Source organism: Ligilactobacillus ruminis ATCC 27782 (assembly GCF_000224985.1).
GTDB classification, from domain to species: Bacteria; Bacillota; Bacilli; order Lactobacillales; family Lactobacillaceae; genus Ligilactobacillus; species Ligilactobacillus ruminis.
This window is the reverse complement of the sequence record NC_015975.1, coordinates 461204-518705: the sequence shown is the minus strand read 5'-3', so window position 1 is coordinate 518705 and position 57502 is coordinate 461204. Positions and strand designations below refer to the sequence as shown.

Genomic DNA, 57502 nt, shown 5'->3' with positions numbered 1-57502 from the left:
GTGCTTGCAAATTCAGAGGAATTTGATAAAGCGTGTCAACATCCATTGATTCAATGACCGCTTCTGGTTCAACGTCCGCAGAAATTGGCAATTTTGTTACGCATGCTTTCCGAAATCGGCTTTTCCGTTCTGACAACCAAAATATTCGGTTGGATTCCAAGGCCGCGAAGTTCTTTAACGCTGTGCTGCGTTGGTTTCGTCTTCATTTCGCCGGCTGCATGAAGGTAAGGAACGAGCGTCGTGTGAATATAGACGACGTTTTCGCTGCCGACTTCGGAACGCATTTGACGCAATGCTTCCAAAAACGGCAATGATTCGATATCACCAACGGTTCCGCCGACTTCTGTGATAACGACGTCAGCATCCGTCACCGTTCCTGCACGCATGATTTTTTCCTTGATCATGTTCGTGATGTGAGGGATAACCTGCACCGTTGCACCGAGATAATCGCCGCGACGTTCTTTTTTCAAAACTTCTGAATAAATTTTTCCGGTTGTAACGTTCGAGTACTTGTTCAGGTTGATGTCAATGAAGCGTTCATAGTGACCTAAATCAAGATCCGTTTCAGTACCATCATCCGTAACGAATACCTCACCGTGCTGATACGGACTCATCGTCCCTGGATCAACATTGATATATGGATCAAATTTTTGAATCGTAATTTTTAAACCGCGATTCTTAAGTAAACGTCCCAGTGACGCAGCCACGATTCCCTTGCCAAGCGAAGAAACCACACCGCCAGTAACAAAAATATACTTGGTCATTATAAAAAGCTCCTTTGAATTTTTTCGGGTATTTTCCAACAAAAATAACAAGCTCCCTATTCCTCTTTTATGAATAGGGAGCTTGTCTTGCCGTACTCTTGGCCTCAATATATGTGAGGCGCCCATAAAGCATTCTACATAATTAATCGACGAGCGTCAAGCAAAAATTATAATTCGTCGTCACCATCGGAATCTTCGTCATCATCCAACTCGTTCAGCTGACCTTCGATGCCGTCCGGAAGATCGTCTTCAGTATCGTCTGCATCATCGATATCGTCAAGATCTCGACTGTATTCCTTCAATTCACGATTTTCGTCTTCATCATCTTCATCGTCATAATCATCGTCAAGGTCGTTGTCTTCAGGATCGTCATCATTGTAATCGATCACGTCATCATCGTCAGCATCATCGTCCAAGAAAGCGTTGACCTTCTTGCTCTTTTTGCGCGGACGATCTTCATCGTCTTCATCATCGGTGTGAACAAGCGCTTCGTCAATCGATTCGTATGGATACCATGAACGAAGTCCCCACGTATTTTCGCCTAATGAGATGAAGCTGCCGTCAAAATTGAGATCCATATAAAATTGAGGCAAACGATCACGAATTTCCTGATCGCTTTTACCCAAAAACGTTTGAATCTCATTGACCAAATCAGCAAATACCATTTCTTTGCCATGTTCATTAAGAATTGCGTGAGCAACCTCAATCATGGACAATTCGTTTCTGTCGGCATCTTTGAACTTTTCTAGTTCCACTGGTACACGTCCTTTCCACTGTCTACAGTTTACTCTTCATCATACTATATTAGGCCGCAAATTGCAATCTGATTTTGTATTCTCCCAAGATTTCATCGCCCGTAAAAAGTCTGTAATCAATTGTCAAAGATCCACTTTGAACTTTTCGATCATAGTCAAACTTGAAACAATCCGTTTCACACCTCAGCTCAACCGCTCCGTAAGGCGTCAAATAGCTGGTTTCAAATTTTACATTTTCATTAAAATGCAGTTTCAATCTCATCTGACCGCTCTTTCGCGACAAATAGACGTCGTCTTCGCAAACTTTAAAAGTCACTCTGGCTTCGCTGCTCTCATCATAACGCAAATAAAGCGTTTGATTCTTAATCGAAAGTCTTCCGTCAAATTTTTGCGAATAGTCGTTTTTTTCTCCTGATTGAATCTGCCTTGTTCTTACGTCAACTTTGACCGGTATTCCGTTTTCCAATGAAAAAACCTTTCCTTTCTTGCCATGCATTCTTTGTGTATAATGAAACTAAAACATCGTAAAGAAGGTAATATCATCACAGATTATACACCAAAAATGCTCGAAAGAGAAAAGGTTCTGAGAGATCCTGTTCATGATCATATTTATATCCAGCATCAGGTTATTCTTGATTTGATCAACACCAAAGAATTTCAGCGTCTCAGGCGCATCAAGCAGCTCGGAACCACCAGTTCGACTTTTCACGGTGCAGAACATTCAAGGTTTTCTCATTCTGTTGGCGTTTACGAAATAACGCGCCGCATCTGTGACCTTTTCGAACGCAACTACCCTTCAAAAGAGCCTTCAGACGGTCTTTGGGATGATTCCGAACGATTGGTGGCTTTATGCGCAGCCCTGCTCCACGATGTCGGCCATGGCGCTTATTCGCACACTTTTGAGCATATTTTTTCAACAAATCATGAAGAAATGACCCAAAAAATCATTACCGATCAATCAACTGAAATAAATGCCGTCCTGCGCGAAGTTTCCCCTGCATTTCCCGAAAAAGTCGCAAGCGTCATCAATAAAACCTATTCTAATCCTCAAGTCGTTCAGATGATTTCAAGCAAATTGGATGCCGACCGCATGGACTACCTTTTGCGTGATTCGTATTTTACCGGAACGCACTACGGAACGTTTGACTTGACGCGAATCCTGCGTGTCATGCGCCCTTATGAAGGCGGGATCGTTTTCGATAAAACGGGGATGCACGCGGTTGAAGATTACATCATCAGTCGTTTTCAGATGTATCAGCAAATCTACTTTCATCCAGTTTCGCGTTCAATGGAAGTTATTTTGAGCCACCTTTTAAAACGTGCCAAAGACTTGTATCTTAAAAACGAGCTTGAAGACGGGTTTGCCAAAAATTATCTTGAACCGTTTTTTAACGAAGAATTTACGCTTGGCGATTATCTCAGACTGGATGACGGCGTGCTCAATACGTGCTTTGAATCCTGGCGCTATTCAAAAGACAGGATTTTAAGAGATTTTGCCATCCGTTTTTTGGATCGTCATCCGTTAAAATCAATGCTCTACGATTCAAAAACCGCCTCAATCAGCTTGGATAATCTAAAAGAACTGGTTTCAAATTGCGGTTACAATGCTGATTACTACACCGGCACGAACAACAGCTTCGACCTTCCGTACAAATATGACAAGGCCAACATCAAGTTGTTGGAAAAAAACGGAGATCTGGTTGAACTTTCAAATGTTTCCGCGTTGGTCGGAGCCTTAACAAACAAATCATTGGGAGATGAACGTTTCTTTTTCCCTAAGGAAATGCTTGAAGAAGAATCTCAATCAGAAATTTTCAAATGCTACTATGACGAATTTTTGAAACATATCAAAAATGATCGCATCATTTAAGGAAGGAACTTTAAATTGAAATTTGTTAAAGAAAACCTCTGGCTTCCATGGACGCCGATAATCATTGCAGTCGCTTTGATTGTTTCTTCAATCTCATGCTTGAACAAATATCGTTTGCCGTGCTCAAATTTTTTATTCATGCTTGGTCTTTTTTGCCTTTGCATCATGATGGTTGACATCTTGCTTCATGCGCATCTGATGGCAGGATGGTTTCAAAAGCAACGCAAAGGAGAAAGCGATGAAGACTTCAAAAAGCGCAAAATCGACATTCGCAAAGTCGCTTCGGAAAAAAAGAACGAACCCATCCACTTCAAAAAACTCTCGTTTAATTGCACTCTGATCGGAGTGATTCTGATTCTCATCGCAATTACGATGACGATCTGACAAAAGTCACGTATACGCAAAAACCAGGATGATATTTGCAATCAATCGCAAATCATCCTGGTTTTCAATTTGAGCCATGTTTTTTCACAACCTCTTACGGATAGACATAATTAAAAGTCAACATTAGATTATATTGGGTCAAATCACCGAATTTTTTGAAATTTTGAAATATAGTAAAAAAAATTACCAAGAAGGCTTAAATTTGCCGCCCAAATACCGATAACAAAGTATGTAAGGGTTATGATTTTACTTTACACATGGTCTTTACAGGCAATCTGCGCCTCTCATAAGCAGATTGCCTGCACTGACGCATTCCCCAAAATCAACAACTAACTAACTGACTTGCCGCCATTCAGTCGATGGCGGTTTTTTTTTCATAAAAAAGCTAAGACATCAATTGATGTCTTCATAATCCCCGCTGATTTCATTCAATTTCTTGGCCTTTTTAGTTACCGAATTGAACTGATACATTCCCTTTAAATTAGAAACTTGCGTGTTAGAATCGCTCGTATGGCGAATTTCAATCTGATAGTTGTCTTTTGAAGTTTCCTGCACGTAATACTGATCCCCGGCTTCTTGCGGAATTTTCGTCGCTGTTCTGAATGAATTTAAAACTTCATCATTCGTCATCGAAGATGCAAACGATGAAACTTCTGAATTATCAGCAGACGAAATGTCCCTTCCCGTTGCCTTCTCATACTGCGAACTCATCAGCTTGGAATTCCTGGCATTCGTATAACCTGACTCGGAGCCTGCGCTTTCAGCTTTGCTAACGGACTCATTTTGTGCCTGTGCAATCAAAGAATCATATTTGGAAGCTTTGTATTGCAAATTTTCAACCGCCTGATAGCTGTTTGAAAGCGAATTAAGGGCTTGCAGACTTCCGCCTGCTTCAGAATACTTGCCGGCTTTGTAATAAGCAGTCACGTCCTCATAATAACGATTTGCAAGTTGAATAATCTGATATTCGCGCTGTACTTTTTTAATCTGCTTGACAAGCGCATCCGGACTCGTAACGTTATCCAAATTTGCCAAGTTTTTTTCCGCTTCTTCAACATCGTTTCCGGTCAGTGCCTTTTTTGCTGCCAAAAGATACTTTAGATTGTTGCGCAATTTTTTTGCTTTGACAGACAGGCTTTTTTCATCAACTGCTTTCAGTTCGGAATACGCCTGCTTGTTATCCCCAGTTTCAAGATTGGAAATCGCCGTTTGATAAGCCGTATTCCCATCATTTCCGACTGTAGTCTTGTTTTGCTTTTCACCGCACCCGACAAGCAATAATGCCATTATCGCTGCTGACGCTACCTTAACTGCATTTTTAAAAAATTTCATCGATTTCATCCCTTCTAAAAATCGGTACCTTTGCGCTTTTGGTTAATTTTTCTTCCCATCAGATAGGTCGTAATCCAAATAACCAAAATTACCGCAACGGCTGAGTACAAAACCGCCATGCATTCGCCAACGAAAATCTTCGAATTTAAATAATAGCCAAAATTGGCATTCAGTTTGTAAAGCAAAATGAACAATGCCAAATCGCCGCCAAACATTCCAAAAAACAAGGTGTTGAACGTCATGCCCATAATCTGAAAACCAATCGTGCGTCCGCTTTTGAAAATTTCCGCAATCGTAATTCCTGGATTTTGTTCACTCAATTCCTCCAGACCGCTTGAAATTGCCACTGCCGCTTCAGCAATTGCGCCAAGCGTGCTCAAAACGGTCGTTGAAATCAAAATAGTTTCAAAATTGGCACCGACAAGCAGATTGAAAGCTTCGATTTCTTCTGATTGCTCATTTGAAAAACCTTTGATTTGGGCAAAATAATCCAAAGGAACGATCAAAAGCAGCATTATGACCATTACGATCAGCGTTGCAACGAATGCCGTATTCGTCGAAGTCTCGTTCTTGTTGCCCATGAAAATCGTGATTGCCAGAATGCAAACCCCCGCAAAAAAAGTTACGCCGATTGCAGAAATTCCGCCGGTAATCAGGATGACGGCCGCAAACAGAATCAAAAAATTGAAGACAACGCTCAAAAATGACGTAAAACCGCTTTTTCCGCCAACAAGGATCATCAAAATCATCAATATGAGCGTCAACAGACTAATCGTTGACATCTTGAGCACCCCCTAAAACTTTCGCGCTGAGAAAGCTTGCGCATGGAATGACCAGCGTTACTCCTATTCCGCTGACCAAAGTCTGCACGATTCCAAGCGCCATCGTCCATTCGAACGTATAAGCAATGCTGTTTCCCGTTTTAAAATACAGAATCGCCATCGTAAAAGTTTCTGCAAAAAAGATCATCAAAAGAACGTTGATCAAGGGTCCCATTATCGATCGTCCAACTGCCATCCCTGATTTGAAAAGCTGTCCTTCGCTGATCTTTTCATCAGTTCTCTTCATCTCAAATAAAGTTGAAACTATGTCGGTTGCAGCATCCATTACCGTTCCTAAAAGTCCGATGACGGTTGCTGCAAGAAAAAGCTGCTTCGGAGATTGCGTCGCATAATCCAGCGCCTCATAATGAACACCCTTGCCGTTCGTGACGCTCATCGCAATCAGTCCGATCAAAAGAGCAATCACCGTTCCGGAAACGACTGACGCGCAAGTCACGAACCATTGCTTGTTAACCCCGATTACAAGCCAAAGCGAAAGAATCGTAAAAATAAAAGCTGCCGCTGCAAACAACCAAAAAAAGTGCGTCAGATTAAGCATCACGTCAAGCTGAACGAAAATCAGGAAAACGACAAAATTAACCGCTACGCTCAGCAATGTTTTTAACCCATTGAGTTTCATCGTTGCATATAACAAAACGATGACAAGCCATAACAGCATTACCAGACAAACGTCGCGCTTATAGTGAGAAATCGAGGAATTCACCTTTCCATGGTGCTTTTTGATCGTCAAAAAGACCTGATTTCCGACTTTGTATTCTTGATCCAACCCGCCTGATCGCGAATAAGTATTTCTTAATTTGACAATCTTGTTTCGATACTTCCCGTTCAAGATTTTAAAGGTTACTTCCTGAACCGTTATCTTATCTTGATTATTGAACGTGTCCTTAGTTTTGCTGACTGATTTGACAGAAACGTTTTCGACTTTTCCTACCGGTTGTTTATAAAGAAAAGCATCATTACTTGCAAATATATATAAAATCAGCCCACTGAGAACGATTAAAAGAAGTTTTAACAAATTGTGCCTATCAAATAATGTTTTCATTATTAATCACCCCAAGCTTCACTTTTAAGATACCATTTTGATGTAAAGAATTAAAGAAAATATTGCAATGAAAATATTTGCTTGCTTTTGCGTTAACTTAATAATAAGATTAGGTTAACTAACAAAAGGGAGCCCATTATGGAAACAATCGAAAAAGTATTCAACTTACTGACCGAAACGCCTGAATACGTTTCGGGGCAACAAATAGCAAACAAACTCAACATCTCGCGTACGGCCGTCTGGAAAGCAGTCAGTTCTTTAAAGCAACGCGGATTCTTAATCGAGGGCAAAACGCGGATGGGCTATCGCTATCTTCCGTCAATGAAATTGAACGAAGATGAAATCAGACGATATCTTGATCCCGCGTTGGATCTGACTTTTGAAACATATGAGCAAATCGAATCAACCAACGATTTTTGTAAAAAACTGGCTCTCGATTCAAAAACATCAAAACCGCACATTGTTTTGTCAGAACATCAAACAGGCGGTCACGGCCGCTATGGACGAAGCTTCTTTTCTCCAAAAGGCAGCGGAATCTACTTGAGCATTCTGTTAAAAATCAACAACGATCCAATCGATCCAGGTCTGCTGACTATTTCCTCATCGCTGGCAGTCGTTAAGGCTTTGGAAAAACTATTTCGAATCAATTGCCAACTCAAATGGGTCAACGATATCATCGTCGATAATCGCAAAGTCGCCGGCATCTTGGTCGAAGGCGTGACTGATTTACAATCAGGGGCAATGGATCACGTGATTATCGGGCTCGGAATGAACTACATGACTGATCCGGAAATTTTCCCTGACGACATCAGGAATCGTGCCGGATCTCTCAGAAAATACGCTCATCGTTCAGACGTCAGCAGAAACAAGCTTATCGCAGTCTTTTTAAACGAATTCTTCAAAATATATCCAAATTATCGGACCGGGGCTTTCATGAACGAGTACCGCAAACGTTCAAACATCATCGGAAAACAGGTCTCCGTGCTCGTTTCCGACCGAGTTGTTTCAGAAGCAGTCAAAACAATCGATGACAAAGGACGGCTCGTTTTGACTGACGGTACCATCCTAGTGTCAGGAGAAGTTACAAAGATCAGAGAAAAAGGTTATGATTTGCATAATTGACAAATGCTAGGCTATAATTATACGTAACATCAAGAACAAAAGCTGTTAATTCATCAGTAGAAAAAGGCGGAATTATATAGAATTATATTTTATAATAAAATCATAGAAAGATAAAATAAATACAGGTGATTTTATTATGGCAATTTTAAAACCTAAGGAATGGCTGAACGATTGAACGTCACAGTCAAAACTTTGCAAATTCGGGATAAAAAAGGCACTTTAAAAGCCTATCGAACTCCCACTAATCGAAGATACTAAACGGAAGAACAGTACTTAAAATATATAGGTCAATCTGATAAAGATAATCGAAAAATTGCAGCTTATGCCAGAGTATCAACTAATGGTCAAAAAGGCGATCTGAAAAATCAAATTGACTTCATCAGGGAATACGTCAACACCAAAGGCATCATCTTGGATGAAGTCGTTACTGATATCGGCAGCGGGCTTAACTACAAGCTTCCGAAGTGGAACGAACTTCTTGATGAAATGATGAACGGCCAAATTGAAACTATTTACATTACTTATAAAGACAGATTCGTTCGCTTGGATTATGATTGGTTTGAAACGTTATGCAGAAAACACAATACTGAAATCGTAGTGCTTAATAACGTTGAAACAAGTCCCGACCAGGAAATGGTTGATGATATTGTAAGCATCGTTAACATATTTTCCTGTCGCTTGCCTGGTTTGCGAAAATATAAAAGCAAAATTGCAAACGGCAAGTCTTTGACAGATGGCGAAAACAACGACAAAGACTCAAAAGAACCATGAAAAAGGTTCTTGACGACTTATGCGATTACAGACGCTGCTGACTGGCTTTATGCAACTCCATGTACGATACCTCGTTAATTTTAGAGGATAAAAAGTTGCTTCCAAATGAACGTAAAGTCCACGACGAATTGCTTGCTGACATTCAACATGACATTGTTCAAAAGTTTATGACCGAGTTTGTCTCTGTCATTACCCTCACGTTAGGATATGAGAATACTGGTGTTGACGGCAGCAAATAAAATTAAGAAATGAAAAGCTATATTGTTTCTGATAATGTGGAAAAATATTTCATATTTCTATATTATTCTATATTTTATATAACAGAGAAGGTAATTAGTATGAAAACATCTGAAAAAGTTCTTCAGCTTCTTTTGAAAAAACAAGCTTTCCTGTCAGGACAAGAACTGGCAGATGAGCTCAATGTTTCAAGAACCGCGGTTTGGAAAGCAATTCAGTCGCTTCAAGAAGAAGGTTACCAAATCGAAAGCAAGCCGCGAATCGGGTATCGTTATATTGAAGGCTTGAAACTGAGCGAAGCATCAATCAGACGTTTTTTGAATCCTGAGCTTGATTTAAATTTTGAAATTTATGATACGATTGATTCCACGAACAATCGCTGCAGTCAAAAGGCCATGGACCCTGAAAAAAAACTCCGCTCGTTGTTATTTCTGACAGTCAAAAAGCCGGCCATGGACGTTACGGCCGCCCTTTTGCCTCACCTGTCGGCGGCGGAATCTACATAAGCATCTTGCTTGATAATGACGATCCCGATTTCAATCCCGGCCTTTTGACGACTGCAACCGCCATTGCCGTTACCAGAACGATTGAAAAATTAGTTCATGCCAGGTGCGAAATCAAATGGGTCAACGACGTCCTTGTCGACGGCAAAAAAATCGTCGGCATCTTGACCGAAGGAGTTGCAGATCTTGAAACGCAGCTCATCAAGCATGTCATCGTCGGAACGGGCATCAACTACCTGACCGATCCGTCAAAATTTCCGGAAGAAATCAGACAACGTGCAGGTTCTCTCAGAAGATACACGCTTGACTCCGGTGTCAGTCGAAATACCTTCATTGCAAACTATCTCAACGAATTCTTCTCGCTATACCAAAACTATAAAGCAGCTTCATTTATGGATGAATATCGCGCTCATTCAAATACCATCGGAAAAGACGTCACCATCAACCGCTCTGGTCAAACTTCTGAAGGCCACGTTGCTACCATCGATAATCAAGGACGACTTGTCTTGTCATCAGGCGAAACGCTTGCTTCAGGAGAAGTTACAAAAATCATAAGCACGGATTAATCGGCTTTTGATAAAGCAAAATGCTGAAACGGAATTCTGTTTTTTGTCCTAAATGCTAAAGAGTTCAGTATAATTTAAATTAAAGGATGCTGACAAAAAACTATGCCTTGAATTGAAAGAGACTTGAAAAAAACGGATCAGATTTGCAATCAATTGCAAATCTGATCCGTTTTTTCGTATGCAGGACGATCGTCTTCCATGATGGAAATAAGCCTGTTTTCATTTCCATGAATCAAAACATCCTACCCATAAACAAGGGACGACTTTTCCGGTCAAGTCTTAAAAATCGCCATTCTGCCCGTAAGCCAGTCTTGACGCATTGATTGAGCATCTGTTGCTCGACACTGCATTTTATAAAAAAGGCCGGGACACCCCGACCTTTCAATCAAAAATTTCAGTAAGCAGAATTATACTTGACAGCATCCAACAGTTTCAAAAAACCATCAGAGCTAATGAAAATCATAAATGAACCGATTCCGAAAGAACATAATCCGATGATCCAAAACAAATTTTGGATCGTTGAAACATAATTCATAAACAACGAATCAAACTCGACGACTGAATTATCGCTTAAAACTGATTCATTGGACAAAGACACCAACAAAGCAATCAAAACCGTACACAGACTGGCAATGAACAACAATTTGCCGAACCAGCGCATAACCTTTTTGCAGTCATTGTCATTAAAAAAATAATATACGAACATCATCGCTACGATGACAAACATCGAAATCAAAGGCATGTACTTCATCTTTCTTTTAGCAGAAATAAACAGCTTCTGCGCATCAAAAATACCGGAATTTGCCAATTTTATTCTAAAATATCTGGCAGCATTCTCTTTATAATTTGCGTGAAAATTATACAATTGCCGCTGAGTAGCCTTGATGCGCCTGTTTTTGATTGCTTTTCTCAAATTGTCTTCAGACATCTTTGAAAAAAGCTCAACGTCGACCAGATTGCTGTTCCCTCTGCAAAAACCCTTTGTGGTCCCAACCAAAAGCTCGCTCATCTGGGTATTGGTCAAAGACATTTCCCGTGCCTGTTCACTTGAAAAGTCAACGCTTTGTGCACAATATATGAGAACTTCATCATAAATTCTCTTATATTTCTGAACATATTTCGATTGCTCATTTTGTTTTAACAAATACGACTCATTTAAAACAGTTCCTTCAAAAGAAATCGAAACAAAGCAAACAACCATGGCAAATATGACTACAAAACCGCACATGAAATCCCGTAGCAGCATCTTACCATTTATAAGCGTCACGCCTGCTCCCCCCTAAATCCTAAAAACATGTTAAGCTACGGACACCAGGCATTTCTTATTATCCATTAATCAATTCCCTACATATTGCTGACTCAAAGAAACACCTCATTAAAGAATAAAGAAACTTTAAATCATAATTAAGTTCCATTTTATATTTTTAACATGAAATTTCTGTGAACAGTATATGTCTAAAATGATTTTATTTGTTTTCTCTACTTCTCATATAATTTTGCCACTTGCTGCCGAACGATTTCATGAGCCAAAAATTCGTCATACGTTGTCTCGGCACGATCAATCGATCCATTGTCAGAAATTTCAACCAAGTGATCGGCAATCGTTGAAATAAACTCGTGGTCGTGCGACGTAAAAATAACTGAACCATTAAACGATACCAAAGCATCATTTAACGAAGTAATCGATTCAAGATCCAGGTGATTCGTCGGATCATCCAAAAGCAAAGTATTTCCTTGTTCAAGCATCATCTTGGACAGCATGCAACGCACTTTTTCGCCCCCAGACAAAACTTTGATCTGTTTTTGAATATCATCTCCTGAAAAGAGCATCTTACCCAAAAATCCGCGTAAAAAAGTATTATCGTTTTGTTCTTTGGTGGCATATTGTCTGAGCCAATCCAAAATCGACAACTCTTCGTTATTGAAATTTGCATCCAGATCACGAGGAAGCGAACTCGTAATCACGGTCTGACCATACTTGACCGTCCCGGTATCTGGTTTGAGCGTTCCTGCCAAAATCTGCATCATGGTCGTCTGTGCCAAATCGCTTCTAGACAAAATTGCGGCTTTTTCTCCCGGTCGAATCGTAAAATTGATGTTATCCAAAATTTTTACGCCGTCAATCGTCTTTGAAACGTTCTCCACTCTCAATAAGTCATTGCCCAGATCGCGTTGAGATTCAAATTTGACAAACGGATATTTGCGAGAAGAAGGTTTGATATCATCCAAGGTTATTTTTTCCAGCTGCTTCTTGCGAGAAGTTGCTTGCTTGGACTTTGATGCGTTTGCTGAAAAGCGTGCGATGAAATCATTCAGCTCTTTGATTTTTTCTTCTTTTTTGGCATTGGCATCAGCACGCATTTGAGCTGCCAGGCGACTTGACTGAAGCCAGAAGTCATAGTTTCCGACATACATTTTGATTTTGCCGAAATCAACGTCGCACATCTGCGTGCAGACTTGGTTCAAGAAGTGACGGTCATGAGAAACAACAATCACGATCTTGTCATAATCGGCCAAAAAATCTTCAAGCCAGCTGATCGTTGCAACGTCAAGACCGTTTGTCGGTTCGTCAAGCAAAAGAATGTCCGGGTTTCCGAACAATGCCTGGGCCAGCAAAACCTTGACTTTAAGCGCTTCATCAAGTTCGCTCATTTTCTTTTCATGCAAGTCCTCAGAAATACCAAGCGATTGCAGCAAAGCCGATGCGTCGGCTTCCGCATTCCACCCGTCCATTTCGGCAAACTGTGCTTCAAGCTCGCCTGCTCTGACGCCGTCTTCTTCGGTAAAATCAGCTTTGGCATACAAAGCCTCCTTTTCCTGCATGATTTCGTAAAGCTTCGTATGTCCTTGAATAACGGTTGACATGACGGTAAAATCTTCAAAAGCAAAGTGATTTTGGTTAAGACTTGAAATTCTCTCATTCGTTCCAATCGAAATCGTTCCCGTCGTCGGCTCAAGCTGACCCGAAAGAAGTTTCAAAAATGTTGATTTGCCCGCACCGTTTGCTCCGATAATTCCATAGCAGTTTCCGGGCGTGAATTTCAAATTTACTTCATCGTACAATAGACGTCCGGAGAAGTTCAAACTAACATCTGTTACAGTAATCAATTTAGTTCCTCGCTTTTTTTTATTTCTTCCTAATTTACCATGACATCGCTTCTTTGTAAACTCGCTGCAGCAAAAAAGCCCCCGCATTCAGCAAGAGCTTCGTCATTATTCCAAATTACGGTGTTTAAGGTCCGGAAAGACGATTTTGTCAAAGACACCGACAAGTCCTCCCTGAAACAGCAGCGCAAAAACGGTTCCGATGTTGATTGCATAAATCTGATGCGTCAATGCATACGAAACGCTGATTGCAATGATCGGCGGCATGAAGACAACCAACTGAGCCAATGAAGAATTTCCTTTAAAAAATTTAAAACGCACGATCTGCATCAAGTCGTCCGCAGGATGCAGCATCCAATTGATTCTTTGATAGATCGAGATTGCAACTGAAATGAACACGACCCCCATGCAATCAAGCACTATGCGTAAAAAAATCGGCAAACTCGTAATGCCGACGTTGATCAAAAGCGGAGAAAATGCCCCAACCAATGTCGAAAAAGGAACCATAAAAATGAAGTTACCGATGATTCGTTTCACGTCAATCTTATTTAATAAAATCACGTTCGTAATAATGATCAAGACGCCAAAGATGAACAACATCATGCTGAGCGAAATAGGCGTCACGTCAGAGATGTTGACCGCTGCAGCCGTCCATAGCGCACTTCCCAAATTCAGTGATACGGTCAAGGCATTGCCCAAACAGTTGAACATCAAAGAAACAATAAAATAAATCAAAAGCCTGACATTCGACAGCTCTTTGTTTTGTGTGGCCTGCACAAAAAAACCTTCTTCCCATTTTGATACGCGGTCAATTATATCACAAAATTCAAGCCGCATTCTCAGAAAATTCTTCAGCATCGTGGTAAAATAAAATTGCAGGCAATAATATGAAAGGGTGATTTCTATGAGCGAAAACATATTTTTCAACCCTGGCGATTCAATCGCCAGCGATTTCGATTTTAATAAAGCATACGTTTCAGCACAAATTTATCGACATAAGGCAGAAAAGCCGGTTCTCATCGTCCAGGAAAAAGATGGTCACCCATATTTCATTTTCGATGAAGATGCCGCGATTGCTCAGGAAACGGCTGAAGCAAAGAAGTTTTCGATTATCAAAAAAATTTAGCCAGGAAAACGTCAGTCATCTTAATTCGTTGGTCTTGGCCATTTCTTCATAAGATCCAGTCCGTGAATCATCAATCCTAAACTAAAAAAGAGGCCGGGAAAAATTTCCCGTTTCTTACTTAAATTAAATGAAATACCGAACGAAGGCGGTCGATTTTCGATTGAATTTGTAAGGTATTTTTTGATTTTAGCATCTAAAAACTATCTTTTTCCAAAAAAACGGCACTGATCAACCAATTCAGCCAAAATCTCATCCAGATTTACAGACAACGCTCCACTTTTCCCAATGTGTCCGTAAACAGCAGTTATTTTTCCAAATGCAGTGCTGCGCATCGGGTTATGCTCGTAAAATTCAAGTCAAGTCCTAATTTGTGTGTAAAATATTTTTTCCCAGGCACCAGTTGTGCANGGGATGCGAATGCATCCCTGTTTGTCCTTTATCACTCTTGAAGGAGCTGTCAAGGGTGCGCCATCTGCGCACCTCAAAGAGGTTCCCTTGACAGCTTCGGAAAGAGTGATACACCTTACGCAGCTCTTAGTTTTTGTTGTTCCTCTGCCAATTCTTTTAGTTCAGCAACCGTCTTAGACTTGATCATTTTTGCGTAGGTTGCCGGACTGAATATGGCTTTCTTGGAGCTAACGACATCGTTTCTTTCCAACAGAACGGAACCCATCAGCCGCATCAGCGAGTTCTCGTTTGGGAAGATTCCGATGACGGAAGAACGTTGTTAAGCTCTTTGTTCAGTCGTTCTATATGGTTTGATGTTCTGAAATATCTCCGCAAATTCTTAGGAAGCGCCATGACGGTCATGGCACTTTCAAAGCCTTCATCGAGGCATGACATGGCAGATTCAGCAACATCTCTGTAATCAGCGATGATTTCATCACGTTTTTTACGTGCATCTTCTATAGTTTCGCAGTTCCACATTTCCTGAAGTTCGGCTCTGATGCCTGCCTGATATTTTTTTGGTGATTTTCCCGAAATGTTCCTGGCAAAATGAAACTGGCACCTTTGCCATGGAACCTCAGGAAATACCTTACTGACGGCATCCTGAATACCTTCATGAGCATCAGAAGTGATCATCAAAAGCCCTTGGAGACCACGTTTTTTCAGTTTTTGGAGAAAGGAATTCCAAGTTTCTTTGGATTCGTTGTCATATACTTCAAATCCGAGTATTTCACGGTGTCCTTCCTGATTTGTACCGTAAGCGATCATAAACGCTTTGGAAACAATTCTGTGTTTTTCCCTGACCTTGAAGTAGGTTGCATCCACTATTAGAAACGGGTAGTCTCCGGTCAAGGGTCTGTCCTTGAACTCATTGACCTTTTCAATCAGATCCTTGCATACTTCTGAAACTGAGGACTTAGAAAATGTCGTTCCGCACAAAGTTTCCATGATATTCGACACTTTACGCGTCGCTACTCCGCTGACGACCATCTCCGCCATACTGGCGATCAAGGCAGCTTCGCTTCGGGAATAGTTCTCGAAAACAAGAGTCTTAAAGGGAACATTGCGATGTCTCGGCACGGTTAAGGTGATTTTGCCTATCCGTGTCTTGAGCTCGCGTTCTCGAGTGCCGTTGCGGCTGTCCGTGCGTTCTTCTGACCGTTCGTAAGGCTCAGCCTTGAGTTGAGCAGTGGATTCCGCCATCAGAATACTATTGAGACTTTTACGCAGCAGTTAGCGAAATGCCTGATCGTGATCCTTTGAAAGAAGTTGTAGAATTTCCTCTTGATTTAAGGTAATATTTAATTGAGCCATTTGTTTGTCCTCCGTAAGCGGTCGTTAAATAAGCGTTCTTCATAAACCTCTGATGTCTTGGTATGCTTTAAACATCAAGTATATCGGAGGTTTAAATATGAAATTGGATGACGTCGTGGAAGTCAACCTTGTTGACCTAAGCCCTAAAGAAACATATCGACCGGTCAGGGAAATGGCTGCGAAAATTATTACGGAAGATGTTGAAATCCGAATCTACAACGGAGCTTCGAGAGAGATTCTCAAAAATTTGAACAACTATCTTTGGTATCGTGATCAAAATGTTTCCAAATATAAATAATATGAAAATCTATCTCATTTGCGGTAAGACCGATCTTCGCAAAGGGATAGACGGATTGGCTGCTCTTGTTACCGAGGCGTTCAGTTTGGACGCCTATGATAATGCGATTTTTCTGCTTTTGCGGTACACGTTCCGATCGTTTCAAGGCTCTTTACTGGGACAAAACAGGATTCGTGCTGTATTACAAGCGCATCGAAAACGGACGCTTTCAGTGGCCGAGAAATCAGAGCGAGGTCAAAAAGATAAACGCGCATCAATTTGCGCAGACTCTTGGCCGGATTTTCCGTAGAGGAAAAGAAAACCATTCTTCCTTGTGAAAAAGGGCTGCTTTGTTAAATATTGATACTCCTGCCTTACATTTTTATATGGATTTGGCAGGAGTTTTCATGTATAATTCAATTCATGCATACGGAACGGAGGTGACCGAGATGGACGAAAAAGATAAGCGTATCAAAGAGCTGGAACAACAAGTCGCTGAACTGAATGAACGAATTGCTTTTCTGACAAGCAAACTTTTTGGAAAAAAAACTGAAAAAACGCGCCGTCTTCAAGAAGATGACAGACAATTAGACCTGTTTGATCTGGAAGAAGAACAAAGCGAAAAGACTGAAGATTCCAAAGAGGCTTCGGTAAAATCGTATACCAAAAAGATTCGCAAAAAAAAACCGGAAGATTGATACTTCCAAAAATTCCGGTCGAAATTGTGAATCATGTGATGCCTGATGAAAAATGTTCCTGCCCTAAGTGTTGTGCCCGTCTCGTTCAGGTCGCGAATCCTAAGATTCGTGAAGAGGTGAAGTTCGTACCGGCAAAACTCAGGCTTATCGAACATCATCAGGCAGTATACAAGTGCCCTGAATGTTCTTCGGATGATCATTCGAAGATTTCAAAAGCTCCGATGCCCCGTTCGCTCATCAGTCACAGTAAGACAGGATCTCCTTCGATCATTGCGCATATTGCCGCGATGAAGTACGTATACAAAGTTCCTTGCTATCGCCAGGAGGCAATGTGGAAGCTTAGGGGATTGCCGTTGACTCGTCAACAAATGTCAAAATGGATGATCGACGTCTTCAACAATCAGCTTTCGCCGCTGTATGATCTTTTATTGAAAGAGCTGAAAAGGCAGCGATTTCTTCATGTGGATGAAACACCTTATAATACTTTGGCTTCAGAAAAAGCAAACACTTATTATTGGGTTGTCACAAGTGGAAAATTTGAAGAAAAAAATATTGCCGCATTTACTCACAGTGACGGAAGATCATCCGATACTGCCAAGAAATTGTTGAGCGATTTTAATGGTTATGTCCCAAACTGACGGCTATGCCGGATATAATTTTCTCGACAGGACCAGACACCTGGGGTGCCTGGCTCATGTTCGTCGCTATTTTGTCGATTCTTTGAAAAACAGCAGCTACAAAGCCTCAAAATCTTTTAGCGGAGAAATAGTCAAAGACATCGATGAAGTCTTTGAATTGGAAAGAAAACTCTCAACCAAATTCAATGATGACGAACGCTTGAACTATCGAAGAAGAAAACTCCTTCCTGTAGTCAAGCGGGTATTTTCCAAGATAGCTTCAGTTACCGCATCTGCCAAGTCAGCATTGGGAAGAGCCAAAAACTACGCCTTGGGCCAAGAAAAGCATATTCTGAACATCTTTGAAAAAGGATATTTTGAATTGTCCAACAACAGCGCAGAGCGCGCTGTCAAAGAGAGCGTGATGGGGAGAAAAAACTGGCTGTTTTCGTCAACTTTTGAAGGCGCAAGGGCTAATGCCGTTGCGCTGTCGCTGATATATACGGCCAAACTTAATCAGTTGGATCCTGAAAAATACTTGAGAAAAGTATTAAAAGGAGATTACCAACATTGAGGTATTTGATCCTGAAAGGTTCCGAAGGCTTCTCCCATGGAACATCGATCTTACCTCATAAATAAGAAAATAAAAACGATGCATACGCAATAACCTGAGATAATGATACTATCTCGGGCTATTTGTGTACACACCGCTGTTTTAACGACCGCTTACTGTCCTCCTAGTATTATTTTGTTAGGTGATTTAATTATACCTGGGAGACGAGCACTTGGCTCTCTTTTTTTATCAATTTACACCATTATACGGGCATAACCAAAATTCAGTCTCCGATTCCTTTGGGTTATTTTGTCATCATAGATCTTTGGTTCCCGTATACATAAAAAAACCAAAGATTTGCAATAATTGCAAGTCTCTGGCTTTAGTTTGAGGCATATTTTTTGTCAGCCTCTTCTCGATTTCAAAATTGATGTTGGTCTCTACGGAAACGATTCGTGAACAATGGGCTGACCGGCTTGTTTTCATGGATACGCTTGATAGCATCCCCGATAAGCGGACCAACGGATACTTGAACGAGCTTGTCGATTTGCTTTTCTTCCGGAAGCTGAATCGAATCAGTAACAACTAATTGCTTGATTGGTGATTTTTCGATTCTTTCAATCGCAGGACCGGAAAGAACAGGGTGCGTTGCGCAAGCATAAACTTCGATTGCTCCTGCATCCGTCAAAGCCTGAGCAGCCAGCGTGATTGTGCCGGCCGTATCAATCATATCATCAATCAAAACGCATCGCTTGCCATCAACGGAACCGATAATGTTCATGATTTCAGCAACGTTTGCACGAGGACGTCGCTTATCGATGATTGCGATTGGCGACTTCAAGAATTCAGCCAGCTTACGGGCGCGCGTCACACCGCCATGGTCAGGCGATACGACGACTGCATCCTTATCCAAACCATTCGTCAAGAAGTAATCGGCCAAAAGCGGAGCACCCATCAAGTGGTCAACCGGAATATCAAAGAATCCTTGAATCTGTGCCGCATGCAGATCAAGCATGATTGCGCGATCTGCACCGGCTTTTTCGATCATATCGGCAACAAGCTTGGCCGTAATCGGTTCACGGCTACGAGCCTTGCGGTCTTGGCGCGCATAACCATAGTAAGGAATAACAACGTTGATCGTTGCCGCACTGGCACGACGCAAAGCGTCAATCATGATCAAAAGTTCCATCAAGTTGTCATTTACCGGAGCCGATGTTGATTGGATAATGAAAATTTCGTCACCACGAATTGATTCTTCAATGTTGATACGAATTTCTCCATCGCTAAAACGGTCAACGGACGTCTTCCCCAACGGAACGCCAACTGATTCAGCAATTTTTTCAGCCAATGGTTTGTTTGAATTCAAAGCAAAAATTTTAAGCTTTGAACCTGTATATTGTTCAGACATAGTATCCTCCAAAATAATTATCTATAAATTATCTTATTCATTATCCGAGATAAAATCAAGCCAATGTCACGCTTTTTACTGTTTTTTCTCGTTTTTTTCAGTTTCCGCAGCCGCTTTGGCAACAGGATACCGGTCATAATATCCTTTCTTGTTTACCTGACGACCCCTTGCGATTGCCATGTCATGTGGTTCGACATCGTTCGTAATCGTTGAACCTGCGGCAATATAGGAATGATCGCCGACTTCAACCGGTGCAATAATGTTTGAGCCGCTACCGATAAACGAGTAGTCGCCAACGTTCGTATGATGCTTGTTGATGCCGTCATAGTTGATGAAGACGGTTCCGCAGCCGACGTTGATTTCTTTTCCGAGCGTAGCATCCCCCACATAGGTCAAGTGTCCGACCTTGGTGTTCTTGCCAATTTTTGCCTTCTTGACTTCAACGAAATTGCCGATGTGAACTCCTTCTCCGATATCGGCCAAAGGACGCAAATGGCTGTAAGGACCAATGTTGCTTTCCTTTTGCATATGTGCTTCTTCGATCAGAGATGACGTAACGGTTACTTCATCATCCAAAATGCTGTTCACGATTTCTGAATTTGCCCCGATAAAACAATCGTTTCCCACGATCGTCCTTCCTTTAAGATAAACACCTGGTTCAATTACGGTATCTGATCCGATTTGCACGTCGCAGTCAATATACGTATTATCCGGATCGATAATCGTCACGCCGTTTTTCATATGCCCCTCGTTGATTCTTTGACGCATCACTTTCGTCGCTTTGGACAAAGCGACCCTGTCATTGACGCCCATTGATTCTTCAAAGTTTCTCATGCGATATGCGGCAACGATCTTGTTTTCGTTCTTGAAAATCTCCATGACGTCCGTCAAATAATACTCGCCTTGAGCATTGTCGTTTTTAATCTGATGAAGCGCATGGAATAATTCGCGGTTGTCGAAGACATAAACTCCGGTATTGATTTCTTTGACTGCCGCTTCTTCTTTTGTGGCATCTTTTTGTTCGACGATTTTTTCAACGATTCCGATCTCGTTTCGAATGATTCGACCATATCCAAACGGATTCTCAGCCTGCGCCGTCAAAACAGTCGCAACGGCTCCCTTTGATTTATGATATTCGAACAGTTCAGAAAACGTCTTAGCCGTAAACAGCGGCGTATCCCCGCAGGCAATCAGCGTCATTCCGTCAAGATCACCCAAAATGCTTTCAGCCTGTAAAACGGCATGTCCCGTTCCGAGCTGTTCGGATTGCAAAGCATACTCGGTTCGATTTCCCAAAGTCTCCTTGACCTTGTCTGCCCCGTGACCAATAATCGTTACGATTTTGTCCATCTCGTTTTTTTCGATCTGCGTCAGAACATGATCTACCATCGGTCTGCCGCAAACGGGATGCAAGACCTTGTACAACTTGGACTTCATTCGCGTTCCTTGTCCTGCTGCTAAAATAATTGCGTATTTTGCTGTCATTGTTTTACCTCTTAACTTTTTGAATGCCTATCCTGATGAATTATAATTTTCCAAAAACTCGTTCGAGATAGTTACCAGGACTGACGTGAATCGTCTTGTCCAAAGTATTGACTTTGTCAACTTTCAAAAGCGAAGTATAGTCATCAACCATGCGGTGTCCTTCAAATGATCCTTCGGCAAATACAGTGATCCCCACAAGCTCAGATTCAAATTCTTCAATCATGGACTTCATGCCGTTAACGGTTCCGCCACCCTTCATGAAGTCATCGACGACAAGCACGTGCGAGCCGCGTTTCAAACTGCGCTTTGAAAGTTCCATCTTTTCGATCCGCTCGCTTGAACCGGATACATAATTGACCGAAACGGTTGCGCCTTCAGTAATTTTTGAATCACGTCGAACGATAACAAATGGCACGTTCAAATAACTGGACACGCTCTGCGCAATCGGAACGCCTTTTGTCGCAACCGTCATGACAGCATCGATTTGCTTGTCGATGTATTGGCGCGCGATTACGCGACCGACTTTGCGCAAGACGTCAGGACGCCCCAACAAATCGGAAAGATATACGTATCCTCCTGGAAGCAAGCGGTCTTTTTCGGACATTTCCTTTGTCATGTCACCGATAAACGCCCGTGTCTCTTCTTCCGAAATAGACGGGATAAATCGCGCTCCTCCAGCTGCTCCGGGAATCGTTTCAAGGATTCCGATTCCTCTGAACTTAAAAGTACGTTTAATGATTGCCAAGTCTTCACTGATTGATGATTTTGCCGATTCATATCGTTCGGAAAAGAACGTCAGGGAAATCAAGGTATGCGGACGCTCCAAAAGGTAGCGAGTCATGTCGATTAAACGATCACTTCTTCTAGTTTTCAAACAATCTCCTCCATTGCTAAGATTTATTTACGCACAATCCATAACACTAATTATAATGCAATTGATTGTGTTTTCCTAGTTTTTGCACTTCAAATTATTGCGAAAGTTCGTTTTTTATCCAATAAAAACCTTTGTTCAACGTTTATGTCAAACACATAGTTCTAGTATTAATTAACGTTCGGCAATTCCGCAAACTATTATAGAATATCACTGGAAGAAGTGTTCGTCAACATTTTTATTTCACTTCGATTGCAAACGCCTCGTATGGCTTTAAAACCTTGGAACTAAGGTCGATTACGCCTTCATCATAATTAGAAATAAATGAAGTTTGTCGTCCAAATTTATCTAAATTGATTCTTCTGAATTCGTTCGTGAAGTTTGCACAGACAAGAAGCATTTGCCCTCTGTATTTTCTCAGATAAACAAACACGTCGTCCGGGACATCATCGACCATCTCATAATCACCATAAACCACGATGTCGTTTTTCTTTCGATAATCAATCAGTTTCTTATAGGTATAAAAAATTGAATTCTCATCTTCCAGGCACGCTTTGGCATTGATCGTGTGATAGTTGGCGTTGACGTGAAGCCACGGCGTTCCTTTGGTAAATCCGGCATTTTCAGTTCCGTCCCATTGCATCGGAGTTCTGGCATTGTCCCTTCCTTTTCTATTAATGCGGTTGATCAATTCTTCTTTTGGAGTGCCCTTTTCAATTTCTTCAAAATACATGTTTCGGCTCTCAATGTCATCGACTTCCGAAATGTCTTCAACCTTGCAGTTCGTCATCCCAAGCTCTTCGCCTTGATAAACGTACGGCGTTCCCTTCAGCAAATGTAGGACGATTGCCAGCATTTTGGCGCTTTCTATGCGATAAATCCCGTCATCTCCATATTGGGAAACTGCTCTTGGCAAATCATGGTTGTTCCAAAAAAGACTGTTCCATCCTCTATCTTCCAGACACGTCTGCCACTTGGACAAAACATGCTTAAGTCCTAAGACGTCCAAAGGTTTCGTAAACCACTTCGGCTTTCCGTCAATCTGATCCAAAGTCGTTGCTTCAAATTGGAAAATCATGCTTAATTCATTACGTTCAGGATCTGAATAAAGCTTGGCGATGTCAGGAGTTGCCCCCCATGTTTCGCCAACGGTCAACAAATCATGATTGCCAAACGTTTTTTGATTCATTTCTTTGATGTATTCATGAAGTTTCGGTCCGTTGCTTGAAATCATCTTGTCAGGCTGTTTGCCGATCATTTCAATGACGTCCATGCGGAATCCGCCGATCCCCTTATCGATCCAAAAGTTCATCATGTCATAGACTTCTTCTCTTACTTCAGGATTTTCCCAGTTCAAATCAGGCTGTTTTGGACTGAAAAAATGCAGATAATACTGGCCGCTTTGTTCATCATATTGCCACGCTGAACCGCCAAAGCACGATTTAAGCGAATTAGGCTCGCTTCCGTCAATCGGATCTCTCCAAATATAATAGTCACGGTATTTGGAGTCCTTTGATTTTTTAGCTTCGATGAACCATGAATGTTCATCGGAAGTATGATTAACGACAAGGTCCATCACGATTCGGATGCCGCGCTTGTTTGCTTCATCGATCAATTCTTCCATGTCGCTCATCGTTCCGAACTCTTTCATAATATTCCTATAATCAGAAATATCATAGCCGTTGTCATCGTTTGGCGAGCTGTAGACCGGTGAAAGCCAGATTGCACCGATTCCCAGCTTTTCGAGATAGTCCAAACGCGAAATGATTCCTTTCAGATCTCCGATTCCGTCATTATTTGAATCCTGAAAGCTGCGAGGATAAATTTGATATACGGTTACTTTTTGCCACCATTTTCTTTCCATTGTCAAACCCTTCTCTCAAAAAAATATTTCAACTATTACATTGTAAGCGCATACTGATTTTTGTGCAACCGTTTTCTGATCCTGGAAGCCCTCTGGGTTTTATTCACTTTTTTTGGATATTTTTAATAAAAAGTGAATAATTAATTATTTTATGTTGCTTTTTTTGAATATTAGCGTTATTATAAAGGCATTAATTTAACGGAGGCTTATGGTTATGGAAAAAGAAAAAGTTGTTTTAGCATATTCTGGCGGTTTGGATACTTCAGTCGAAATCGCATGGCTCAAAAATAAAGGTTATGACGTTATCGCTTGTTGCATCGATGTCGGGGAAGGAAAAGACCTTGAGGAAGTCAAACAAAAAGGGCTTGCCGTTGGTGCCGTCGAATCAATCGTCATCGACGCCAAAAAAGAATTCGCCGAAGAATATTGTCTACCGGCGCTCCAAGGTCACGCATATTATGAAAACAAGTATCCGCTCGTTTCCGCTCTTTCACGTCCGCTCATCGTCAAGCACCTGGTCGAAGTTGCCAAAAAATACGGTGCAACTACGATTGCTCACGGATGCACCGGCAAAGGCAACGATCAGGTTCGTTTTGAAGTCGGCATTCACGCTTTAGCTCCTGAAATGAAGATTGAAGATCCAATCAGAGAGGTTCATTGGTCAAGAGAAGAAGAAATCGACTATGCCAAAGAAAACGGCATTCCGGTTCCGATTACGAAAAAAAGCCCGTACTCGATCGACGAAAACCTTTGGGGACGCGCAAACGAATGCGGCATTCTTGAAAATCCATGGAACAGCGCGCCTGAAGATGCTTACGCAAGAACAAATGCCTTGGAAGATACGCCAAACGAAGCAGACGTCATTACGCTGACGTTTGAAAACGGCGTTCCGGTCAAACTCAATGATGAAGCGCTGCAATTGGACGTTTTGATCCAAAAACTCGACAAGCTGGCCGGCAAACACGGAATCGGTCGAATCGACCACGTTGAAAACCGTCTCGTTGGCATCAAATCACGCGAAGTCTACGAATGTCCGGCTGCTACTGTTTTAATGGCTGCACATAAAGACATCGAAGACATCACGCTCGAAAAATCTTTGGCACACTTCAAGATCTACATCGAAGACAAGCTGGCAGACGTCATCTATAACGGTCTTTGGTTCTCGCCTTTAATGAATTCCTTGCTTGCCTTCATCAAAGAAAGCCAAAAAGACGTTAACGGCACTGTGCGCGTCAAGCTTTTCAAAGGCAACGTCATTTGTGAAGGCAGAAAGTCCGCCAACTCGCTTTACGACGAAAAACTCGCAACATACACTTCCGCAGACGAATTCGACCAGGAAGCAGCCGCTGGATTCATAAAGCTTTACGGCCTGCCGACACAAGTTTATGCCCAAGTTCATCAAAAGGGTGAGGAATAATGAGTACGAAAAAACTTTGGGGCGGACGCTTTGAAGAAAGTGCCGCTGCCTGGATCGACCATTTCGGGGCATCGATTTCGTTTGATAAGCTGATGGCAAACGAAGACATCGAGGGTTCGCTTGCTCACGTCAAAATGCTTAATGAAACAGGAATCTTGACCGAACAAGAAGCAACTGAAATTGAAAACGGACTTCTTTCATTGAAGGATAATCTGTCAGCAGGAAAGCTCGAATTCTCCGACCAAAACGAAGACATTCATATGAACATCGAATCCTTGTTGACGAAAAAAATCGGCCCTGTTGCCGGCAAACTGCACACGGCAAGAAGTCGCAACGATCAAGTTGCCACCGACTTCCACCTTTATGTCAAAAAAAGAACGACTGCGGTTATTTCAGAACTCAAAAAATTACAAAAGGCACTCGTTGAAAAGGCTGAAGCAAACGTCGAGACGATTATGCCGGGCTACACTCACATGCAGCATGCACAACCTATTTCTTATGCGCACTACCTGCTCGCATATTTTGAAATGTTCAAACGTGATGTCGAACGTTTCGAATTCAATCAAAAGCATACCGACGTTTCGCCTTTGGGATCATGTGCTTTGGCCGGAACGACCTGGCCCATCGACCGCTTCTTCACGGCTAAGGAGCTTGGCTTTGCAGACGTTTATGCAAATTCGCTCGATGCTGTGTCCGACCGCGATTTTGCGCTTGAATTTCTAAGCAATGCATCCATTTTGATGGTTCACCTGTCGCGACTTTGTGAAGAGCTCATCTACTGGTGTTCATACGAATTTTCATATATTGAAATGTCGGATGAATACTCAACCGGAAGTTCAATCATGCCGCAAAAAAAGAATCCTGACATGGCCGAGCTCATTCGCGGCAAATCAGGACGTGTTTTCGGAAATCTGATGGGTCTGCTGACGGTCATGAAGGGCCTCCCACTTGCATATAACAAGGATATGCAAGAAGACAAGGAAGGAATCTTCGATGCAGTCAAAACGATCATTCCAAGCATCAAAATCATGACGGGAATGATTGAAACCTTGACCGTCAACAAGGAAAAAATGCAAAAGGCAACCGAAGACGATTTTTCAAACGCAACCGAGCTTGCCGATTATCTGGCCGGAAAAGGCATTCCGTTCCGCCAGGCCCACGCCATCGTAGGAAGCCTTGTCCTTCAAGGAATCAAATCACATGCTTGCCTTCAAGACATTCCGCTTGAAGAATATCAGAAAATCGATCCCGAAATCGGTGAAGACGTTTATTACGACCTTCAGTCAAAAGCAGCCATCGAACGCAGAAAATCATACGGGTCGACAGGTTTTGAGCAGGTTCGGCATCAGATCAAGCAAGCCAAAAAAAGCCTGAATTAGTTAATTCTTCCATAACCATCAAAGAGTCGGCAATGTCGGCTCTTTTTTTGACAAGCTTAAAGAAGAATGCGACAATCACCGATAATTATTCACAAACGACATTAGCTTGCAGACCAGCCATCAGCTATAATATAAGTAAGGAAGTGATCCATTGAAAATTTTAATTGCCCCCGATTCATTCAAAGGATGCATGACGGCAAAAGAAGCTTGCGAGGCAATCGAAAAAGGACTTAAAAACATCGACGCCGATGCGCAAATCGTCAAAGTCCCGATGGCAGACGGCGGTGAAGGCACTGTTCAGGCTCTGGTCGATGCTTTAAACGGAAAAATCATCACAAAAAAAGTCACCGGTCCTTTAAATAAGCCTGTGACTGCCTTTTATGGCCTGATCGAACAAAAACGGCTCGCCGTAATCGAAATGTCTGCAGCAAGCGGTATTCAATTCGTCAATCATGACACGGCTGATCCGCTGCATGCGACGACCTACGGAACTGGAGAACTTATTTTAGATGCGCTGCAGCGAGGTGCAGAAAAATTCATCATCGGTCTGGGAGGTTCTGCCACTAACGATGGCGGTGCCGGAATGGCGCAAGCGCTTGGCGTCCGTTTTTTGGACGAAAACAATCAGGAATTGCCTGTTGGCGGAATTGCGCTTGAAAAACTCGTTCGAATCGACCAAACGCAGATGTCGCCTTTGCTTGACAAAGCAACGTTTTCGATTGCATGCGACGTTTCATGTCCATTGACCGGAAAAAACGGCGCAAGCATCGTCTTCGGTCCGCAAAAAGGCGCCAATGAGACAGAAGTCAAGCTCCTTGATAGCGCACTTGCTCACTATGCAGACATCGTTGCTCCCGAATTAAAAAACACTTTTGGAGCCGGGGCTGCCGGCGGATTGGGCTTTGCCATGATGGCCTTTTTAAATGCAGTGCCAAATCCAGGCGCTGATCTGGTAATTGATGCGGTCGGTCTGAACGAAAAATCATCTGATTGCGATTTGGCAATCACCGGAGAAGGAAGCATCGATTTTCAAACAGCATTCGGAAAAACGCCGATGGCCGTTACTGAATGCGTCAAAAAAAACTCGCCAAACTGTACTATCGTCGGCTTGTGCGGACATTTGGGAAAAAACGTTGACGTGCTTTACGAAAAGGGCTTCGATGCTTTGTTTCCGATCGTTTCTGGTCCTCAATCGCTTGAAGAAGCAATGAAAAACGGCGAACTGAATTTGACAAGAACGGCAGAAAACGTCTTAAGGCTGATCAAGCGAACTAAATTTTCAATTTAGGCCAAAATCCTGTATAATTAAACTATCAATTCTTTACTAGGAAAGGTGAAATCGGATGGAGATCTCGGAAAAAGCACCGGCTAAATTAAATTTCAGCCTAGATACCCCATTTCGTCACCCGGACGGAAATCCCGAGTGGAAAATGGTCATGATTGCCGTTGACCTTGCCGACTACGTTCACATCAAGACCAAAACGGATTCAAAAGACATCACCGTCAGAACAGATACCGGGTTTTTGCCTTGTGATGAACGCAACCTGGCCTTTCAAGCTGCCAAAAAACTGCAGCAGCTTTTCCACAAAAATGAAGGCGTCGAAATCACGATTGATAAAAACATTCCCGTTTCTGCCGGAATGGGCGGCGGATCATCCGATGCGGCCGCCGTTTTGCGCGGTTTGAACAAACTGTGGAACCTTAGCCTTGAAAAGAGTCAATTGGCTAAAATCGGGCTCGAGATTGATTCTGACGTTCCTTTTTGCATCTATAGCGAGCCCGCGCTTGTTACCGGCAAAGGAGAAATCATTACCCCGATCGGTGATCTTGAACCAATGTGTTTAGTAATTGCCAAACCGCACGACAGCGTCTCAACGCCGTCCATTTTGAAGAAAATCGACTATTCAAAAATCGTCCATCAAAACGTTGATGGCGTTTTAGACGCAATTTCCAAACGAGACTATACGGAGATGACCAAGAAAATGGGCAATGCGCTTGAACCGATTACGGCTGAAAGACACCCCGATATTTGGAAAATCAAGCAAAAAATGCTGAATTTCGGTTGCGATGCAGCACAGATGAGCGGATCTGGGCCGACAGTTTTTGGCGTTTGCCGCAAATACCAGCGAGCTGTCCGCGTCTATAACGGTCTTCGCGGTTTTTGCAATGAAGTTTATATCGTCAGACCATTTTCTCTTAAAGAATAACAAAAGAAGCCAGAAAAAATGTGCCTCAAACTAAAACCAGGATAGTTTGCACTCAATTGCAAATTTCATCCTGGTTTTTTCGTAACCGGAAACTGGAATTTAAGGACGGCTCTCAAAGAATGGCTTTTGCCAACAAACCCGTCTTGACGCACAGTTTGAACGGATGATACACGGCACTGCGTTTGAAAAAACAGGTTTCCATGTCTCAAAATTGAAAAAATGCCGGACAAAACCAGTCGCAAATCGACCGCATTGTTCGGCACCCACTTCCAAAGAGAAACGTGACTTTTTTTCAAAGCCCCGTTTTATTCATACAGCATCTTCATGATTTTTTTCAAATCTCGACAATCGTATTGACCAGGCGCAGATTCTTGACCGTAGCTGCCAAAAGTTGCGCAAGAACCGGTCAGAAGTCCCGCAACGCGACTGAATGACCCTAATTTTCCCATCGACATCGTAATAAGAGGAATGTTCAGATTCTCAAAAGATTTGGCAGAAGCAAGCATCAGGTTCAAAACATCCTGAATCGACTTCGGCATCACGGCAAGTTTGGCAATATCAGCACCGCAGCTTTGCATCTCGCCTAAAATCGAGATCATCTTGTCGACAGTCGGAGTCTTGTCAAAGCTGTGACTGCTGACGATCGTTTTAACGCCGTGACTTTTTGCAGCCTCAAGCAGGCTTTGAACCAAAGGCTTTCCTTTTGCCAGCTCAATATCGCACGCGTCGCATTCCCCTTCCAAAAGAAACCTGCTGACCGTTTCCGCATATTCTTCGTTTGTTCCTTCAAATTTGCCACCGTCTTCTTTTGTTCTGATCGTAAAAATAAACGGCATGTCCCCTAGCACGTCCCTAAGTTTCCTGGCAACTTTTACAATCTCGGAAACGGCGTGATGCTTTTCAAACAAGTCGACTCGCCACTCTGCCAAATCACAAATTCCCTGATTAAGCTCCTTGGCTTGAGCGATAATTTTTTCTTCGGTCGCACCGGTAATCGGCACGATGATTTTAGAATTTCCGTCACCTAGTTCGACGTTTCTCAACCTAACCGTTTTCACATTTTCACCTCATCAAAAACCTGCTTTTTCACATATTCAATCGGCATCTTTTGATTGCACCACAATTCAAACGCAGCCGCCCCCTGATTCAAAACCATCCCCAAGCCGTTAATCACGTGCCTGACGTTCGCTTTTTTCGCAACCTTCATCAGTTTGGTAGTCCTCGGTGCGTACACGATATCACATACCGCCATGTCTTCGTGAAACCATGCAGGATCCTCAATAAGACTCATTTCTTCCAGCGGAACCATCCCGACGCTTGTCGCATCGCAATAAACGTCCGCAGTTTCCAAAGATTTCCTGAAATCCTCCTTATCGTTCAGGTCATGCATCGTTACTTTGCAATCGGTTTCCTGATTGATTTTTTCGGCCAATTTTTCAGCATTTTCAAACCGGGCGTTTTTGCGATTGAAGAATGCAATTTCATAAAATCCATCCAATGCGGCCTGCGTTGCAATCGCCGTTCCTGCTCCGCCGGCGCCGGCCAGAACGAGCTTTTTTCCTTTAACTTCGATTCCTTCATCAATCAGAGACTGAACGAAACCGATTCCGTCCGTATTATGTCCGGTCAAAATGCCGTCATCGTTGACAATCGTATTGACCGCCTGGATGATTTCGGCAGCCGGTGACAGTTTGTCCATGTACTGAACGACCGCTCTTTTATTTGGCATCGAAACGTTTGCCCCGCGCATCTTGAGCACCCTGATTGCATCAACTGCGCCTTTAATCGTGTCAGTATCAACGTCAAAACTCAAATACGCATAATTGATCCCGAGCTTGTCAAATGCAGCGTTGTGCATCGCCGGTGAGATTGAATGGCGGCAAGGGCTTGCCAAAAGTCCCAAAAGCACTGTATTTGCATCGATCATACGTGACATCCAAACACCCCCGAAGTATTTTAAAAAGCTTCAATTTCCATGTCATCTTTTCAGAATTTTATATGTTGAGTTTAATAATCAATAGTAATTAAATTAAACCACCATTAGAACGATTAGTCAAATCGAAGGAAAACGTGCTTTTCATCGAAAAACGTTCATGATAGCTGCAAGATTAATGCAAAAATATGCATAAATATGTTACAATACATGTATAATAAGGTTTTGGGGAGAATTTTTATGGACGAACAAAAAAACAAAGACAGGATCATGCAGGTTGCAATAGAACTTTTCCAAGAAAAGGGTCCAAAATTTACGATGGATGAACTTGCATCAGCTCTTAAAATGAGCAAAAAGACATTGTACGTTTATTTTACTGATAAAGAAGATCTTTTCCACCATGCGGTTGATCACATTTTTGACAGCATTACCGATGCCAAATCAAAAATCATTACCGACGAAACGATTGAACTCAGGGAGAGAATCATCGAAACGCTGCAGGTGTTGCCAAGTCAGTACCGACATGTTGATTTCAGGCAGCTGTATATGCTGAAAGACAAATATCCAAGAGTTTACGAACATCTTTCCAAACGCTTGGAATCAAACTGGGAAACAACGATCGAACTTCTTGAAAAAGGACAAAGAGAACATGTCTTGCGTGATTTTTCAATTCCCGTTTTCAAAACGATATATGAATCAACGCTTGAACATTTTTTTGAGCGCGACGTTTTAAAAGCCAATCACATCTCTTACCCTGATGCTTTAAGGGAAGTCGTCGAAATCATCATGAACGGAATTTCTGAATAAACAAAAACAAGGTTTCGGCTATTCCCATCATGGAAGGCGATTGTCATGCATATAAAAAACCGGATCAGATTTGCGATTGATTGCAAATCTGATCCGGTTTTTCAATTTGAAGCATAGTTCTTCCCCAGCTCATTCTTGCGTATAAAAAGACGCTGCGCTTTAAACAGTCGCAGCGCTTATTTTCATCATTATCGATTAGCCTTAGATTTCGGAGGCAAAATCAAGTTTAATGTTGTTGGTTAAAACATCCGTATAACTGTAGGATACGCGTTCAACCGAATTTTTCCCGTCGTCGTCAAGTTCGACGATGAATATTGCCGGAAACGTTTCTTTTAGGACACCGTGGCACCTGTTCACCTTCTTACGTCCGATATGAGACGTAATCGTCAAACTGGCACCAATACAACTATCAAGTTTATTCTTAATATCAGCTAATCTATTTGGCATGACTTCACCCTCCCGTGAAACAATTATAACATAGTTTCACAGCAAAAACAATATTATACCACATCACTAAAACGACTTCAATAAACTATTTCTAATTTTAATTTAGTTTTTCTGCAAACAAATTGTCAGCAAGGCGCACCATCTGCGAAATGCTCAGGCGTTCAGCCCGTACAGACTTTTCTATCTCTGCATTTTTAAGAGCATGTTCAATTTTTTCCTTTGTCGAAGGATCTTTGCCATACAACCCTTGCAGATTGTTCCACAGACTCTTTCTTCGATGAAGAAAAATTCCCTTGACCATCTTTTTAAAAAACGGTTCATCAACCGGAACATTCGGCTTTTCATCTTTACGATTTAAAGCGATGATTGCCGAGTCGACTTTTGGCTGCGGCATGAACACTGTTTTCGGCACGATAAATGCAATTTTGGCATCCATTTCATACTGAACGGCGACAGAAAGGGAACCATAGTCCTTTGTCCCCGGTTGGGCTGCCAAACGATCAGCAACTTCTTTTTGCATCATGACGACGATCGTTTCGAAATCAACGTCAACCTCAAGCAGATGCATGACGATCGGCGTCGTTATATAATACGGTAAATTGGCAACCAGCTTGATTTTGTGCCTGCCGTCAAAATTTTGGGCGATAAGTTCTTTCAAATCGGCTTTTAAAACGTCCTGCTCCACGATCTTAACGTTATCGTAAGGCGAAAGCGTTTCAGAAAGAACGGGTATCAGTCGCGAATCAATTTCCAAAGCCATCACTTGATGTGCGCTTTTGGCAAGCTGTTCCGTCAATGCCCCGATTCCAGGGCCGATTTCGATCACGTCGTCTTCTTCTCCGACCTCTGCCGCAGCGACAATCTTTTTTAAAATATTCAAGTCGGTCAAAAAGTTTTGCCCGAGACTCTTTTTAAAGGTCAGGCCATATGTTTCCATAATGGCGCGCGTCCTTGCTTTCGAAGCTATTTCAGGTAATTCGTTGCTCATTTCACTTCTCCTCTTCAAGATGTTTCAATGCTTCTTCAAATTCTTCCTGGGTAATCTGAAAAAGGTTCAGTCGTTTTTGCAGCTGCTTTCCGTTTACGTACCCGATTCTCAGATATTCGCATAATTGTCTTCTGCGCTCTTTGGCTCCTGACCCGTCGATCAAACCTGCCGAAAACAGATCCGATCTTGTAATCGTCTCTTCAGCATCAGGTTCTTCGGTATAAAGATTGCGCAATGCTTCTCGAATCGCTTCCGGAGAGGCGTGTTCGACCCCAAGGCTTCCTTTATGGTCGGGCACTGCGTCGCGCCTGTTTAAAAACGCGTGTTTCACTCCCGGAACTGCTTCTTGAATAATTTTTCTGATTTTTTCGCCTGAAAAATCCGGATCGGTAAACACGATTACGCCGCGTTTTTCCTGCAATTCTTCAATTTGCTCCAGCGTTTCGTCGCTGATTGCGGATCCTCTTGTTTCAAGCGTGTCCGCGTTTACCGCCATATTGATTCTTTTCGTATCGTCCTTTCCTTCAACGACGATAACTTCTCTGATTTTCATTTTATCCATTGATTCTCAAGACCCTCTTCGTATTCTCATAAGTTTTTTCGGCCAGATCTTCTGCCGAAATTCTCAACTCTTTGGCAATGAACTCAAGCGTATAACGCGTCATCAAGGGCTCATTCATCCTCCCGCGAAACGGCATCGGAGTCAGATACGGCGCATCGGTTTCAACCAGCATTCTGTCAAGCGGAGTGCGTTTGATTGCTTCTCTGACTTCTGATGCGTTCCCAAAAGTGCATACTCCGCTATAAGAAAGCATAAAGCCCAAATCAAGAAATTTCTCTGCCCAAGCCGCATTACCGTTAAAACTGTGCATGATTCCGCCGTTTTTGGCCGCATCGGTTTTCTTTAAAATTTCATAACAGTCTTCGATCGAATCGCGATTGTGGATCGATATCGGCAAATGCAGAGTCTGAGCCAATTCAATTTGGCGATTCAAGGCTTCAAACTGGGCTTTCTTTGGCGTGTCGCAATGGTAATCAAGCCCGATTTCTCCGACGGCAACCATTTTAGGATGACTCAGATATTGCTTCATTGCAAGCTCATAATCATGATCGTAAAGCTGCGCATTTTCCGGATGACAGCCAATTGCGCCATAGACTTCAGGAAATTTTTCCAACAGTTCCATTAACTTGTCAGCACTTTCCTGATCATATGCCAATACCAGCATCATGTTCACGTCAAGTGCTCTTGCACGCCAAACGACATCCGGCAAATCATTTGCAAATTCTTTTGAATTAATATGCGTATGCGAATCAAATATGTTCATTTGCCTATCCTTTCTGTAAAATCTTATCACTTAATTATATCTTAAATCGCTCAGTTAATGAAGTTTAACAAAAAAGACCGGACAATCCCGGTCTTTTGATTATTTAAGATTTTAGCCAACGAGCGATCCGGCCGGAATTTCATCAGACACGGTGATCAGTTTGACTGTCTTGCCTTCATCATATTCGCCCGACAAAAGCATCCCCTGGCTGACCTGTCCCATCATCATGCGTGGCTGAAGGTTGGTTACGGCAACGACCTTTTTGCCGATGAGTTCTTCCGGATTCGGATACCACTTGGCAATTCCGGAAAGAATCTGGCGATCGCCGTCATCGCCTGCATCCAGGCGGAATTTAAGCAGTTTGTCAGATCCTTCGACTTTTGAGACATCTTTGATTTCGGCAACTTTGAGTTCGACTTTGTCAAATTTGTCAAAACGAATTTCCTTTTTCGTCAAATTCAGAGTCGTTGTTTCCGGATCGAACGTCTTGGCAGCTTTTTCAGCCATTGCCTTGCGACCCTTGGCCTTTTCGTTTTTGGACATCTTCGACTTGATATATTCGATTTCTTCTTCAACGTCAAGACGAGGGAAAATCGGCGTTCCTTTTTCGACAACCTTGATTCCGGATGGGAATGCAAAGAAATCCAATCCTTTGATATCCATATTTTCTTCAGGCAATCCGAGTTGTCTAAACATCTTCTTTGGCGCATGCGTCATCACCGGTTGGAGTAAAATGGCAATCACGCGCAAACTTGCGGCAAGGTGCGCCAAAACGCTGTCGAGTTCATTGGCTTTTGATTCATCTTTTGCCAATGCCCATGGTTCGGTTTCATCGATGTATTTGTTCGTCCTGGAGACAAACTTCCAAAGCTTCTCCAAAGCAACCATAAAGTGTGCTTGTTCGAGTTCGGATTCGTAACCCTTCAGTGCTTCTTCAAAGGCATCTTCAAGGCTCTTGTCAAATGCAGTGACTCCGGAAACGAGCTCAGGCACGTTGCCGCCACGATACTTGTTGATCATCGCAACCGTCCGGTTGAGCAAGTTTCCAAGATCGTTGGCCAAGTCGTAGTTGATGCGATTTACGAAATCTTCCGGCGTGAAGATGCCATCGTTTCCATAAGGAACGGCTCTGATGAGATAATAGCGCAAAGCATCCAAGCCATAGCGTTCCACGATCATTTCAGGATAAACGACGTTTCCTTTCGACTTGGACATCTTGCCATCTTTCATAAGCAGCCAGCCGTGTCCCAAAACATGTTTTGGCAACGGCAAATCAAGCGCCATCAAAATAATCGGCCAGTAGATCGTATGGAAACGAACGATTTCCTTGCCGACCATATGAACGTCGGCCGGCCAGTACTTGTTGAACAATGAATCATCATCGGACCCGTATCCGAGTGCCGTAATATAGTTGCACAAAGCATCGATCCAAACATAGATGACGTGCTTGGGATTGCTTGGAACCGGAATGCCCCAATTGAAACTTGTCCGCGTCAGCGCAAGATCCTCAAGTCCTGGATTGATAAAGTTGTTCAGCATTTCGTTCTTGCGCGTTTCCGGCATGATAAAGTCAGGATGCTCATTGTAATACTCGACCAAACGATCGGCATATTTGCTCATCCTGAAGAAGTAGCAGTCTTCTTCGACAAGTTCGACTTCGTGACCGGAAGGAGCCTTGCCGCCGATCATCTTGCCGTTTTCATCACGATAAACTTCGGCCAGTTGCGATTCGGTAAAGTATTCTTCATCAGAAACGGAGTACCAGCCCTTGTATTTTCCAAGATAGATATCGCCTTTTTTAAGCAGTTTTTCAAAAATTTGCTCAACTGCTTTGACGTGGTAATCATCCGTCGTGCGAATAAACTTATCATTGCTGATTTCAAGCTGTTTCCAAAGTTTCTTGATTGATTCCGCCATGCTGTCGACGTATTCTTGAGGAGTCATATTTAATTCTTCAGCTTTTTCTTCAATTTTCAGACCATGCTCATCGGTTCCCGTCAAGAAGAAAACGTCAAATCCTTGCAGACGCTTGTAGCGCGCCAAAACGTCACACGCAATCGTCGTATACGAGTTGCCGATGTGGAGCTTGCCAGACGGATAGTAAATCGGTGTTGTAATATAGAATGTCGGTTTTTCAGCCATTGTCATTCATGTCCCTTCCAAACAATTTTTAAATATCATTTTCTAATTAAAATTTCAGATAGTACAAGTATAACATAGAATAAGCTAGAATTTATATGTTATTTTTTGTCCAGCGAATCAAGCCACTTGATCATGATTTCGGCGACCTTTTCTTGTTGCTGCTGCGTTGAAATTTTAGCCTTGTTGTCGCCTTTTTGCGTCGTATATGCGCCGAATCCCGAGTGATTTCCGCCTTGAATGACTTCCTTCACTGCATTTCCAGGCAAAAAACGGTTGTTTTCCTTCAAGCGCTCCTTCCTGATGACGCCGTCACGACTGGCCGTAATCTGCAATACGGGAATTCCGGTCTTCGACAAATCTCCCTTTTCATCAGCATAGCTTGCCATCAAAAAAACGCCTTTCAAATTCTTTTGGTGTTTCCTTTCGGCAGCATATCTGGCTGCGCACACCCCGCCAAGCGAATGGCCGCCAATCACGTAGCCGCCTTTTTTGTCGATCTGGTCCGCTCGATTGACTGAAAGCAATGCATAATCCAGCGGAAAATGCGCAATCGCTACCGGATAGCCGTTTTCAGAAACTTTTTTTGCCCAAACGCCGTAACTTTCAGGTTCAACCAATGCCCCCGGATAAAAAATGACGAGAGGCTTTTTGCTTCCTTCAAAATACGTGAAATTCTCCTTTGCCTTTGCGCTTTTTACAGCATCTCTGGCCTGCATTTCAGGATAGTAGACTTGATTTTTCAGCGACAGCAATATCAAACAGACGATTGCAAAAATCAGACCGCCGATCGTTAAACGTTTTCTGCTCTTTTCGGACATGTTATTCCTCACTTCTTTAAATCGACTTCTTCAAAAACTTCTTTGGCATTCCCGATGATCAACTCTGCGTTTTCAGGCAGCGGAATCTTTTCTTTGTTGACTGCCACGATTTTCGCATCCTTTGAAGCGTATTCAATCAGGCCAGCAAAAGGATACACCGCAAGGGACGTGCCACAAACGACGATAAGGTCCGCATTCGAAACGATTTCGATTGCTCTTTCCAAAACCTCTCTTCTGATTGGTTCTTCGTAAAGCACGATGTCGGTTCTCAAAATACCGCCGCAACCTTCATGATGCATGTCTTCCAAGTACTTTGACCACTCAATGCTTCGTCCGCATTTTTGGCAAAACACGCGATACAGGCTTCCGTGAAACTCAACCAGGTCTTTTTGAGGCGTCCCCGCTTTTGAATGCAGTCCGTCAACGTTTTGCGTAATGACGCAAGCGTTCTTTTCCTTGGCAAAAAGCGCCATTTTTTCGTGAATCACGTTCGGCTTTGCCTGCGGATAAAACATCTTTTCCTTGACAAATTGATAATGACGCTCAGGTTCTTTTCTCAAACAGGTTGCGCTGAGCAAATATTCCGGCGTCTGTCCGTCAGAATAAAGTCCGTTTTTCGAACGATAGTCAGGAATTCCCGAAGCAGTCGAAACGCCGGCTCCGGTCAAGAAGACGATGTGCGAAAAAGAGTTCAACAGTTCATTCAGCTCACTCATCGCGGTTTTCCCTCATTTCTTCTAAAATCTCCTTGGCATGGACCGAGTCGCGCACTTTTCTTTTTTCCATCTCTTTGACCAGGAACTTTGTTTCATCAGCCGTTGCGCCGACGCTTTTAGCCAATGATTTAAGCTGCAGCCGCATATGACCTTTTTGGATGCCGTCGGTCACTAATGCATAAAGAGCCGCCAGATTCTGCGCAAGCCCCAAAGAACAAACGATTTCTCCGAGCGTTTTGGCATCTGCATTTTGCAAAATCTGCCGATTGACCGAAACGAGCGGCACAATCGAAATCGAACCGCCAACCGATCCGAGCGCAAGCGGCAGCGTCAATTCTCCTTCAAGGACTTGCTTTTTTTCGTCATAATTCCACGTTGAAAGTCCGCGATATCTTCCGCTTCTGGCAGCATAAGCGTGCGCTCCTGCTTCAACCGCACGCCAATCGTTTCCGCTGGCCAAAACACAAGCATCGATGCCGTTCATGATGCCTTTGTTATGAGTTGCGGCACGATAAGGATCAAGTTGCGCCACCCTGCTGGCCTGGGCAATTTTTCTGGCAATCTCGCATCCGTCAACGCCGTTTTTGGCCAACGTCTCGACACCAATGCTGCATTTGGCAGAAACAAGCGAATCCGTTGCATAATTTGACAAAATTGCAAACAAGACGTCTGCTTTGAGCTTTGCCTTCAAAAATTCCGCCGTTGCTTCAAGCATCGTGTTCAGCATGTTGGCGCCCATTGCTTCCTTGACGTCTACCGCCAAATACAGTGCTAGCAAATCATCCGCAAGAATTTTGAGTTTGACGGATCGTGCTCCGCCGCCGCGCCGAACAATCGAAGGATGCGCATCGTTTGCAACTTTCAAAATGTCTTTTTCAAGCAGTTCCAATTCTTTTTGCATTTCAGAGACATCGCTGACGTTTTCCAAAACAACCTGGCCAATCATCAGCCGGCTTTTGGTCTCAGCCTTAAACCCGCCTGATTTTTTGACGATCGAACCGCCGTGACTTGCAGCAGCAATCACGGAAGGCTCCTCGGTTGCCATCGGAACCAGATATTCGATTCCGTTGACGACCAGATTAAGTGCCACCCCTTCAGGAAGATGATACTCTGAAATGAAGTTTTCAATCATCGTTTCGCCAAGTTCCGGGTTTTTGGCACCGTCTTTTAAAATTTTGACCTGTTCATCGGAAATCGTATGCTTATTTAAAATTTCGAGTCGTTCATGCCACGTTTTGCGATAGTATTTTTCGAATCCTTGCATTTGATTGCCCCCTGTCCTTCGATTATTATATAATATTGTCGAGTCAGTTCATAGTTTCGGAGGAATTTAAATGAAGCCCAAAAAAATCCTGGCGGCACTCTTTGCTGCATTTTTTATCATGCTTTTTCCAAGCAACGCCAATGCAAGCATGACGGTCGGCATCTTGAAAGACAACGCCCCTTACAGCACTTTTTACCATCGAAAAGCTCGTGGACTGGAGCCGGAACTTGCCAAAAAAATGACGGACGACTCCGTCATATTCAGGGCATATGATACCAGAAAACAACTCGAATCGGCATTGAAGAAACGCCGAATTCAAATCGCATTCGGTTCAATCGATGCATTTAACGTCAACCAGGACGTTTTTGACGTTTCAGAACCGTATCTTTACGAACCAAACGTCTTGTTCAGACGATCCGACGGCAAAAGGAAAACGATCAAAAAGCTTGCAAATAAGCCGGTCGGAATGCTTAAGGACGGCAATCAGACCTATCTTTTAAAAAACGTGCTTCTTAAGCCGCGTTCTTTCAAAAACATCAAAACCATGGACAAGGCACTTGCAGACGGAAAAATTTATGCTGCGATTTTGAGCGACTACGACTATTCGAATTATCTTAAAGATCACCCTGAACACGTCAAAGCCGCTGATGCGACAAATGATGAACAAACGGCAGAGCTTTTCGTCAAAATCAGCGATCCGGCCATTACCTCGTCGCAGTTTGTCGCAGTTACGTACAAAAATGAAAAACTTTTGACAAAAATCAACAGCGCCATCGTTTCCATGCATGATGACGGCACGCTCCAGGAACTGTCGCAAAAATACCTGAGCAAAGACATCTCATTGCAATAAATTTTTGCTTTTTATAAGACCGCAGCTAAGGTTGCGGTTTTTTTATTATTGCGCTGAATCAGGTTATTCAACTTTTCGTTAAGGAAAATTCAGCGCTGACAACAAGCACTGCATTAAAACGTTTCGAATTTCTTGCGGTGTCTCTGCGGATTACGGACAAATCGGCCAAAATGGGCACTTTGTCCGTAAATTTGAGTGAAATCTTGGCGTGCCAACCAGAACAAGAAAAAAACCGCGCCATCATGAAGTGCAATAAAAAAGTTAGACAAAATTAAACAATTAAGCTGTCATGGCATGATTTCGGTATTCTACCGGAGTCATGCCTTTTGTTTTTAAAGAAACCCGTTCGTAATTAAAGAAATGGATGTAGTCTTGAACCATCATTTGAAATGCAGTAATGTCTTCAAATAATGGTAGCCCATCCAGCAACTCAGTTTTCAGTATGTGGAAAAAGCTTTCCACTGGTGCGTTATCCAGACAATGTCCCTTACGAGACATACTTTGAACAAAGTGATGGTTAGCCAATCTTTGAGTATAGTAAGGCAACTGATACTGCCACCCCTGATCCGAATGAATCAAGGGACAGGCATGATCAGGAAGATTCCTGATTAATTCATCCACAGTCCTTGTAATTAAATCTGAATTCGGGTGAAGGCTGATCTGACATGCCAGAACTTCCTTACTGGCCTCATCAGTCATCACCGAAAGGTAAGCCCAGGTTTGATTAGCAAGACGGACCTGACTGACATCTGTATGGCACACCTGATAGGGTTTTGTCGCGCAAAAGTTCTGATGTAACCGGTTAGGAGCAAGATGACCTACGGTACCTCGATAGGACGAATACTTTCGATTTTGATGACGGTTGTAGATGGTTACCTGAATGTCCAGGTCACGCATTAGCCTCCGAACGGTATCACCGGCCAGATGAATTCCCAGACGTTCCAATTCAACTTGAATTCGTCGATAACCGGCAGTGAAACGATTTCTCATGGAATACTTCTGCGCAATAATCATCATCTGCCTTTTAACTTCATGATACTTGTCAAACTTATTACTGATGCGCTTACGTTCATCGTAGTAAGTTGCCCGTTTCAACTCTAATTTAGACAGTAAGTCATTAAGCCTGAAACGTTCAGCTTTAGGCATTTGTAACTGTTCGGCCCTGATCTGGTCAAGAATCATCGTTTTCCGTCGTGCTTTGAGTTCCAGAACAGGGCCGCCGCTTTTTTTAATATGGCTGCGTCCAGACGTGCATCATACAATTCTTTCTTTAGCTTGATAATTTCAGCCTTCAGCCGCTCATTTTCGCTCAATTCTGATGATGTTGGTTTCTTTTCCGGGTGTTTTGGTGATTTCATTTGTTTTGGCTTCCTTCCCTTTTGATGAGGACGCAAAGCTTCTATACCACCCGTTTTAAATAGTGTCCTCCAATGGGATACTTGACCTGGAAGCAGATCAAACCTGGCAGCAACTTCAGCTATGGTTACCTCATGTGTTTGATAATAGTCTATCACAGCCAGTTTAAAATCAGTGTCAAATATTCTCTTATTTCTACTATGACGAATTTTACCTTGAAGTCGATATGTTTGAATCCAGCTTCGAACAACCCTTGAATTGAGGTTGTATTCTCGAGCTAATTGGATACTCGTTGCCATTCCCTGATTATATTTACTAATAATTTCCGCTTTCAGTTCCGGACTGTACTTTGCCATAAAAAATACCCCACAATCATTAGACTACTTTGTCTAACAATTATAGGGCACTTCAATCATTGGCACGGATTTTAAATATTATTCTGTTGCGTACGAGGCTGAGAGTTCGGCTCCACACCTTGTTTTACTTTGCCAAATTAAAGTGTTTTTCAACTTTTGCAACGATTTCATCAATTGCGCCGGCATGGTCCAAATCAATGTCGGACACGATTTTTGCTCCTTCAAGGCGGCCGGCAATCGCATTTTCATATTGCTTTGGAACAACAGTCACGCCATCCTTGCGGTACGTTCCCCTCAAAGCATGACCATCATATTCGATTGGGGAAACTTCAAAGTTTGCACCCAGACTGTCTGCCAATTTATCGATCTTTTCTTGATCAAACACGGTTGAACCTTGATTGACGTAGCCCATTTCAAGCGAAGCGGGAACAACAACGTTTACAGCAAATTTTTCATTCATATTATTCATTCCTCCAAACCTTTAAAGCTTAATGACAAGTTCAATGTTAACGCTTTCAACAGAAATAGTCAACTCCTGGATAAAACGTTTTCATCAAAAATAGCAACAAAATTAGCGGGCTCTGCATTTGGCAAAAAGAGCCTCATGTATCAAAATTAAAAAATACCGAACAAAGTCGGCGCAAATTGACCTGTACTATGTCCTGTCAAGTATACAGTTCAAATATAAAATTTTAACTAACAAGATACGGCTTGATTGCAGAACTGTTCTGTGGTCAGGCCGTTTTTTGACGCATAGGCACGTTTCCTGTTGAAATAGTCTATTGCTCCCTGAACTAATGTTTCAAGCTCTTCAAGGTTGGCAGGCCGCGGATGATGATCCATCCAGATGTGCTTGAAATCGTTCCACCAGCGTTCCATAGGTGAATTCTCCCATGGATGCCCTGGATGAGACATGCTGTGAACACATTTATTCTCTGTCAGATAATTATTGAAATCCATTGAACAGTATGCTGCTTCGCGGTCCGTGTGAACCATCGGATGAGCGTCCGGCTCGTCTTCAAACGCCCGCTTGAAGGTGTCGATTACAGCCGACGATGTCTCTGTTTCCGAAATGTTGTAACTTAATGCATAACGGCCGTATAAGTCCAGAACAACATGCACTCTTGCCTTGTGACCGGAGTTGCCGTACTTGATTTCAGTAGTGTCAGTAACCCAGACTTCATTTTTTCCTTTCCTGTCGAACTGTCCCTTCAACAGGTTGTCATTGATGTATTTTTCGTGTCTCTTGATACGGTTGCGTTTCTTTCTTCTCACGTTGGATGTGATTCCGTTGCTTCTCATACAGTTGGTGACGCGCTTGAGACCGGCCTTGAAGTACAGCCTGTTTTCCGAGGCCAGCTGCGTGGTCATTCCCAGATAGCCCAGAGTACCCTTGTGTTCCTTCTCCAGATCCATAATTGCTGAAAGAAGGTCTGACTGTTCCTGTTGCTTATTACTTGAAACTTCCCATACCCAAAATGGGATTTGTTCTTTGAAAACTCAATAATACAGGCAATGAAATAGTTAACCGATAGCAAGTGTCGTCTTTGTTAAGACATGCTGAAGAAAGATCGGCAAGCAATCTACAAACAGGCTTATGAACATCTGGATTTGATCCCCTGTGACTTGAAACACTGCGTACAAACTTTCGATCATTGTTTCCAAGATAATTTGTAAAGACTCCGAGAAAGTAATGTCAGCGAGCTCGTCTGACATAAAGAAAAATATCTCTCCGAGTGTTCGATAATCTTCATCTTTTCGTTGTTCCAATGCAATCATGAAGTATCTTGTGAAGACGATAGCGATGTGTTGGGAAATTCCTACTACGCCTTTTCTATAGATCCAGAGGTTCGTGCTTTTATCGGTACCCTCGATAAGAATCTGGTAGGTAAGATCGTGAACTTTGGATCTGCTGCCATGCTGAATTCCACATATAAGAAGGTGAAGGCAGAAGCTGACAAAGTCGGTATTCCTATGGATGCGAAGGAATTCCACTGCACGGATGAATTCAAGGGCCTTCACAAGGGTAGACCAAACGCAAACGATTTGAAAGCTGCTACAGAGTTTGCCAAGGAGATGATGCGCTGACATAAGATACGGCAATGATTCCATGCCTGTATAAGGAGCTTGACTCTTACTGTCAGTAAGAGTAGACTAGAATTCGTTGTGTACTTATCCCGTGAGGATGTGCAGGAATTTGCATATGAAATATGCCGGTTTCGTTGATGCCGATTCTGTTCTCTTACCTCATGGGACAAGTTAAAATGTTGGACTACATGAACGGAGACTCGCTATGGAAAAACGAACAGGTTTGACAGGAAGTACTTTAAAGATTATTGCTTTGATTTCGATGGTTCTGGATCATATAAGCCGGATTGTTCTGACCAATGGTATTATGATGCGTGCAACCTATGGTCAGATTTCCAATTCACAATGGTCTACATTAGAAACCGTTGCAGATGTTACATCTACGCTCGGAAGAATTGCTTTTCCTATTTTCTGTTTTCTGATTGTGGAAGGGTTTGTTCATACACATAACCTGTTTAAATACATGCTTACGATGCTTGGGTTTGCGCTCCTGTCGGAAGGTGTGTATGATTATGTCTGTTCCGGAAGCATCTTTTCTATTGAGCAGCAGAATGTTATGTTCGAATTCCTTCTGGCACTGGTGATGCTGTTTCTATTAAGACAGTTGCAGAAGATTCCCAAACTTCCAAAGGTTCCTGAGATTATAGGAGACTTGCTGGTAGTGTTTCTTTTTTCAGTGCTTTCTGAACAGTTCTATCTTGATGGTGGTATGTATGGAATCCTGCTGATTGCAGTGTTCTATTTCTTTCGTTCATATAAGAAGACAAGGTTTGTGGCGGCTATTCTTGTGTTTTTAATATCGGCATGCCATATAGTCCTTGGCGGTTTTGTTTTTAATTGGGATAATATTCTGGATCTGACAGTAGCCGCAGAGATTGTCTCACTGATTCCTATATCGTTTTATAATGGGAAGCGTGGATTGAGACAGAAGTACTTCTTCTATGTATTTTACCCTCTCCATCTGCTGTTGTTGTATGGATGTATGCTTCTTATTATGAGAATGTTGTAACAGATGGATGAAGTCACGAAAAGGCAGGCTCTTATTACGTGAGTTTTGCCTGGAAGATTGCTGACTTTTTGAATATGACTAAAACTTTCCATACGCAAAATGGGATTTGTTCTTTGAAAACTCAATAATACAGGCAATGAAATAGTTAACCGATAGCAAGTGTCGGCTTTGTTAAGACATGCTGAAGAAAGATCGGCAAGCAATCTACAAACAGGCGAACATCTGGATTTGATCCCCTGTGACTTGAAACACTGCGTACAAACTTTCGATCATTGTTTTCAAGATAATTTGTAAAGACTCCGAGAAAGTAATGTCAGCGAGCTCGTCTGACATAAAGAAAAATATCTCTCCGAGTGTTCGATAATCTTCATCTTTTCGTTGTTCCAATGCAATCATGAAGTATCTTGTGAAGACGATAGCGATGTGTGCTGTTAACGCGTCGTAAGAAAGACTATGGCATTCCGTGTTCAGGTTCAGATAAGACTTACAGGTTTTGAAAAATACCTCGATCTACCAACGCTTTCCATAGATCCGAATGATTTCTTCTTCGGAGAGTTCCTGATTCGTGCAAGTGAAAGCTATCCAATCTTTCTTCTTGTTTTTGTTACGAACACACACAATCTTGGCAGGGATCTTTTGCTCTTTGCCAACCATAACATTAACAGAAAGAAGATATTTGCTACGGCCACGACGTTTCCTACAGATTCCAAAGATCTTTTTGATATCCATCATCTTGCCTTCGTATTCATAACGAATACGGGATGACTTTTTGATCATAGCTATTGCATCCAGACCCAGATTCTTCACAGCTACGAGCTGAGATGGATTTGCAAACCAGGTATCGAAGAGAACATAATCCGCGTGATGTCCAGCCTTTAAAGCTTCCTTCAGCAGTTCGAGCATAACAACAGTACCCTTGCTTTGCGCCAGTTTTCTGCGACGTACGGCAAGAGTTCTGTTTTCTTGCAACTGGATCTTTCAAATAAGGTATCGTCTACTACGAATGCATTTACGCGTTTTTCATCCGTAAGAGTTTCAATCGTTCCTGCAACTTTCTGTGAAAGAAGAGACGTAAACCGAAGCCAGTTGATTTTGCTGTTGCTCAGGAACCTGTAGAAGGTGTTCTTGGAAAAAGACTCACGGAAGGAACCGGTTCTCTGCTGCATGTACATACTTCGATCGGCAAAAATATTGCACAGTTTGTACTTGAAGATCTGAATAACTGGAACACCTTTTTCCTTCTGTGAATTACACATACGAAGAAGCTTTCCGATTCCAAACATCGAAAAAAATGAAGAAATCGCATTGAAAAGTTCCTGTCCATCGTTGTCCTGTGGTAGAATTGAATTTGGCATAGATTTGCTCCTTTGTTTGGTTGTTTCTCGTCAATTCAATTATACCAAAGGATCTGGCATCTATGCCTTTTCTATTGCCTTTATTATTGAGTTTTCAAGGTTCAACACACCTTTTCGGTGTGGGAAGTTTTAGTTATTACTTGTTCCACGCTTGAGCCACTTATAGTATGCATCTCTGGTTATACCGACTGTTCTGCACAGTTCACTGATTGACCAGCCGTATTCCTCGTTCAGTTCCCTGATAGTCTTCTGCCTAATTCCTTTTTCGCCTCCCTGTTGCTTATTTCGACTAATTTTTTTTGCGAAGGCTATCTCCATTTCCTGCTGATGAAGTCTGGCCTCGAGAAGTTTGTTTTCCCTCTTCAACCGGTCCATTTCAGTGAGTTCTGATTCCGGTTTTGCCTTTCCCCTGTGGTCACGCAGCGATTCCGGATTGTTGCCGCTTCCGGTGTACTTCCGATACCATCCGTAGACCTGATTATAGCTGACATTGTAATGTTCAGCCGCCCAGTTGTAGTCAACATCGTGTCTTATCAGCTGTTCAATGATTTCCAGCCGTTCGTCAAAAGTTGTCTTTCTGCTCTTCATTCCTGAATCTCGCTTTCCGGATCTGTGATCCTCTAAGATAGATTCATTGATACCCCATAATCCATTGACTCAGCTGGGTACGTCCTCTCAGCCCGTGTCTGATGGCGAACTCTTCAAGCTTCTCATCTGACTTCTGATATTCTTCAACCAGTGATGCCTTGTATTCACTGGAATATGTATTATTTGAATGTGTGGGTTCCAGGCCCTGAATACCCTGATACTTATAGATGAGCTTCCAGGTTCTGATGGTATGGTCTGATATGGAATACAGCCTTGATGTTCTGGTGATTCCCAATGTTTCTGCTTCATGAATGATCATCAGCTTAAAAGCAGCAGAATATTTCGATTTCCTTTCCATATGAAAATGCCCTCCAAGCATACAGTGAATTTTCTTTTTTGCCTGTATACTTAAAGGGCATTATAACCACCACCTTATTCGGCATTTAATTCAATTCAAGAAGTGAACCGGAATTTTCCCCGTCTCTCTTAGTTTATTCTCTCTTAAGCATCGAATACAAGACGCCTTCTCTTACGCCCGACTCGGAAAAAATTATTTCCGGCGTCTGCAGGTACTCGATCAAAAAAATGATTGGCGAAAGCCCCGCAATGATAATATCGGCGCGTTCAGCTTCCGGGCCTAAAATATCCGCACGCTCTTTGCGATCCATTCCGAGCCATTCCGTATAAGTTTCGATAAAAGAATATGCTGACATCGAAACTCCATGGATATTTTCAAGATCCTTTCTTCCCAAGCGCATCAATTCTTTTCTGGCAACGGTTCTGTTGGCCCCGCCAAGCAAAACCAACGGAAGCTTTGTTCCTTGCAAAAGCCACGGAAGCTGTCTGAACTTGTACAAAATGAATCGATAGAATTTGAAAAGATCCTGCGCCGAAATTTTATCATGAGCATTGAATTTTTCAGCAAGACTGACTGCACCATATGGTATCGATACATAACTGACGGCCTCTTTGTCAACAACAACGGCCAGCTCAAAGCTTCCGCCACCCATGTCGCAAATAACGCAATCCCTGACGTTCAGCGAATTAATCACTCCAACGTAGTCATAATAGGCTTCGGCACTTCCGGAAAGCACCTCAATGTCAACCCCGGTCAATTCCTTGACGCGTTCCAGAAATTCAAGGCTGTTTTCAGCCGAACGAACTGCGGCCGTGGCAATCCCGCGAACCGTCAGATTGGGCATGTTTTGATATTCTTTTTGAAAATCTCGCAAGGCTTTCAGTGTTCGCTCAATCGCCTTGTCTTCAAGCTTCTTCGTGCCGCTTGCACCCATGCCTTCTGCCATCCGCGTCATCTGCTTCATCCGCTTGACTTCCGTAAAATTGCCCTTGTCATCCACCTGGTTGATCGACATTCGCGTCGAATTCGAGCCGAGATCCAGCATGACCAAATTTTTCATTACCTGTCCCTGCCTTTACTTCAGAATGTCAAAATAATTGACGCCGATTGCGGCACGAACTTCTTCAAGCGTCTGATTGGCAACTTCATTTGCCTTGTCGCTGCCGTCTTTCAGCATTTGGTAAACGGCAGGAATATCTTTTTCAAACTCTGCTCTGCGCTTGCGAATCGGTCCGAGTTCTGCTTCCAAAACCTCATTTAAGTAACGTTTGATTTTGACGTCGCCTAAACCGCCATCCTGATAGCGTTCCTTCAAATCGGCAACATGTTCCTTATCGGAGTCGAAAATGTCAAGATAAGCAAAGACCATGTTTCCTTCAACTTGACCAGGATCTTCAACATGAATGTGATTCGGATCCGTGTACATCGACATGACTTTCTTTTTCAGCGTATCTGCATCGTCAGACAGATAGATGCAGTTACCAAGTGATTTGCTCATCTTGGCATTGCCGTCAAGTCCAGGCAACCGTCCGCTGCCTTTCTTCGGGAAAACTCCTTCAGGTTCAACCAAGACTTCGCCATAGATCGAATTAAAGCTGCGCACGATTTCTCTTGCCTGTTCAAGCATCGGCTCCTGATCATCACCAACAGGAACATATTTGGCTTTAAATGCAGTAATGTCTGCCGTTTGACTGACAGGGTAAGTAAAGAAGCCAGCAGGAATCGAACGTTCAAAATTTTTTTGCTGAATTTCCGCCTTGACAGTCGGATTGCGCTCAAGACGAGACACCGTCACCAAATTGAGATAATACAAATTAAGTTCTGCAAGCGCCGGAATCTGCGATTGGACGAAAATCGTTGATTTCTTCGGATCAAGTCCGACGGCAAGATAATCAAGCGCAACCTGAATCAGCGAATTTTTGATTTTTTCCGGGTCGCGAGCATTGTCGGTCAAGGCCTGCTGATCGGCAATCATGATGTACGGAGTGTATTTCCCCGTATTTTGCATCTCAACGCGTTTCTTAAGCGAGCCGACGTAATGACCGATGTGAAGTTTTCCCGTTGGACGGTCGCCCGTCAAAATAATATTGTTTTCCATTACGAAACATCCTTTCCTTCTTCGACATATGAAAAAACGCCCTAATCCAAAAGGAATAGGACGAGTTACCGTGGTGCCACCTATTTTGCAATAATGCCGCTCTTTTTGTTATTCAACTATCGTCTCTCAAAGCCCCACTTCAGGTCATCGCTGCGCATCTCAGCCAAAAGCGCATCTCTGTCTTTGACTCCCCTACTATTTCTTCTCATTGAAACATCAACTAAATTTTAATCAAAAAAATCAAAATTGTAAAGACATTATTCAACATCCCCGCCTGATTTGAAGCGCCAAACAAACGTCGTTCCGATAACGGCGCAAACTGCGGCCAAAATCATTCCAAATGCTTCGCCAAGCGGAAAATCGCCTTGCTTGTTTTCGGATTTTTTCTTGACGGTCACTGCCTGCTTAGGCGCAATCTCATGCTGCTTGTCAGATTCGCCTGAATTTTTGCCTGCGGATTTTCTGGAAAATACAGGGTTCTTATTTTCGCCAGGCTTTGGCCAAGTTACAATGCTGTTGCCGATTTTTGTCGTCAAGGTCTTGTTTTCATGCTGATAAAGCAGCTGCTTTGGAGCATTTGTGGGATGATTGATCAAATAGCGTTTCAAATTAAGCTGTGCCTGCCGGTACATGTCCCGATACTTTGCAGCGAGATCTTGCAGAAGCTTTTGGTCATCAGCTTTTAATTTATCCAAAGCTGCCTTGTTTTTGGCAATCAATTCGGCCAATTTTTGCTTATTTTGATTGATCAGATTCTGAAGTTCTTCAGCAAGTCGCTGTTCCAGTTGCTTTTGCTGATCAGCCAATTCCTGTGCAAGCTTTGCATAATCATCTTCCTGCTTTTGTTTAAAATCCTGAAGCTCTTTGTCGGCTTGTTCGATTTTTTCGTTCAATTCGGCCAGCCTGTCCTGATAATCGCTTGCCTCCTTGTCAAGTTCTTCAATTTCTTTTTTCAATTCCGCAACTTTTTCATCATGTTCGCTCGTTGCCTTTTCCAAATCGGCAGCTTGTCGTTGTTTCAAATCATCAAGTTTTTTTTGCGCATCTTTTTGAAAATTATTGATTTTTTTAATGTTGTCGGCTTTTTTTAAAGCCTCGGCATCGGCATTCTTCTTTTCAAGCACTGCTTCTTCCGCCTGATTTTTCTTAAGCAGCGCTTCCTCCTTGTTTGCTGACACGGCCTTTTGATTGTTGTAGCTGAAGTTGAAACTGTTTTTCAATGAAAAAAGCGAATCGTTCGATTCGACGTTCAAATCAAACTCGTTGTCCGCATGAACAGTCGCAGGCTTCGCAAAAGCAAACGAAACCATCGCTCCAAAGCAAAACGGTGCCAACAGATATTTTTTTCTCACTCGATCACGCCCCTTCACTCCTCAAGTAACATATATTATAATTTTAACACACAGTTCATATTGTTTGCACTTTCAGAACGCTCAATTATAATTAAAACAATGAAAGAAGGTGACTCCAATCAGCCAAATCGACAAACATTTAAAAAAAGAATTTGAAGACTGGGAAAAAATCCAGCAAAAAGAACTAGGCAAACTGATTTCAGCCAAAAGACACCTTTTCATAAATATCGGTGCCTACCTGCTGATTTCCGTCATTGAAGGCATTCTATCTTCAATCAGCGGCTCACAGACATTAAAAGCCGATGCCTTCAACAATCTTTCGGGAATCATCTCAACCGTGCTTTTGATCATCGGCATTCACATTGCCTCAGATATTGATGACGACGATATCGCCGGAATCCCGCTTCCCAAAATTTCGCTGCGAAAAACAGGCAACGATCAGCGTATTCAATTTACGCGTTGGCGTTACGAAACGATTTTCACGCTCGTTACCGGCATCATCATGATCGTCATCGCATCAAGCGTCATCATCGATGGCATCAGGGCGCTGCTCAACCCGTCAGAACGCATCGTTCCTCAGCCGATTGCCTTGCTTGGTGCCGCAATTGCAAGCATCATCATGGCTTTAATCTGGATTTACAATAAACGTGCCGGTCTGCGCCTGAAAAATGCAGCTCTGACAGCCTCTGCCAAAGACAGTCTGAGCGATGCCTTTACCAGCATCGGAACGCTTTTTTCAATCGGCGGCGCTTTGCTCTTTGACGTTGCCTGGCTTGACGGAGCCGCCAGCATCGTTGTCGGAATTTACATTTTCTATTCGGGACTCTGCATTTTCACGGACAGCAGCTTGAACCTTGCGGATTATTTCGATCCGAAAGCTGAAAAGCAGTTCAGAGAATATATCGAAAAAATTGACGACATCAAGGAAGTCGACGAGCTCAAGGCTCATTACAACGGAAATCTCGTCACGCTTGACGTGGTAGTCATCGTTGATGGTACAATGAGCGTCTTGGAAAGTTATCGTCTTGGCGAAAAAATCGAATCGCTGATGCTGAAAAATTTCGGCATAATCGACACGGACGTTTCTTTCATCCCAGATTCCGCTTCAGACGAAAATGAATACAAAAATCGCATCAGACGAAACAGAAACCGTTTTTGATCATAAAGAAAGGGGTATCTTCTCTTGGATTCCGAAAAGAAAAAAGAGCAGCAGCGCGTCGATTACGTTATCGGCCGCATCAAGGAAAAAATCGAAACTACGGAAAACGAGCTTGAAAAAGCACGCAAAGAAACGTCTTCCGTTGAAAAAAACTACGTGCAAAATGCCAAAATCAATACGTTTGAAGTCGATGATCGCATGGAAACAAACGCAGAGGTTCAGCAGCAAAAGCAGCTTGTTGCAAAAAACGTCGAAAATGAGCGCATTTTAAAACAGGAACTTTCAAAGCTCACTCTTTTGAAAGATTCCCCTTACTTCGGTCGCATCGACATCCTTGACCAAGGCGAAGAAGAACCCGAATCGCTTTACATCGGAACGGCTTCTTTTGCGGAAAACAATCGCAATTTTCTCGTCTATGACTGGCGTGCTCCGATTTCTTCGATTTTTTACAACGGCACGCTCGGAAACGTTCAGTATGAAACGCCAATGGGGATACAGACAACCGAACTCGTCAAAAAAAGACAGTTCACGATCGTCGACGGCAAAATCAGACACATGTTTGATACCAACGAAACCATCGGCGACGAAATGCTGCAGGCCGTTTTAGGCGAACACAGCGATGAATACATGAAAAACATCGTTGCCACCATCCAAAAAGAACAAAACGACATCATCCGGGATACGAAACATGACCTGCTGTTGGTCCAAGGCGTTGCCGGAAGCGGCAAAACTTCCGCTATTTTGCAGCGCATCGCCTTTTTGCTTTACCACAGCAACCGCAAACTTTCTGCAGACCAAATTGTTTTATTTTCGCCGAACCTGTTGTTTTCACATTATATTTCAGAAGTTTTGCCAAGTCTTGGCGAACGCAACATGCGGCAGGTCACGCTTGCTGAATTTTTCAGTCGCAGATTCCAGGGCCTGAACGTCGAAACGATTTTTGCCCGCTATGAAAAAAGTCCGTTACTGACGCAAAAACAGCTTGCCGTGCGACAAATCAAGGAATCTGCCGAATTCATGCAAAAAATCTTCGCTTACGCAAAAAAACTAGACGCAAAAGATTTAAAATTTGCCGATATGACTCTTCCTGACGGACAGGTCATCTTCTCCGCAAAGGAGATCAAAGAAATTTTTGCCAAGCTTCCAACTGCCATGAAACAAAAAGACAAGTTCCTTGAAATCAAAAATGCTTTGATCAAGCGCCTGAACAGACTCATCAAAACCACCGCGCGGTCAAGGAAAATGCGCGCAGCAATCGATCTTCTCTCAGATGAGGAGTATAACGATCTGATCGGAAAGAAACGCAGAAATCATTTTCAAAGTCTCGATCAGGAAGTATTTTACATCGGTGAAAAAATTGCCGAAAGAAAGTTTGCCCAAATCTATGACGGACTTTACAACGGCTTCTTTTTTGACGTTTATGCACAGTATCAAGACTTTTTAACCCGCACGCTTCCCGATTCATCGCATGAATTTTCCGAGAACGTTGAATTTCACAGAATCTCTTTAAGCGACTGCGCACCGGTGCTTTACTTGCGCGATCTGTTGACCGGAGGAGGAAAAAATCGTTCGATCGAACACCTCTTTATTGATGAGATGCAGGATTACTCAATGGCAACCATGATTTACCTGAAACACGCCTTTCCGAATGCCAAACTCACGCTTCTGGGTGACAGCGAACAAGCTCTCTTCAATCCGCTTGAAGAGCCGAAATCACTGCTTCAAAGGCTAAACGAGAGCCTTCAAATCAAAAACTGTCGCATCATCGAACTGAACACCAGCTATCGTTCGACCAAGCAAATTACCGACTTCATGAAATCGCTTCTTCCAAACAAAGGCAAAATTCGCTCGTTTGCCCGTTCAGGCGCTAAACCGACACTATTCATGACCAGCCGAGAAAATGCACTCAAAGATTTGAAAACAACGCTTAAAAACGCATTTGATCAAAACGGGACGGTTGCCCTGATCACAAAAAACGAACGGGATGCAGAAGAACTTTTCTTCAAGCTTAAAGAAGATTTTGACGTCACGCTTTTAGACGATCAGGACGTTTCCGTCCCCTCAGGCATAACGATTCTTCCAATCTATCTTGCCAAGGGCCTCGAATTTGATTCAGTCATCGTTTGCGACGTTACAGAAGAAAAATTTCCTGAAGACACGCTTGGCATCTTCTATACTATCTGTTCGCGCGCCATGCATTCATTGACTTTGATCTGCCCGGAACAGATGCCTGAAATGCTCAGACAAATTCCGCCTGAGCTTTATACTGTTTCGTTCAGCTTTGAAAAAAATGCAGAATCATAATTTATTGTTGCATTCTTCATTCTAATCAGATATACTAAATAGGTAAGTCTGAATGCCACTTTAGCTCAGCAGGTAGAGCATCACCATGGTAAGGTGGGGGTCACCGGTTCAAGCCCGGTAAGTGGCTTAAGTTATGGAAATTACGCGTTTCTACTAGGTACAGAACGTTGGTTTAACGGCATTTCAATTACTAAGCGTTACTATGTTCTGCTGGCTTTGGTGACACTTTTGGTGACACTTTGAAGTGAGATGGAGAGCCGCATTCTGAATATGTTTCACAAATACCCTCGGCCTTGAAAGCTGAGGGCATTTTTGTCATTCTTTGAGTTTTTCATCAATCATTTTACGCAGTTCCAACAGGTCATCCTGACTGACAAACTCATTGATGAATTTCTTCGCCTTAGATTTATAGTTGTAAATTTTTTGCTTTTCTCTGTTAGCAGCTTTCCATTTCTCGTTGGCTTTCTTTTGTGCATCTGATACTGGCATTATGCAAACCTCCTTACTAGCCATACGATAGCGATTACTAACACCATCACGGCGCCTGGTTGAATCGTGATTTTCAGGCTGAAACGCTTATCGTTGCTTACCTTTTTGATTCTGCATGTTCCTAATAAAAATTTCTTCATGTCTTTTGCAACTTATGGTAAACTGTATACGAAAGTAATGGTGTTACCACCTTCTTTCGTAAAATTTTCAGCTATCTGCTGAATTTAACTTGAAACTTTGGGAAAATCGTTAAGCTAAATTCAATTGAGAAGCTTTTGAGAGAAGGCTTCTTTTTATTTTGCTCACTAATAAGTTATCTGCTATATAAAATATGGAATAATATAGCTTTTCCTTTCCTAATTTTATTTGCTGCCGTCAGCAACAGTCTTCCCATATCCTAACGTGAGGTGGTTATAGCCATATATGGGGTTAAAAAGCAGGATAATATCACTCCTGCCAACATTATAACAGTACATGTGAAACACTGATTTCTTATATCATGAAATATCTGAGCTTTATCATACATTGCCTGTTCTTCTTTAGAAAATGAATTAAATCCTGAAACAAATTCAGCTGCTTTTTCCTTAAAAATCGCAAATAACACACCTATAATTACAAATGGTATAACCAAAATTATACATGACTAAAATCCTATATTCATAATACATACCTCCTCTTAAAATACCAATCTCTCAGTTTCAAAAACTGGATGTTATCGTTTTCTATATGTGAGTACAATCCCAATTACAGAACTAACAAAAACGAATGGTGCAAATCTTACAAATAAAAATTCAAAACCATGCAATAAAGTACCTGCAATCGCTAACTCTGGGTTATTAAAGTCCCAAGTCAAATATTCACTATTCATAGTTGCGAGAGCAATAAATACTACTGCAATAATTACACACACTAAAATAAGTGAGTAACGAATAGTTTTAATTTTTCTTTCGCTTTGTTTAGCAAATTGTAGATTGATGACTTCAAGTTTTTCAGAAATATTCTTTAAATCTCCCTTGTTCAAACATTCTTCTTGTATGGTTTCTCCTAGCAAGATACTTACAGATGTATCAAGTTCTTCTGCCAACGAAACAAGCATACTTGAGTCAGGAACGGATAACCCTTTTTCCCATTTAGATACTGTTTGCCTTACTACATTTAACTTAATAGCCAATTCTTCTTGCGAAATTCCTTTTGCCTTTCGTAGATTTCTAATATTTTCGTTTAACATAACCTGTGCCTCCTTTGTTTTGATACAACTATTAAATGTCAAAACAGCCGTTGCCACAAGCAACGCAAATTAACATCTGTAAATATTGCTAAAAATCCCGATTTGTTGCTCTCATGATATCATATTTTTTCTTCAATTACCTCCACATAATTTTAATACACTGCCTGTCGGCTTGCTTCTGTAACCAGCATCCGGTTGATCTTCTCCTGCATTGTTTCCTTTGCATCTTCATTGAAATGATAACGGACAACATAGACTGTCTGCCCGATTTTCTTTGTAAATGTGTTACCCTCTGTTTTTATATTCATCATTTTTTCCTTTTGAATCCCCGGCAAAGAGTCATTCCATTGGTCTCTGTCAGGACACCATTTTTTAAATCAGTTCCAAAATGGTCACTTCCAGTTTCGTAGGCTACCTATACATAGCCTTTTCATTTTTGCTTGCAAAAAGCCTTGTGATCACAGCACTTTTTTAACGTAAAAAGCGTTTTAATATGATGCAGACAACAAGAAGCGTACCTGATAAATATCATTGTCTATCACTTCTGTTTTATCTGCAGATATCTCTCTGGTTAATGCCTAATATCCTTCATTTTACAACCGCCCTTTACAAAATAAGCTTCAATAGACTTTTTAATCAATTTGGAGCTCCAATTCTCTAAGATCGAGTGATTAAGAACTCTCTTCAAACTTACTACACCAGAAACCGATAAGACTATTCACCACCGTTTCATGATAAAATTGTCAAATTAATTTTTTACAAAAAAACAGACTTAGTTGTTACTTTATTTCTTTAATATTACACAATTATTAAAAATAGGATTTTAAGATGAAAAAACACTGACAAAATACTTAAAATGAATTATATTATATTCGTGACATTCAAGTCACGACAGGAATATTTATAAGGGGGCATTATCATGACTCAAAACGAAGATGAAGCAACGAAAGAATTGCTTCGACGATTTAAGGAGTACCATTGCGAGGACTCATTGGCAGAGCTGTTTGCAAAATACAAGCCGTTGGTTATTAGGGCGATCAATTCGTTTCATTTCAGAACTTTGGATCGGGACGATTTGCTTCAAGAGGCTTATATTATCTGTTGCTCTACGGCTCTCAGCTACAATCAGACAACGACGAAAGCAACTTACGGCTGCTATTTCAAGGCTAGCTTGTATAATCGGCTGACGACGTTGAAGCGTGAAGAAACGGCTAATAAACGCATGGGAAACGTGCTGGCAGTTCCGCTCGATTCAATCTGCGGCGATGACGATTCATTTATCTCTGAAAATACTTTCAGCGAACTTGAAGCCAAAATTGCGCTTGAGCAGATAATGGCCAAAACGCCCAGGCAAATTAACGTCTTTGGAAAGTAGCGTTTTGGTTGATTGGCTGAATACGATCTCAGTTAAAGAAACAGCAAGAAATTTAGGGATTTCCGATCAAAAGACGTATAATGCCTTGAACCGCTGCCGTAAGAAACTGTCCTCGCTTGTGGACTGGTAGCTTTTAGCTTC

56 protein-coding genes, 1 tRNA gene and 6 pseudogenes (1 of these 63 only partly in view) are annotated in these 57502 nt (G+C 42.3%); 24 read left to right on the top strand and 39 right to left on the bottom strand.

Annotation, left to right across the window (positions count from 1 at the left end; translation table 11 throughout):
* The 3 genes and pseudogenes from LRC_RS02590 to LRC_RS02580 form a co-directional block, all read right to left on the bottom strand.
* Nucleotides 1-764, bottom strand: a pseudogene (locus LRC_RS02590) (CTP synthase); it reaches 836 nt to the left of the window's first position.
* A 167-nt stretch (nt 765-931) separates the two neighbouring features.
* Nucleotides 932-1519: a DNA-directed RNA polymerase subunit delta gene (gene rpoE, locus LRC_RS02585; RefSeq protein WP_014073028.1), complete on the bottom strand. Its 588-nt coding sequence runs from the start codon at nt 1517-1519 to the stop codon at nt 932-934.
* 49 nt (nt 1520-1568) lie between these two features.
* Nucleotides 1569-1985 (bottom strand): YwiB family protein, encoded by a 417-nt coding sequence (locus tag LRC_RS02580; protein ID WP_014073027.1) that lies wholly within the window; start codon nt 1983-1985, stop codon nt 1569-1571.
* A gap of 96 nt (nt 1986-2081) precedes the next feature.
* Between LRC_RS02580 and LRC_RS02575 the strand changes: the two genes are divergently transcribed.
* Nucleotides 2082-3389 carry an HD domain-containing protein gene (locus LRC_RS02575; protein WP_014073026.1) on the top strand — a complete coding sequence of 436 codons (1308 nt, stop codon included), beginning with the start codon at nt 2082-2084 and terminating at the stop codon, nt 3387-3389.
* Nucleotides 3390-3404: 15 nt separating this feature from the next.
* Entirely contained in the window at nt 3405-3773 is a 369-nt protein-coding gene (locus tag LRC_RS02570; RefSeq protein ID WP_225354908.1) for a DUF3899 domain-containing protein, read from the top strand.
* Nucleotides 3774-4166: 393 nt separating this feature from the next.
* Here the strand turns inward: LRC_RS02570 and LRC_RS02565 are convergent, their stop codons facing one another.
* Genes LRC_RS02565 through LRC_RS02555 form a run of 3 tightly spaced genes read right to left on the bottom strand, consistent with a single transcriptional unit; the run spans nt 4167 to nt 6989 of the window.
* Nucleotides 4167-5105, bottom strand: coding sequence for an outer membrane protein assembly factor BamD (locus LRC_RS02565; protein ID WP_225354909.1), 939 nt, complete (start codon nt 5103-5105; stop codon nt 4167-4169).
* A gap of 14 nt (nt 5106-5119) precedes the next feature.
* A complete protein-coding gene (locus LRC_RS02560; RefSeq protein WP_014073023.1) occupies nt 5120-5887 on the bottom strand; it encodes a YibE/F family protein in 768 nt (255 codons plus the stop codon).
* On the bottom strand, nt 5874-6989 hold the full coding sequence (locus LRC_RS02555; RefSeq protein WP_014073022.1) for a YibE/F family protein: 1116 nt from the start codon (nt 6987-6989) through the stop codon (nt 5874-5876). The genes LRC_RS02560 and LRC_RS02555 overlap by 14 nt, the downstream gene beginning before the upstream one ends.
* 138 nt (nt 6990-7127) lie before the next feature.
* Between LRC_RS02555 and LRC_RS02550 the strand changes: the two genes are divergently transcribed.
* From LRC_RS02550 to LRC_RS02530, 3 genes and pseudogenes are all read left to right on the top strand, one after another.
* A complete protein-coding gene (locus tag LRC_RS02550) occupies nt 7128-8111 on the top strand; it encodes a biotin--[acetyl-CoA-carboxylase] ligase (protein WP_014073021.1) in 984 nt (327 codons plus the stop codon).
* Between the two features lie 136 nt (nt 8112-8247).
* Nucleotides 8248-8882 (top strand): annotated as a pseudogene (locus tag LRC_RS02540) (IS607 family transposase).
* Between the two features lie 338 nt (nt 8883-9220).
* Nucleotides 9221-10188 (top strand): annotated as a pseudogene (locus tag LRC_RS02530) (biotin--[acetyl-CoA-carboxylase] ligase).
* A 394-nt stretch (nt 10189-10582) separates the two neighbouring features.
* On the opposite strand, the gene LRC_RS02525 reads toward LRC_RS02530, so the two are convergent.
* The 3 genes from LRC_RS02525 to LRC_RS02515 all read right to left on the bottom strand — a co-directional run bounded on the left by LRC_RS02525 (nt 10583) and on the right by LRC_RS02515 (nt 14070).
* The gene (locus LRC_RS02525; protein ID WP_014073020.1) at nt 10583-11455 is read right to left on the bottom strand and encodes a hypothetical protein; all 873 of its coding nucleotides are present in this window, start codon (nt 11453-11455) and stop codon (nt 10583-10585) included.
* 212 nt (nt 11456-11667) lie between these two features.
* The gene (locus LRC_RS02520) at nt 11668-13296 is read right to left on the bottom strand and encodes an ABC-F family ATP-binding cassette domain-containing protein (protein WP_014073019.1); all 1629 of its coding nucleotides are present in this window, start codon (nt 13294-13296) and stop codon (nt 11668-11670) included.
* Nucleotides 13297-13401: 105 nt separating this feature from the next.
* Complete coding sequence (locus tag LRC_RS02515) at nt 13402-14070, bottom strand: DUF6198 family protein (protein WP_014073018.1); 669 nt, start codon at nt 14068-14070, stop codon at nt 13402-13404.
* Between the two features lie 127 nt (nt 14071-14197).
* Here LRC_RS02515 and LRC_RS02510 point away from each other — a divergent pair, with 127 nt between their 5' ends.
* Nucleotides 14198-14419 carry a hypothetical protein gene (locus LRC_RS02510; RefSeq protein ID WP_041819858.1) on the top strand — a complete coding sequence of 74 codons (222 nt, stop codon included), beginning with the start codon at nt 14198-14200 and terminating at the stop codon, nt 14417-14419.
* 523 nt (nt 14420-14942) lie between these two features.
* Here the strand turns inward: LRC_RS02510 and LRC_RS12345 are convergent.
* The gene (locus LRC_RS12345; protein WP_241531291.1) at nt 14943-15101 is read right to left on the bottom strand and encodes a hypothetical protein; all 159 of its coding nucleotides are present in this window, start codon (nt 15099-15101) and stop codon (nt 14943-14945) included.
* On the bottom strand, nt 15101-16069 hold the full coding sequence (locus LRC_RS02505; protein ID WP_014073016.1) for an IS256 family transposase: 969 nt from the start codon (nt 16067-16069) through the stop codon (nt 15101-15103). Before LRC_RS02505 ends, LRC_RS12345 begins: the two co-directional genes overlap by 1 nt.
* Nucleotides 16070-16277: 208 nt before the next feature.
* Here LRC_RS02505 and LRC_RS02500 point away from each other — a divergent pair, with 208 nt between their 5' ends.
* From LRC_RS02500 to LRC_RS11795, 6 genes and pseudogenes are all read left to right on the top strand, one after another.
* Entirely contained in the window at nt 16278-16478 is a 201-nt protein-coding gene (locus LRC_RS02500; RefSeq protein WP_014073217.1) for a hypothetical protein, read from the top strand.
* Nucleotides 16459-16542, top strand: a pseudogene (locus LRC_RS12250) (hypothetical protein); the annotation flags it as partial. The gene LRC_RS02500 and the pseudogene LRC_RS12250, both read left to right, overlap by 20 nt.
* Before the next feature lie 37 nt (nt 16543-16579).
* Complete coding sequence (tnpB, locus tag LRC_RS11515; protein WP_167317009.1) at nt 16580-16795, top strand: IS66 family insertion sequence element accessory protein TnpB; 216 nt, start codon at nt 16580-16582, stop codon at nt 16793-16795.
* 48 nt (nt 16796-16843) lie between these two features.
* Nucleotides 16844-17155: a transposase gene (locus LRC_RS11805; RefSeq protein WP_258414501.1), complete on the top strand. Its 312-nt coding sequence runs from the start codon at nt 16844-16846 to the stop codon at nt 17153-17155.
* A gap of 26 nt (nt 17156-17181) precedes the next feature.
* A complete protein-coding gene (locus LRC_RS11800; RefSeq protein ID WP_258414499.1) occupies nt 17182-17793 on the top strand; it encodes an IS66 family transposase in 612 nt (203 codons plus the stop codon).
* A complete protein-coding gene (locus LRC_RS11795; RefSeq protein WP_258414498.1) occupies nt 17780-18346 on the top strand; it encodes an IS66 family transposase in 567 nt (188 codons plus the stop codon). The genes LRC_RS11800 and LRC_RS11795 overlap by 14 nt, the downstream gene beginning before the upstream one ends.
* Before the next feature lie 400 nt (nt 18347-18746).
* Here LRC_RS11795 and LRC_RS02475 read toward each other — a convergent pair whose 3' ends face one another.
* The 4 genes from LRC_RS02475 to LRC_RS02460 form a co-directional block, all read right to left on the bottom strand.
* Nucleotides 18747-19733: a ribose-phosphate diphosphokinase gene (locus tag LRC_RS02475; RefSeq protein ID WP_014073013.1), complete on the bottom strand. Its 987-nt coding sequence runs from the start codon at nt 19731-19733 to the stop codon at nt 18747-18749.
* Between the two features lie 75 nt (nt 19734-19808).
* Complete coding sequence (gene glmU / locus LRC_RS02470; protein ID WP_014073012.1) at nt 19809-21218, bottom strand: bifunctional UDP-N-acetylglucosamine diphosphorylase/glucosamine-1-phosphate N-acetyltransferase GlmU; 1410 nt, start codon at nt 21216-21218, stop codon at nt 19809-19811.
* Nucleotides 21219-21258: 40 nt separating this feature from the next.
* Nucleotides 21259-22092, bottom strand: coding sequence for a pur operon repressor (gene purR, locus LRC_RS02465; protein WP_014073011.1), 834 nt, complete (start codon nt 22090-22092; stop codon nt 21259-21261).
* A 235-nt stretch (nt 22093-22327) separates the two neighbouring features.
* A complete protein-coding gene (locus tag LRC_RS02460) occupies nt 22328-23953 on the bottom strand; it encodes an alpha-glucosidase (protein WP_014073010.1) in 1626 nt (541 codons plus the stop codon).
* Between the two features lie 214 nt (nt 23954-24167).
* Between LRC_RS02460 and LRC_RS02455 the strand changes: the two genes are divergently transcribed.
* The 4 genes from LRC_RS02455 to ispE all read left to right on the top strand — a co-directional run bounded on the left by LRC_RS02455 (nt 24168) and on the right by ispE (nt 28956).
* Nucleotides 24168-25370, top strand: coding sequence for an argininosuccinate synthase (locus LRC_RS02455; protein ID WP_014073009.1), 1203 nt, complete (start codon nt 24168-24170; stop codon nt 25368-25370).
* Nucleotides 25370-26749, top strand: coding sequence for an argininosuccinate lyase (gene argH / locus LRC_RS02450; RefSeq protein WP_014073008.1), 1380 nt, complete (start codon nt 25370-25372; stop codon nt 26747-26749). Before LRC_RS02455 ends, argH begins: the two co-directional genes overlap by 1 nt.
* Before the next feature lie 151 nt (nt 26750-26900).
* Complete coding sequence (locus tag LRC_RS02445) at nt 26901-28037, top strand: glycerate kinase family protein (protein ID WP_014073007.1); 1137 nt, start codon at nt 26901-26903, stop codon at nt 28035-28037.
* A gap of 55 nt (nt 28038-28092) precedes the next feature.
* Nucleotides 28093-28956, top strand: coding sequence for a 4-(cytidine 5'-diphospho)-2-C-methyl-D-erythritol kinase (ispE, locus tag LRC_RS02440; RefSeq protein WP_014073006.1), 864 nt, complete (start codon nt 28093-28095; stop codon nt 28954-28956).
* Between the two features lie 305 nt (nt 28957-29261).
* Here the strand turns inward: ispE and aroD are convergent, their stop codons facing one another.
* A complete protein-coding gene (gene aroD / locus LRC_RS02430) occupies nt 29262-30014 on the bottom strand; it encodes a type I 3-dehydroquinate dehydratase (protein WP_014073005.1) in 753 nt (250 codons plus the stop codon).
* Nucleotides 30011-30892: a shikimate dehydrogenase gene (aroE, locus tag LRC_RS02425; protein WP_041819847.1), complete on the bottom strand. Its 882-nt coding sequence runs from the start codon at nt 30890-30892 to the stop codon at nt 30011-30013. Before aroE ends, aroD begins: the two co-directional genes overlap by 4 nt.
* A 237-nt stretch (nt 30893-31129) precedes the next feature.
* Between aroE and LRC_RS02420 the strand changes: the two genes are divergently transcribed.
* The gene (locus LRC_RS02420; RefSeq protein WP_014073003.1) at nt 31130-31696 is read left to right on the top strand and encodes a TetR/AcrR family transcriptional regulator; all 567 of its coding nucleotides are present in this window, start codon (nt 31130-31132) and stop codon (nt 31694-31696) included.
* 201 nt (nt 31697-31897) lie between these two features.
* Here LRC_RS02420 and LRC_RS02415 read toward each other — a convergent pair whose 3' ends face one another.
* The 8 genes from LRC_RS02415 to LRC_RS02380 all read right to left on the bottom strand — a co-directional run bounded on the left by LRC_RS02415 (nt 31898) and on the right by LRC_RS02380 (nt 39396).
* Entirely contained in the window at nt 31898-32143 is a 246-nt protein-coding gene (locus LRC_RS02415; RefSeq protein ID WP_014073002.1) for a Veg family protein, read from the bottom strand.
* Between the two features lie 97 nt (nt 32144-32240).
* Nucleotides 32241-33131 (bottom strand): 16S rRNA (adenine(1518)-N(6)/adenine(1519)-N(6))-dimethyltransferase RsmA, encoded by an 891-nt coding sequence (gene rsmA / locus LRC_RS02410; RefSeq protein WP_014073001.1) that lies wholly within the window; start codon nt 33129-33131, stop codon nt 32241-32243.
* 1 nt (nt 33132) lies between these two features.
* Nucleotides 33133-33684 (bottom strand): ribonuclease M5, encoded by a 552-nt coding sequence (rnmV, locus tag LRC_RS02405; RefSeq protein ID WP_014073000.1) that lies wholly within the window; start codon nt 33682-33684, stop codon nt 33133-33135.
* A 1-nt stretch (nt 33685) separates the two neighbouring features.
* Nucleotides 33686-34456, bottom strand: coding sequence for a TatD family hydrolase (locus LRC_RS02400; RefSeq protein ID WP_014072999.1), 771 nt, complete (start codon nt 34454-34456; stop codon nt 33686-33688).
* 111 nt (nt 34457-34567) lie between these two features.
* Nucleotides 34568-36598, bottom strand: coding sequence for a methionine--tRNA ligase (gene metG, locus LRC_RS02395; RefSeq protein ID WP_014072998.1), 2031 nt, complete (start codon nt 36596-36598; stop codon nt 34568-34570).
* A gap of 98 nt (nt 36599-36696) precedes the next feature.
* Nucleotides 36697-37416, bottom strand: coding sequence for an alpha/beta hydrolase (locus tag LRC_RS02390; protein ID WP_014072997.1), 720 nt, complete (start codon nt 37414-37416; stop codon nt 36697-36699).
* A gap of 8 nt (nt 37417-37424) precedes the next feature.
* Complete coding sequence (locus tag LRC_RS02385) at nt 37425-38132, bottom strand: NAD-dependent protein deacylase (RefSeq protein WP_014072996.1); 708 nt, start codon at nt 38130-38132, stop codon at nt 37425-37427.
* Nucleotides 38125-39396 (bottom strand): hydroxymethylglutaryl-CoA reductase, degradative, encoded by a 1272-nt coding sequence (locus LRC_RS02380; RefSeq protein ID WP_014072995.1) that lies wholly within the window; start codon nt 39394-39396, stop codon nt 38125-38127. Before LRC_RS02380 ends, LRC_RS02385 begins: the two co-directional genes overlap by 8 nt.
* A gap of 70 nt (nt 39397-39466) precedes the next feature.
* Here LRC_RS02380 and LRC_RS02375 point away from each other — a divergent pair, with 70 nt between their 5' ends.
* A complete protein-coding gene (locus LRC_RS02375) occupies nt 39467-40246 on the top strand; it encodes a substrate-binding periplasmic protein (protein WP_014072994.1) in 780 nt (259 codons plus the stop codon).
* Nucleotides 40247-40525: 279 nt separating this feature from the next.
* Here LRC_RS02375 and LRC_RS02370 read toward each other — a convergent pair whose 3' ends face one another.
* From LRC_RS02370 to LRC_RS11510, 5 genes are all read right to left on the bottom strand, one after another.
* Nucleotides 40526-41428, bottom strand: a complete 903-nt coding sequence (locus LRC_RS02370) for an IS3 family transposase (RefSeq protein ID WP_014072993.1) — start codon at nt 41426-41428, stop codon at nt 40526-40528.
* Entirely contained in the window at nt 41425-41958 is a 534-nt protein-coding gene (locus LRC_RS02365) for a helix-turn-helix domain-containing protein (protein WP_014072807.1), read from the bottom strand. Before LRC_RS02365 ends, LRC_RS02370 begins: the two co-directional genes overlap by 4 nt.
* Nucleotides 41959-42082: 124 nt before the next feature.
* On the bottom strand, nt 42083-42418 hold the full coding sequence (locus tag LRC_RS02360; RefSeq protein ID WP_041819843.1) for a hypothetical protein: 336 nt from the start codon (nt 42416-42418) through the stop codon (nt 42083-42085).
* Between the two features lie 236 nt (nt 42419-42654).
* Nucleotides 42655-43443, bottom strand: a complete 789-nt coding sequence (locus LRC_RS02355) for an IS3 family transposase (protein WP_041819841.1) — start codon at nt 43441-43443, stop codon at nt 42655-42657.
* A gap of 39 nt (nt 43444-43482) precedes the next feature.
* Complete coding sequence (locus LRC_RS11510; RefSeq protein WP_041819839.1) at nt 43483-43737, bottom strand: hypothetical protein; 255 nt, start codon at nt 43735-43737, stop codon at nt 43483-43485.
* Nucleotides 43738-43767: 30 nt separating this feature from the next.
* On the opposite strand from LRC_RS11510, the gene LRC_RS02345 reads away from it, so the two are divergent.
* Nucleotides 43768-44046, top strand: a complete 279-nt coding sequence (locus LRC_RS02345) for a hypothetical protein (RefSeq protein WP_196776577.1) — start codon at nt 43768-43770, stop codon at nt 44044-44046.
* A 205-nt stretch (nt 44047-44251) separates the two neighbouring features.
* The gene (locus LRC_RS02340) at nt 44252-45055 is read left to right on the top strand and encodes a TraX family protein (protein ID WP_014072991.1); all 804 of its coding nucleotides are present in this window, start codon (nt 44252-44254) and stop codon (nt 45053-45055) included.
* A gap of 145 nt (nt 45056-45200) precedes the next feature.
* Here the strand turns inward: LRC_RS02340 and LRC_RS12245 are convergent.
* The 5 genes and pseudogenes from LRC_RS12245 to LRC_RS02305 form a co-directional block, all read right to left on the bottom strand.
* Nucleotides 45201-46410 (bottom strand): annotated as a pseudogene (locus LRC_RS12245) (IS4 family transposase).
* Nucleotides 46411-46640: 230 nt separating this feature from the next.
* Nucleotides 46641-47356 (bottom strand): annotated as a pseudogene (locus LRC_RS12165) (helix-turn-helix domain-containing protein).
* A 133-nt stretch (nt 47357-47489) separates the two neighbouring features.
* Nucleotides 47490-48416 carry a Ppx/GppA phosphatase family protein gene (locus LRC_RS02315; RefSeq protein ID WP_014072988.1) on the bottom strand — a complete coding sequence of 309 codons (927 nt, stop codon included), beginning with the start codon at nt 48414-48416 and terminating at the stop codon, nt 47490-47492.
* A gap of 15 nt (nt 48417-48431) precedes the next feature.
* Nucleotides 48432-49454 carry a tryptophan--tRNA ligase gene (trpS, locus tag LRC_RS02310; protein ID WP_014072987.1) on the bottom strand — a complete coding sequence of 341 codons (1023 nt, stop codon included), beginning with the start codon at nt 49452-49454 and terminating at the stop codon, nt 48432-48434.
* A gap of 257 nt (nt 49455-49711) precedes the next feature.
* A complete protein-coding gene (locus LRC_RS02305; RefSeq protein ID WP_225354951.1) occupies nt 49712-50806 on the bottom strand; it encodes a hypothetical protein in 1095 nt (364 codons plus the stop codon).
* A 118-nt stretch (nt 50807-50924) separates the two neighbouring features.
* Here LRC_RS02305 and LRC_RS02300 point away from each other — a divergent pair, with 118 nt between their 5' ends.
* From LRC_RS02300 to LRC_RS02290, 3 genes are all read left to right on the top strand, one after another.
* Nucleotides 50925-51965 carry a cation diffusion facilitator family transporter gene (locus tag LRC_RS02300; protein ID WP_041820260.1) on the top strand — a complete coding sequence of 347 codons (1041 nt, stop codon included), beginning with the start codon at nt 50925-50927 and terminating at the stop codon, nt 51963-51965.
* Between the two features lie 24 nt (nt 51966-51989).
* The gene (gene helD / locus LRC_RS02295) at nt 51990-54269 is read left to right on the top strand and encodes an RNA polymerase recycling motor HelD (RefSeq protein ID WP_014072984.1); all 2280 of its coding nucleotides are present in this window, start codon (nt 51990-51992) and stop codon (nt 54267-54269) included.
* A 54-nt stretch (nt 54270-54323) separates the two neighbouring features.
* Nucleotides 54324-54396 (top strand) — tRNA-Thr (locus tag LRC_RS02290).
* Nucleotides 54397-54584: 188 nt separating this feature from the next.
* On the opposite strand, the gene LRC_RS11505 is transcribed toward LRC_RS02290, so the two are convergent.
* The 4 genes from LRC_RS11505 to LRC_RS10430 form a co-directional block, all read right to left on the bottom strand.
* Nucleotides 54585-54758 (bottom strand): hypothetical protein, encoded by a 174-nt coding sequence (locus tag LRC_RS11505; RefSeq protein ID WP_014072983.1) that lies wholly within the window; start codon nt 54756-54758, stop codon nt 54585-54587.
* A 397-nt stretch (nt 54759-55155) separates the two neighbouring features.
* Nucleotides 55156-55389 (bottom strand): DUF3784 domain-containing protein, encoded by a 234-nt coding sequence (locus LRC_RS12240; protein WP_196776576.1) that lies wholly within the window; start codon nt 55387-55389, stop codon nt 55156-55158.
* 81 nt (nt 55390-55470) lie between these two features.
* Nucleotides 55471-55986, bottom strand: a complete 516-nt coding sequence (locus LRC_RS02285; RefSeq protein WP_041819833.1) for a helix-turn-helix domain-containing protein — start codon at nt 55984-55986, stop codon at nt 55471-55473.
* A gap of 152 nt (nt 55987-56138) precedes the next feature.
* Nucleotides 56139-56294, bottom strand: a complete 156-nt coding sequence (locus LRC_RS10430) for a transposon-encoded TnpW family protein (protein WP_235315475.1) — start codon at nt 56292-56294, stop codon at nt 56139-56141.
* Between the two features lie 611 nt (nt 56295-56905).
* Here LRC_RS10430 and LRC_RS02280 point away from each other — a divergent pair.
* Nucleotides 56906-57361 (top strand): sigma-70 RNA polymerase sigma factor region 4 domain-containing protein, encoded by a 456-nt coding sequence (locus LRC_RS02280; protein WP_014072980.1) that lies wholly within the window; start codon nt 56906-56908, stop codon nt 57359-57361.
* Nucleotides 57362-57502: the final 141 nt, after the last annotated feature.

What these genes read in the sequence shown, in the direction of transcription:
- LRC_RS02575 (WP_014073026.1), top strand. Translation starts at nt 2,082, where the DNA reads ATGCTCGAAAGAGAAAAGGTTCTGAGAGATCCTGTTCATGATCATATT.
- LRC_RS02565 (WP_225354909.1), bottom strand. Translation starts at nt 5,105, where the DNA reads ATGAAATTTTTTAAAAATGCAGTTAAGGTAGCGTCAGCAGCGATAATG.
- LRC_RS02560 (WP_014073023.1), bottom strand. Translation starts at nt 5,887, where the DNA reads ATGTCAACGATTAGTCTGTTGACGCTCATATTGATGATTTTGATGATC.
- LRC_RS02555 (WP_014073022.1), bottom strand. Translation starts at nt 6,989, where the DNA reads ATGAAAACATTATTTGATAGGCACAATTTGTTAAAACTTCTTTTAATC.
- LRC_RS02550 (WP_014073021.1), top strand. Translation starts at nt 7,128, where the DNA reads ATGGAAACAATCGAAAAAGTATTCAACTTACTGACCGAAACGCCTGAA.
- LRC_RS02510 (WP_041819858.1), top strand. Translation starts at nt 14,198, where the DNA reads ATGAGCGAAAACATATTTTTCAACCCTGGCGATTCAATCGCCAGCGAT.
- LRC_RS12345 (WP_241531291.1), bottom strand. Translation starts at nt 15,101, where the DNA reads ATGCGGCTGATGGGTTCCGTTCTGTTGGAAAGAAACGATGTCGTTAGC.
- LRC_RS02505 (WP_014073016.1), bottom strand. Translation starts at nt 16,069, where the DNA reads ATGGCGGAATCCACTGCTCAACTCAAGGCTGAGCCTTACGAACGGTCA.
- LRC_RS02500 (WP_014073217.1), top strand. Translation starts at nt 16,278, where the DNA reads ATGAAATTGGATGACGTCGTGGAAGTCAACCTTGTTGACCTAAGCCCT.
- tnpB (WP_167317009.1), top strand. Translation starts at nt 16,580, where the DNA reads ATGCGATTTTTCTGCTTTTGCGGTACACGTTCCGATCGTTTCAAGGCT.
- LRC_RS11805 (WP_258414501.1), top strand. Translation starts at nt 16,844, where the DNA reads ATGGATTTGGCAGGAGTTTTCATGTATAATTCAATTCATGCATACGGA.
- LRC_RS11795 (WP_258414498.1), top strand. Translation starts at nt 17,780, where the DNA reads ATGTCCCAAACTGACGGCTATGCCGGATATAATTTTCTCGACAGGACC.
- LRC_RS02475 (WP_014073013.1), bottom strand. Translation starts at nt 19,733, where the DNA reads ATGTCTGAACAATATACAGGTTCAAAGCTTAAAATTTTTGCTTTGAAT.
- glmU (WP_014073012.1), bottom strand. Translation starts at nt 21,218, where the DNA reads ATGACAGCAAAATACGCAATTATTTTAGCAGCAGGACAAGGAACGCGA.
- LRC_RS02460 (WP_014073010.1), bottom strand. Translation starts at nt 23,953, where the DNA reads ATGGAAAGAAAATGGTGGCAAAAAGTAACCGTATATCAAATTTATCCT.
- LRC_RS02455 (WP_014073009.1), top strand. Translation starts at nt 24,168, where the DNA reads ATGGAAAAAGAAAAAGTTGTTTTAGCATATTCTGGCGGTTTGGATACT.
- argH (WP_014073008.1), top strand. Translation starts at nt 25,370, where the DNA reads ATGAGTACGAAAAAACTTTGGGGCGGACGCTTTGAAGAAAGTGCCGCT.
- ispE (WP_014073006.1), top strand. Translation starts at nt 28,093, where the DNA reads ATGGAGATCTCGGAAAAAGCACCGGCTAAATTAAATTTCAGCCTAGAT.
- aroE (WP_041819847.1), bottom strand. Translation starts at nt 30,892, where the DNA reads ATGTCACGTATGATCGATGCAAATACAGTGCTTTTGGGACTTTTGGCA.
- LRC_RS02420 (WP_014073003.1), top strand. Translation starts at nt 31,130, where the DNA reads ATGGACGAACAAAAAAACAAAGACAGGATCATGCAGGTTGCAATAGAA.
- LRC_RS02415 (WP_014073002.1), bottom strand. Translation starts at nt 32,143, where the DNA reads ATGCCAAATAGATTAGCTGATATTAAGAATAAACTTGATAGTTGTATT.
- rsmA (WP_014073001.1), bottom strand. Translation starts at nt 33,131, where the DNA reads ATGAGCAACGAATTACCTGAAATAGCTTCGAAAGCAAGGACGCGCGCC.
- rnmV (WP_014073000.1), bottom strand. Translation starts at nt 33,684, where the DNA reads ATGAAAATCAGAGAAGTTATCGTCGTTGAAGGAAAGGACGATACGAAA.
- LRC_RS02400 (WP_014072999.1), bottom strand. Translation starts at nt 34,456, where the DNA reads ATGAACATATTTGATTCGCATACGCATATTAATTCAAAAGAATTTGCA.
- metG (WP_014072998.1), bottom strand. Translation starts at nt 36,598, where the DNA reads ATGGCTGAAAAACCGACATTCTATATTACAACACCGATTTACTATCCG.
- LRC_RS02390 (WP_014072997.1), bottom strand. Translation starts at nt 37,416, where the DNA reads ATGTCCGAAAAGAGCAGAAAACGTTTAACGATCGGCGGTCTGATTTTT.
- LRC_RS02385 (WP_014072996.1), bottom strand. Translation starts at nt 38,132, where the DNA reads ATGAGTGAGCTGAATGAACTGTTGAACTCTTTTTCGCACATCGTCTTC.
- LRC_RS02380 (WP_014072995.1), bottom strand. Translation starts at nt 39,396, where the DNA reads ATGCAAGGATTCGAAAAATACTATCGCAAAACGTGGCATGAACGACTC.
- LRC_RS02375 (WP_014072994.1), top strand. Translation starts at nt 39,467, where the DNA reads ATGAAGCCCAAAAAAATCCTGGCGGCACTCTTTGCTGCATTTTTTATC.
- LRC_RS02370 (WP_014072993.1), bottom strand. Translation starts at nt 41,428, where the DNA reads ATGATTCTTGACCAGATCAGGGCCGAACAGTTACAAATGCCTAAAGCT.
- LRC_RS02365 (WP_014072807.1), bottom strand. Translation starts at nt 41,958, where the DNA reads ATGGCAAAGTACAGTCCGGAACTGAAAGCGGAAATTATTAGTAAATAT.
- LRC_RS02360 (WP_041819843.1), bottom strand. Translation starts at nt 42,418, where the DNA reads ATGAATGAAAAATTTGCTGTAAACGTTGTTGTTCCCGCTTCGCTTGAA.
- LRC_RS11510 (WP_041819839.1), bottom strand. Translation starts at nt 43,737, where the DNA reads ATGATTGCATTGGAACAACGAAAAGATGAAGATTATCGAACACTCGGA.
- LRC_RS02340 (WP_014072991.1), top strand. Translation starts at nt 44,252, where the DNA reads ATGGAAAAACGAACAGGTTTGACAGGAAGTACTTTAAAGATTATTGCT.
- LRC_RS02315 (WP_014072988.1), bottom strand. Translation starts at nt 48,416, where the DNA reads ATGAAAAATTTGGTCATGCTGGATCTCGGCTCGAATTCGACGCGAATG.
- trpS (WP_014072987.1), bottom strand. Translation starts at nt 49,454, where the DNA reads ATGGAAAACAATATTATTTTGACGGGCGACCGTCCAACGGGAAAACTT.
- LRC_RS11505 (WP_014072983.1), bottom strand. Translation starts at nt 54,758, where the DNA reads ATGCCAGTATCAGATGCACAAAAGAAAGCCAACGAGAAATGGAAAGCT.
- LRC_RS02285 (WP_041819833.1), bottom strand. Translation starts at nt 55,986, where the DNA reads ATGTTAAACGAAAATATTAGAAATCTACGAAAGGCAAAAGGAATTTCG.
- LRC_RS10430 (WP_235315475.1), bottom strand. Translation starts at nt 56,294, where the DNA reads ATGAATATAAAAACAGAGGGTAACACATTTACAAAGAAAATCGGGCAG.
- LRC_RS02280 (WP_014072980.1), top strand. Translation starts at nt 56,906, where the DNA reads ATGACTCAAAACGAAGATGAAGCAACGAAAGAATTGCTTCGACGATTT.